General features: G+C 62.1%; 52 protein-coding genes (2 of these 52 running past the window's edge). 14 read left to right on the forward strand and 38 right to left on the reverse strand.

Going from position 1 to position 56,901, the window contains the following annotated elements; all coding sequences use genetic code 11:
- Nucleotides 1–143, reverse strand: the 5' end (the start) of a protein-coding gene (gene typA / locus JQ553_RS18970) for a translational GTPase TypA (RefSeq protein WP_212501536.1). It extends 1,684 nt beyond the left edge of the window; only the first 143 of its 1,827 coding nucleotides appear in the window; it begins with the start codon at nt 141–143; its stop codon lies off the left edge, out of view.
- Between the two features lie 276 nt (nt 144–419).
- Nucleotides 420–1,184, reverse strand: a complete 765-nt coding sequence (locus JQ553_RS18975) for a Crp/Fnr family transcriptional regulator (protein ID WP_212501537.1) — start codon at nt 1,182–1,184, stop codon at nt 420–422.
- Between the two features lie 203 nt (nt 1,185–1,387).
- Here JQ553_RS18975 and JQ553_RS18980 point away from each other — a divergent pair, with 203 nt between their 5' ends.
- Nucleotides 1,388–1,765, forward strand: a complete 378-nt coding sequence (locus JQ553_RS18980) for a response regulator (protein ID WP_212501538.1) — start codon at nt 1,388–1,390, stop codon at nt 1,763–1,765.
- Nucleotides 1,766–1,880: 115 nt separating this feature from the next.
- Here JQ553_RS18980 and JQ553_RS18985 read toward each other — a convergent pair whose 3' ends face one another.
- Both JQ553_RS18985 and JQ553_RS18990 read right to left on the reverse strand, forming a co-directional pair.
- Nucleotides 1,881–3,440, reverse strand: a complete 1,560-nt coding sequence (locus JQ553_RS18985) for an alkaline phosphatase (RefSeq protein WP_212501539.1) — start codon at nt 3,438–3,440, stop codon at nt 1,881–1,883.
- A 176-nt stretch (nt 3,441–3,616) separates the two neighbouring features.
- A complete protein-coding gene (locus tag JQ553_RS18990) occupies nt 3,617–5,032 on the reverse strand; it encodes a TAXI family TRAP transporter solute-binding subunit (RefSeq protein ID WP_212501540.1) in 1,416 nt (471 codons plus the stop codon).
- 224 nt (nt 5,033–5,256) lie between these two features.
- Between JQ553_RS18990 and JQ553_RS18995 the strand changes: the two genes are divergently transcribed.
- Together JQ553_RS18995 and JQ553_RS19000 are read left to right on the forward strand one after the other, a co-directional pair.
- Nucleotides 5,257–5,562, forward strand: a complete 306-nt coding sequence (locus JQ553_RS18995; protein ID WP_212501541.1) for a 4a-hydroxytetrahydrobiopterin dehydratase — start codon at nt 5,257–5,259, stop codon at nt 5,560–5,562.
- 85 nt (nt 5,563–5,647) lie between these two features.
- The gene (locus JQ553_RS19000; protein WP_212501542.1) at nt 5,648–6,025 is read left to right on the forward strand and encodes a YkvA family protein; all 378 of its coding nucleotides are present in this window, start codon (nt 5,648–5,650) and stop codon (nt 6,023–6,025) included.
- A gap of 265 nt (nt 6,026–6,290) precedes the next feature.
- Here JQ553_RS19000 and JQ553_RS19005 read toward each other — a convergent pair whose 3' ends face one another.
- From JQ553_RS19005 to JQ553_RS19015, 3 genes are all read right to left on the reverse strand, one after another.
- Nucleotides 6,291–7,463, reverse strand: coding sequence for a TAXI family TRAP transporter solute-binding subunit (locus JQ553_RS19005; protein ID WP_212501543.1), 1,173 nt, complete (start codon nt 7,461–7,463; stop codon nt 6,291–6,293).
- Nucleotides 7,464–7,481: 18 nt separating this feature from the next.
- Nucleotides 7,482–8,324 (reverse strand): SEL1-like repeat protein, encoded by an 843-nt coding sequence (locus tag JQ553_RS19010; protein WP_212501544.1) that lies wholly within the window; start codon nt 8,322–8,324, stop codon nt 7,482–7,484.
- A 302-nt stretch (nt 8,325–8,626) separates the two neighbouring features.
- Complete coding sequence (locus JQ553_RS19015) at nt 8,627–9,601, reverse strand: NADPH:quinone oxidoreductase family protein (protein WP_212501545.1); 975 nt, start codon at nt 9,599–9,601, stop codon at nt 8,627–8,629.
- Nucleotides 9,602–9,690: 89 nt separating this feature from the next.
- Between JQ553_RS19015 and JQ553_RS19020 the strand changes: the two genes are divergently transcribed.
- The 7 genes from JQ553_RS19020 (at nt 9,691) to JQ553_RS19050 (ending at nt 16,901) form a co-directional block, all read left to right on the forward strand.
- Complete coding sequence (locus JQ553_RS19020; protein ID WP_212501546.1) at nt 9,691–10,530, forward strand: SDR family oxidoreductase; 840 nt, start codon at nt 9,691–9,693, stop codon at nt 10,528–10,530.
- A 128-nt stretch (nt 10,531–10,658) separates the two neighbouring features.
- Complete coding sequence (locus JQ553_RS19025) at nt 10,659–11,282, forward strand: invasion associated locus B family protein (protein WP_312015168.1); 624 nt, start codon at nt 10,659–10,661, stop codon at nt 11,280–11,282.
- 182 nt (nt 11,283–11,464) lie between these two features.
- On the forward strand, nt 11,465–12,676 hold the full coding sequence (rlmN, locus tag JQ553_RS19030; protein ID WP_212501547.1) for a 23S rRNA (adenine(2503)-C(2))-methyltransferase RlmN: 1,212 nt from the start codon (nt 11,465–11,467) through the stop codon (nt 12,674–12,676).
- Between the two features lie 142 nt (nt 12,677–12,818).
- Nucleotides 12,819–13,307, forward strand: a complete 489-nt coding sequence (locus tag JQ553_RS19035) for a hypothetical protein (protein WP_212501548.1) — start codon at nt 12,819–12,821, stop codon at nt 13,305–13,307.
- A gap of 172 nt (nt 13,308–13,479) precedes the next feature.
- Complete coding sequence (locus JQ553_RS19040; RefSeq protein WP_212501549.1) at nt 13,480–14,250, forward strand: phosphatase PAP2 family protein; 771 nt, start codon at nt 13,480–13,482, stop codon at nt 14,248–14,250.
- Nucleotides 14,251–14,353: 103 nt separating this feature from the next.
- Nucleotides 14,354–15,691 carry an argininosuccinate synthase gene (gene argG, locus JQ553_RS19045; protein ID WP_212501550.1) on the forward strand — a complete coding sequence of 446 codons (1,338 nt, stop codon included), beginning with the start codon at nt 14,354–14,356 and terminating at the stop codon, nt 15,689–15,691.
- A 253-nt stretch (nt 15,692–15,944) separates the two neighbouring features.
- On the forward strand, nt 15,945–16,901 hold the full coding sequence (locus tag JQ553_RS19050) for a homocysteine S-methyltransferase family protein (protein WP_212501551.1): 957 nt from the start codon (nt 15,945–15,947) through the stop codon (nt 16,899–16,901).
- A 213-nt stretch (nt 16,902–17,114) separates the two neighbouring features.
- Here JQ553_RS19050 and JQ553_RS19055 read toward each other — a convergent pair whose 3' ends face one another.
- Complete coding sequence (locus JQ553_RS19055) at nt 17,115–18,521, reverse strand: PLP-dependent aminotransferase family protein (protein ID WP_212501552.1); 1,407 nt, start codon at nt 18,519–18,521, stop codon at nt 17,115–17,117.
- A gap of 106 nt (nt 18,522–18,627) precedes the next feature.
- On the opposite strand from JQ553_RS19055, the gene JQ553_RS19060 reads away from it, so the two are divergent.
- Nucleotides 18,628–19,044, forward strand: a complete 417-nt coding sequence (locus tag JQ553_RS19060) for a cupin domain-containing protein (RefSeq protein WP_212501959.1) — start codon at nt 18,628–18,630, stop codon at nt 19,042–19,044.
- 23 nt (nt 19,045–19,067) lie between these two features.
- Nucleotides 19,068–19,523, forward strand: coding sequence for a carboxymuconolactone decarboxylase family protein (locus tag JQ553_RS19065; protein ID WP_212501553.1), 456 nt, complete (start codon nt 19,068–19,070; stop codon nt 19,521–19,523).
- A 167-nt stretch (nt 19,524–19,690) separates the two neighbouring features.
- Here JQ553_RS19065 and JQ553_RS19070 read toward each other — a convergent pair whose 3' ends face one another.
- From JQ553_RS19070 to JQ553_RS19090, 6 genes are all read right to left on the reverse strand, one after another.
- Nucleotides 19,691–21,724, reverse strand: a complete 2,034-nt coding sequence (locus JQ553_RS19070; RefSeq protein WP_212501554.1) for an OmpA family protein — start codon at nt 21,722–21,724, stop codon at nt 19,691–19,693.
- Nucleotides 21,725–21,921: 197 nt separating this feature from the next.
- A complete protein-coding gene (locus JQ553_RS34515; protein WP_249144421.1) occupies nt 21,922–22,200 on the reverse strand; it encodes a hypothetical protein in 279 nt (92 codons plus the stop codon).
- Complete coding sequence (locus JQ553_RS19075; protein ID WP_212501555.1) at nt 22,201–22,686, reverse strand: pyridoxamine 5'-phosphate oxidase family protein; 486 nt, start codon at nt 22,684–22,686, stop codon at nt 22,201–22,203.
- A 130-nt stretch (nt 22,687–22,816) separates the two neighbouring features.
- Nucleotides 22,817–23,644 (reverse strand): FkbM family methyltransferase, encoded by an 828-nt coding sequence (locus JQ553_RS19080; protein WP_212501556.1) that lies wholly within the window; start codon nt 23,642–23,644, stop codon nt 22,817–22,819.
- Between the two features lie 60 nt (nt 23,645–23,704).
- Nucleotides 23,705–25,744, reverse strand: coding sequence for an ABC transporter ATP-binding protein/permease (locus JQ553_RS19085; protein WP_212501557.1), 2,040 nt, complete (start codon nt 25,742–25,744; stop codon nt 23,705–23,707).
- A 156-nt stretch (nt 25,745–25,900) separates the two neighbouring features.
- Nucleotides 25,901–28,048: a hybrid sensor histidine kinase/response regulator gene (locus JQ553_RS19090; protein WP_212501558.1), complete on the reverse strand. Its 2,148-nt coding sequence runs from the start codon at nt 28,046–28,048 to the stop codon at nt 25,901–25,903.
- Between the two features lie 202 nt (nt 28,049–28,250).
- Here JQ553_RS19090 and JQ553_RS19095 point away from each other — a divergent pair, with 202 nt between their 5' ends.
- Entirely contained in the window at nt 28,251–28,532 is a 282-nt protein-coding gene (locus tag JQ553_RS19095; RefSeq protein ID WP_212501559.1) for a FeoA family protein, read from the forward strand.
- Nucleotides 28,529–30,400, forward strand: coding sequence for a ferrous iron transporter B (locus tag JQ553_RS19100; protein ID WP_212501560.1), 1,872 nt, complete (start codon nt 28,529–28,531; stop codon nt 30,398–30,400). The genes JQ553_RS19095 and JQ553_RS19100 overlap by 4 nt, the downstream gene beginning before the upstream one ends.
- A 158-nt stretch (nt 30,401–30,558) precedes the next feature.
- Here JQ553_RS19100 and JQ553_RS19105 read toward each other — a convergent pair whose 3' ends face one another.
- From JQ553_RS19105 to rpoH, 24 genes are all read right to left on the reverse strand, one after another.
- On the reverse strand, nt 30,559–32,208 hold the full coding sequence (locus tag JQ553_RS19105; RefSeq protein WP_212501561.1) for a TnsD family Tn7-like transposition protein: 1,650 nt from the start codon (nt 32,206–32,208) through the stop codon (nt 30,559–30,561).
- 9 nt (nt 32,209–32,217) lie between these two features.
- Nucleotides 32,218–33,777 carry an ATP-binding protein gene (locus tag JQ553_RS19110; protein ID WP_212501562.1) on the reverse strand — a complete coding sequence of 520 codons (1,560 nt, stop codon included), beginning with the start codon at nt 33,775–33,777 and terminating at the stop codon, nt 32,218–32,220.
- Nucleotides 33,761–35,938 carry a DDE-type integrase/transposase/recombinase gene (locus JQ553_RS19115; RefSeq protein WP_212501563.1) on the reverse strand — a complete coding sequence of 726 codons (2,178 nt, stop codon included), beginning with the start codon at nt 35,936–35,938 and terminating at the stop codon, nt 33,761–33,763. The genes JQ553_RS19110 and JQ553_RS19115 overlap by 17 nt, the downstream gene beginning before the upstream one ends.
- Entirely contained in the window at nt 35,935–36,741 is an 807-nt protein-coding gene (locus tag JQ553_RS19120; RefSeq protein ID WP_212501564.1) for a TnsA endonuclease N-terminal domain-containing protein, read from the reverse strand. The genes JQ553_RS19115 and JQ553_RS19120 overlap by 4 nt, the downstream gene beginning before the upstream one ends.
- Before the next feature lie 174 nt (nt 36,742–36,915).
- Entirely contained in the window at nt 36,916–37,470 is a 555-nt protein-coding gene (locus tag JQ553_RS19125; RefSeq protein ID WP_212501565.1) for a hypothetical protein, read from the reverse strand.
- Between the two features lie 72 nt (nt 37,471–37,542).
- On the reverse strand, nt 37,543–37,809 hold the full coding sequence (locus JQ553_RS19130; protein WP_212501566.1) for a hypothetical protein: 267 nt from the start codon (nt 37,807–37,809) through the stop codon (nt 37,543–37,545).
- 388 nt (nt 37,810–38,197) lie between these two features.
- Nucleotides 38,198–39,022 carry a metallophosphoesterase gene (locus JQ553_RS19135; RefSeq protein ID WP_212501567.1) on the reverse strand — a complete coding sequence of 275 codons (825 nt, stop codon included), beginning with the start codon at nt 39,020–39,022 and terminating at the stop codon, nt 38,198–38,200.
- 1,121 nt (nt 39,023–40,143) lie between these two features.
- Nucleotides 40,144–40,389 carry a helix-turn-helix domain-containing protein gene (locus tag JQ553_RS19140; protein WP_212501568.1) on the reverse strand — a complete coding sequence of 82 codons (246 nt, stop codon included), beginning with the start codon at nt 40,387–40,389 and terminating at the stop codon, nt 40,144–40,146.
- A 157-nt stretch (nt 40,390–40,546) separates the two neighbouring features.
- On the reverse strand, nt 40,547–41,827 hold the full coding sequence (locus JQ553_RS19145; protein ID WP_249144422.1) for a DUF2130 domain-containing protein: 1,281 nt from the start codon (nt 41,825–41,827) through the stop codon (nt 40,547–40,549).
- 92 nt (nt 41,828–41,919) lie between these two features.
- Entirely contained in the window at nt 41,920–42,363 is a 444-nt protein-coding gene (locus tag JQ553_RS19150; protein ID WP_212501569.1) for a DUF6527 family protein, read from the reverse strand.
- The gene (locus tag JQ553_RS19155; protein WP_212501570.1) at nt 42,360–43,535 is read right to left on the reverse strand and encodes a ThiF family adenylyltransferase; all 1,176 of its coding nucleotides are present in this window, start codon (nt 43,533–43,535) and stop codon (nt 42,360–42,362) included. Before JQ553_RS19155 ends, JQ553_RS19150 begins: the two co-directional genes overlap by 4 nt.
- A complete protein-coding gene (locus tag JQ553_RS19160; RefSeq protein ID WP_212501571.1) occupies nt 43,510–43,917 on the reverse strand; it encodes a multiubiquitin domain-containing protein in 408 nt (135 codons plus the stop codon). Before JQ553_RS19160 ends, JQ553_RS19155 begins: the two co-directional genes overlap by 26 nt.
- Before the next feature lie 75 nt (nt 43,918–43,992).
- Nucleotides 43,993–47,388, reverse strand: a complete 3,396-nt coding sequence (locus JQ553_RS19165) for a UvrD-helicase domain-containing protein (RefSeq protein ID WP_212501572.1) — start codon at nt 47,386–47,388, stop codon at nt 43,993–43,995.
- Between the two features lie 4 nt (nt 47,389–47,392).
- Nucleotides 47,393–47,950 (reverse strand): hypothetical protein, encoded by a 558-nt coding sequence (locus JQ553_RS19170; protein ID WP_212501573.1) that lies wholly within the window; start codon nt 47,948–47,950, stop codon nt 47,393–47,395.
- Nucleotides 47,950–48,321, reverse strand: a complete 372-nt coding sequence (locus JQ553_RS19175; protein WP_212501574.1) for a hypothetical protein — start codon at nt 48,319–48,321, stop codon at nt 47,950–47,952. The genes JQ553_RS19170 and JQ553_RS19175 overlap by 1 nt, the downstream gene beginning before the upstream one ends.
- A gap of 549 nt (nt 48,322–48,870) precedes the next feature.
- Nucleotides 48,871–49,671, reverse strand: coding sequence for an ABC transporter permease (locus JQ553_RS19180; protein ID WP_212501575.1), 801 nt, complete (start codon nt 49,669–49,671; stop codon nt 48,871–48,873).
- A complete protein-coding gene (locus JQ553_RS19185) occupies nt 49,668–50,264 on the reverse strand; it encodes an ATP-binding cassette domain-containing protein (RefSeq protein WP_212501576.1) in 597 nt (198 codons plus the stop codon). Before JQ553_RS19185 ends, JQ553_RS19180 begins: the two co-directional genes overlap by 4 nt.
- A 3-nt stretch (nt 50,265–50,267) precedes the next feature.
- A complete protein-coding gene (locus tag JQ553_RS19190) occupies nt 50,268–51,302 on the reverse strand; it encodes a Cj0069 family protein (RefSeq protein WP_212501577.1) in 1,035 nt (344 codons plus the stop codon).
- Nucleotides 51,303–51,383: 81 nt separating this feature from the next.
- The gene (locus JQ553_RS19195) at nt 51,384–51,758 is read right to left on the reverse strand and encodes a hypothetical protein (protein WP_212501578.1); all 375 of its coding nucleotides are present in this window, start codon (nt 51,756–51,758) and stop codon (nt 51,384–51,386) included.
- Nucleotides 51,759–52,175: 417 nt separating this feature from the next.
- On the reverse strand, nt 52,176–52,421 hold the full coding sequence (locus JQ553_RS19200; protein ID WP_212501579.1) for a hypothetical protein: 246 nt from the start codon (nt 52,419–52,421) through the stop codon (nt 52,176–52,178).
- A 279-nt stretch (nt 52,422–52,700) separates the two neighbouring features.
- Entirely contained in the window at nt 52,701–54,320 is a 1,620-nt protein-coding gene (groL, locus tag JQ553_RS19205) for a chaperonin GroEL (protein ID WP_039146901.1), read from the reverse strand.
- 58 nt (nt 54,321–54,378) lie between these two features.
- Nucleotides 54,379–54,693 carry a co-chaperone GroES gene (groES, locus tag JQ553_RS19210; RefSeq protein WP_039146904.1) on the reverse strand — a complete coding sequence of 105 codons (315 nt, stop codon included), beginning with the start codon at nt 54,691–54,693 and terminating at the stop codon, nt 54,379–54,381.
- 245 nt (nt 54,694–54,938) lie between these two features.
- Nucleotides 54,939–56,057 (reverse strand): glycosyltransferase family 4 protein, encoded by a 1,119-nt coding sequence (locus JQ553_RS19215; protein ID WP_212501580.1) that lies wholly within the window; start codon nt 56,055–56,057, stop codon nt 54,939–54,941.
- A gap of 13 nt (nt 56,058–56,070) precedes the next feature.
- Nucleotides 56,071–56,901 carry the 3' portion of an RNA polymerase sigma factor RpoH gene (gene rpoH / locus JQ553_RS19220; RefSeq protein WP_212501581.1) on the reverse strand. The gene runs 102 nt beyond the window's last position, so 831 of the gene's 933 nt are visible here — the last part of the coding sequence; its start codon lies beyond the right edge, outside the window; it ends in the stop codon at nt 56,071–56,073.

The raw sequence follows: 56,901 nt of genomic DNA on the forward strand, positions 1-56,901 counted from the left end.
CGCTCAAGGTCGTTGGAGTCCATGGCGCGCTCGGTCACCTTCTGGTTCTCGCGGAAGGTGCCGGATTGCTGCAGCAGGCGGTCGACAAGGGTGGTCTTGCCGTGGTCGACGTGGGCGATGATGGCGACGTTACGAAGGTTCATGGCTCTTCTTCTGGTCGTGCAAGGTCCTGAGCGCGATCTCGCCGGACATCCGGGACCGGCCGTTCGCTCATGCGGCCCCTTCGGGGCTCGAATCACGCTCATACCTAAGAAATTTGACGGGGACGCATCGCCCCAAAAAGGAAGCCCGGTCAGCGGACCGGGCACCTCGCGCGCTGCGCCGCAATATAGTCAGAAAACGCCAAAAAACAATGGTTTATTGGCGGTGGGCCGATGGATTTTCAGAGCGGAAAACGGAGTTATGCGGAAGAGGTGGGACTAACACGCCTCAGATGCCTCGCTCGGGTAGACCCCTCGCAACACCTCCTCGAAATGATTCCTCACCGCCTCGTTGCACAGGCAGGCGCGCCGTCGCAAAGCCTCCACGTCGCGCACCACGATCGAGCCGCGACGCGTTTCCAGCACGCCCTCTGCCTTGAAGTTCTGGATCACCCGGCTGGTATAGCTGCGGCCGACGCCGAGCAGTGTCGAGAGCTGCTCATGGGTCAGCGGGACCACCCCATCGCCATTGGTGCGCTCCATCGCCGAGATGATCCACTTTGCGGCGCGCTGTTCGATCGAGTGGATCGCGTTGCAGGCGGTCGACTGGAAAATCTGTGCCAGCATGCAGTCGGCATAACGTGCGAAGATGTTGCGCACCGACTGCGACTTGATTTTCGTGGCGTCCAGTTTGCTGACGGGAAGCCGGGCGAACGGCCCGCCGAACTTGACGGTGATGCGGGTATAGGCCGGCAGGAAGCCCTGGCTCACGATGCCGCCGACCGCGCCCTCGCGGCCGACCAGGATCGTCTCCACGTCGCGCCCGTCCTCGTTGGGGACCATGTAGGAGACGAGACTCGGCCCACATGGAAAATGCACGGTCTCGACATCGTCACCGGGGTTGTAGAGCAGATCATTGGCCTGCGCGTTCACCAGCGAGAGGTATGGCGCAATCAGGCTGTAGTCTGCGGCGTTCAGCCGGCGCAGTAGGTTGTTGAAGGGCCGGTCATTCGCCCCGGCCAAATCGGTCCGTTTCGTGCTCATTGGAAATTCCCATCTCCCAACTCCGACAATAATCAAAATGTTCCGAATTTTATGTGCACTAGTGAACAGACGGCGCCGGTCGCGATGTGGTGGTTTCGCGCTGGGAACAACCGGCGCGCTCGTCTGAGGTGCCGGTCGCGGGCCACCTGACCGGATCGGATCCGGACTGTCATCCATCCCTAGAGAACGGACTCTGGCGAGCCATGGAACCCGCCTTCTGTGACGGCGTGCCCGGCGATGTTCTGATCGTCGAGGACGACCCGATCATCGCACTCGATTTCGAAGACACGATCCTCGGCTTTGGCGTGAAGACGGTGCGGACTGCCGCCAGCGTGGCGCGTGCGCTCGAGATGATTGCCGAACGCGTGCCGGATTTCGCGCTGCTCGACGTCGGCCTCATTCGCGGAGAGAAGACGTTTGCGATCGCCGAGCGGCTCGATGTGCTGAACGTGGCCTACATATTCGTCACCGGTTACGGCGCGGATGTACTGCTGCCAACGGCGCTCGCCTGTAAGCCTCGGCTGACAAAACCCTGCTCGAGCGAAGCGCTCGAAGCTGCGTTGAAGCGCCGGACGACCTGAGCCTCACCTCCACACGGGCGCGAGACGAGCCTCGCGCGGGGGCGCTTTTGTCAGATACTATTCACCGGCCGGCCTTCCCCCCTCGCGGCTGAGGGGAGAAGTCGCCTGCGTCCACTCACACCGGTTTCGGATCGAGCGTGGTCGACCACAGCGCGACATCGGCGCGGTCGCGCAGCGTCACGGTCATCTGGCCGCTGGCGCCGTCGATCTTGACGTGGCCGAAGAACTGCATTCCGGCCGACGGCGGCAGGTTCTGGTTCTCAAGGCCGGGCGCCTTGATGAACTTCACCTCGGGCCCGAAAGTGTTGTCGAGCTCGTTCGGACCGAAGGTGCCGGCATGAAGAGGACCGGAGACGAATTCCCAGAACGGATCGAACTCCTGGAATTGTGCCTTGTTCGGATTGTAATAATGCGCGGCGGCGTAGTGCACGTCGGCGGTCAGCCACACCGTGTTGACGACTCCTGATGTCTTGATGAAGCGCAGAATGTCGGCGATCTCGAGCTCGCGGCCGCGCGGCGGTCCGTCGCCCTGTGCAAACGCTTCGGAGCCCTTCTTGTTGGGGGCATCGTCATAGACGATGATCGAGAGCGGCATGTCGGAGGCGATCACCTTCCAGGTTGCACGCGAGTTGAGCAGAGCGCGCTTCAGCCAGGCGAGCTGGTCCGGCCCGATGAAGTGGGCATCAGGGCCGTAGGTCGTCTGCAGGTTCGGACCATTTGGTCCGCGGTAGCTGCGCTCGTCGAGCATGAACACGTCGAGGTGCGGACCGTAGCTCAGCGTGCGATAGACCCGGCCGGGCTCGACGATGCTCTCGCGCATCGGATACATCTCGTGGAAGGCGCGGGCAGCGCGCGCCGCGAGCAGCGTGATGTCGCGCTCCTTGTAGGACGCGGGCAATTGCTTCGACAGCGACCAGTTGTTGGTCACCTCGTGGTCGTCCCATTGCACGAAGATCGGCACCTCGGCGTTGAATGCGCGCAGATTCTCGTCGAGCATGTTGTATTTGTGCGCGGCGCGAAACTCGTCGAGCGTCTCGGCGACCTTCGCCTTCTCCGGGATCGTGAGGTTCTTCCAGATCTTGCCGTCCGGCTGCTTCTGCTCCGCGGTGATGACGCCGTCGGCATAGATCGTATCGCCGGAATGCAGGAAGAAATCCGGCTTGTGCTTCTTCATGGCGGAGAAGGTGAACATGCCGCCGTCATCGGGATTGATACCCCAACCCTGGCCGGCGACGTCGCCGCCCCAGACGAAGCTGACATCGCGACGGTCGCTCGGCGCGGTGCGGAAGCGGCCGACCACGGGCTCGCCGACAACGTCGATATGGGAGAGGTCGCGGAATCGGACCCGATAAAAGATGTCCTGGCCGGAGGGCAGGTTCTCCAGCAGCATTTTGGCGGTGAAGTCGCTTTCCGGGAGCGCCGCGATCGGCGGCAGGGTGCGGGCGTCCTTGAAGGATTCCGTGGTCGCGACCTCGACCATCATCTGCGACGGCCGATCGGCGCGGGCCCAGACCACGCCGCCATCGACGCCGACGTCGCCGGACTGCACGCCGTGGGTGATCACCGGCCGGTCGGCGGCGCGAGACAGATAGGGCATTGCGAGCACGCCGGCCCCGGTCGCGGCCGCGGTGGACAGGAAGCGTCGTCGAGTGAATTTGCGCGAAAACCGGGTCATTGGAGCCTCCTGCAACCCCGCAGCGCGACAATGCACCGCGATCGCGCCAAGACCTAGAAAAATTCCATGACGGGCGGATTACAGCGGACCGGTAGCATTGGCCTCATGGGTGAGAGCGAAGGTGCATCCGCGAAGGAGCCGCGCTCCCGCCGTGAGTGATCGGAAAACCAGGGACGCTACGCTGTCCCGGCCGCCCTGAATTGGGCACTTGCCCGCTGCAGGTTCTGCGGCATGCTCATCAACAGCGCCTTGCGGTCGGCGACCGCGTTGTGGAATTGCTCGAGCGCAATGTTGAATGCGGTCAGCGTGCCCTGCTCGATCGCGCCATGTTCGAAGCACACCAGCGTGTCGCGCAGGATGTCGTCGGCTTCCGCCTGCATCTGGTCGAGCTCGTCGGTCGAATCGCTGTGCCGCGCGGTCTTCAGCATTTCAAGCAGCCGCTCGCGCTGCGAGCTGTTGGTGTTCCGCTCGTCCTGCTTGAGGTAACCGGCGAACCAGGCGCCCGCGGAGCCCATCGCGGAGAGCGCCATCAGGCTCCACCAGATGTAATCGCTGTAGCGGTCGAGGAAGGTCTTTTCCTCGCCATCGACAAAGGCCGCCGCGCCCGGATGGACCGGGATGGTGGCATCCTTGTCGGTGTCGGGCGTTTCGATCTTGGCCGCCAGCGGGAAGTCGTTCTTGAGCGACTGCCGGATCGAGAACAATTGTCGCGTGAACGCCGCCACCGTCGATTCGGACAAGCCCCTTCGGGCGACGATGTGATGGGCGAAGCTGATGGTCTTGACCTCGTCCTCGGGCCGGTCAGCGGCGCCGAGTGAGCCGGCGGGGATTTCGGTGGCCTCGTAGGCCGGATGGTTTTGCGCGATCGCCTCCGCCGCGTCGATGGAAAGGAAGGTGGGCACGCCGCCTTCGCGGGTCGATGCCGCGATCGCGTCGATCGTAATCTTGCTGTTGGCGGGCCCTGCCGCCAGATAGGCGTCGGCCTTCTGGTTGCGGATCGCGTCCCCCGCTTCATTGGCCGGGAACTGAATGACCTCGACCTTCGCCGGGTCGACGCCATATTGCACCAGGATTGTCTTCAGCAGATTGACGTTTGCCGCGGTGCGGCCGACGACACCAACCTTGTGGCCGGCGAGCTGCGCGATCTTGGTGATCTTTGCGGCCTTCCTGCCCCTGCCCTTCGCGGCGGGCGGAACCCACAGCACAACGACATTCTTGCGCAATGTCGCGACCGCTTGGGCGTTTTTCGGCACTTCGAGATCGCCGCGAATGATGGCGAGGTCGGCCTTCCCGTCAGCGAGGGTCTGCGCGCTCGCGGTGGCGCCATCGGTCTGCACCGGGCGGAGCCGGACCTGGCTATTCTGCTGATTGTTGAAGGCCTGCGCCAGCGTCTGCACCACCCTCAGGTCGTCGCTGTTGGGAGGCCCGACCGCGATCCGCAGGGTCACCGGGCGCACCGCGAAATAATAGCCCGCGACCAGTGCGCCGATAATGGCCAGCGCGCCCGCAATCAGCACGAATGTCAGCCGCCGCCTGGCCGAACGGGGTGGTGGCTTGGGCGATGTGGCGGCAGGGCCGGGGCCGTCGGTCATCGATCTCGCAAACTATCGTTTGAGCTCAATTTCAAACTACCAACGCGGTTTGGTCGTCCAATTGTAGCAAATTCCCTGCGGCGGCGCTGTTACATCTGCGTCATGGTTACCAGCGGCCATAGGACGCGATGCCAGCCTTCGATTCCGGCACGGATCCCATTCCCGGGAGTGCTGTTAAGCTGGAGCGTGGTACGTCCAGGGTCGGCTCAAACGGGAGGTTGGCAATGATCGAACGGCTGTCAGCGGAAGCGAGAAAGGCGGCGCTTTGGGAACTTTCCGGCTGGTCCGAGACGCCCGGCCGCGAGGCGATCGCAAGGACGTTTGTGTTCAAGGATTTCAACGAGGCCTTCGGCTTCATGTGTCGCGCCGCGCTGGTCGCGGAGAAAAACGACCATCACCCCGAATGGAAGAACGTCTACAAGACGGTCGAGGTCGTGCTGGCGACGCACGATGTCGGCGGAGTCACCAAGCGGGATATCGATCTTGCCAAGGCCATGAACGCGATCGCAAGGCAACTCGGGATCGGATAACTAACTGCCTTGCAGCGGCAATTTGACATCCCAGATTCAAGACAAGCCGCCGGAGTTCCGCCGTGCGGCGCCGGGGAACCGTCCGATGGGATCAAGCGAACATGGCGTGGGTTTTGAGCCCGCCGACCGGCTGGCGCAGGACCGCGAAAGCGTGCGCCGCCGTTTCCGGAGCAAGTTCAAGAAGGTGGTGGCGCAACTGCCCTTCGCCGAAGATCTGCTCGCCGCGTATTATTGTGCCTTCGACCGGGAGACGCCGCGGCACGTCCAGGCGGGGCTGCTCGGCGCCGTGGCCTATTTCGTCCTGCCGTTCGACTTTGTGCCGGACATGCTCCCGATCCTCGGCTTCACCGACGATGCCGCGGTTCTTGCAACCGCGATCCGCATGGTGGCAAGCCACATCAGGCCGGAGCATCGTGACGCCGCGCGTGCCGCGCTGAAGCGCGGGACGGTCGCGGAGGAATGAGCCGCCGACGTGTCGACAGCGGAGATGCCCGCAACGCGATCGCGCTTGCACGCGAAGTGGATGCCGGTTCGCGTGAAGAAAACGCGTCAAAACAAGAATCTAGAGCTTTGGTTCCGATTCGATCAGAACCGATGAGGCTCTAAAGCGCGATGAGATCAGGATGAATCATCATCGCGCTTTAGCTTGTTGTTTGCGCACGATCTCCGCGCAAACGCTACGCGTTTGTCGCGAGGGAAAACCGCTACACACTTTTCCGGATCATGCTCTAGCGCCGTTCGTTCGGGCGCGCCTGGGCACGGGCGTTGTTTTCCGTTTCCCACGCCCGGAACTGCTTGAACAGAGCTTCCTTTTCGGAGTCGGTCTGCGCGCGTGACGCGGTTGGATTCTGCTTTAGGAATTCATCGAAGCGGCTGCGCGTGGCGGCTTCGACGCCGTGGTGGTCCAGCCACTGCTGGGCCGCTGGGAAGCGTTGCCAGCCTGGCAGCTGCGCCGACAGCGAGACTTCCCGCCACTTCGGGTGGAACGGCGCATTCTGGAACGTCGGAAACTTCGTGAAGAACGCGTCCACAAATGTGGTGAGCTTGCGGTACCTCTCGGTGTTGGATCCCCAATTGTACGCCGCAAGCACGGCGGGAACGGCGATCGTGTCGACGCGCTCCTCCCCCGAAATCAGGTTGGGGTAGTCCTTTGCCGACAGGCTCGCAGGCAGATAGTCGTCCTGCAATGCCTTGTCGTAGTCGACCGTCACGAGGTGGAACCGATCGTCCTTGAAGCCGCTCACGGACTTGTAGGGCTTGCCGCCGCACACGATCACGGCGTCGATTTCGCCGGCCTTCAATTTCTCCAGTGCGATGCGCTGCTCAATATAGACGACCTTCGGCTTCATCCCGAGCCGCTCGAACACCGTCAGCGCCGTGACGAAGGTGCCGCCATTGGGAAGGTCGACGCTGATCGTCTTGCCATCAAGCTCCTTGAGGTTCTGGACCGACTTCGACGCGACCACATGCATCTCTTCGTTATAGAGCTTGGTCACGTAGGTGAACTGCTTCTTGATGCCTTTAGCGAAACCCTTCCGCTCGAGATAGTCGAGCGTGTCGGATCGCACGATGCCAAGATCGACGCCTTGCAGGAACAGGATGTCGGCGACGCTCTGTACCGAGCCGCGTCCGACGATCGGCAGGACCCGCAGCTTGTTGCCGTCGTCGAGAACGGAGGCGAGGTCCGCGCCGAACTGAACATAGGTGCCGCCGATCGTGCCCGATATCAGCGTGACCGTATTGGCGTTCAGGCTCTGCTTGGTGCTTGTGGAACCGAACTGAAAGATCGCCTTCAGGCTGTCGCTGACCTTGGCCGGGTCGAATTCAGTCTGTTCGGCGCGCGCCGCGAAGCTACAAGCCGCCACCGTTATGAACATTACCAATCCAAACAAGCGTCGCATCTGTCCCTCTGGGTAAGCTTAATTCTGCAATTGCGAGAGGCGTTGCTGCGCCTGCTGTGAGCCGAGTTCGGCGGCCTTGCGATACCAGAAACGCGCCATCTCCGGATCGGGCGTGATGCTGCGTTTGTCCACGGCCGCCAGCACGTCCGGATCGTAAGTGCGCGCCAGCAACAGCGCCGCATCCGCGTCCTGTCCGTCCGCCGCCCGCTCAAGCAGCAGTCGCGCCGGTGCGACGTCGCCGATCGCTAGCAGGCTGTTGGCCCGCTTTAGAAGTGCAGCGACGGCATCCGGATCGAGGCGCCTTGGCGGCGGCGCTGCTGCGGCCGCCGGCGGTGGCGGCTCGGCCGGCGGCGCAGCCGCGGGCGCGTCGCGCGCCACGACCTGGCCTTTGATCGCTTCCTGGTAAGCGGCCGCGATGTCGGCGCGGGTTGGCGGGCCTGCAGCAGCAGGCGGGGGCGATGGCTCCTTCGCGCCGGAGCCGCGAAGCGCAGCTGCTACTTCTGCGCGCGTCTGGGTCGGCGAAACGCCGATCAGCGCTGTCCTGGCGCTCTGGATTGCGTCGCGCAGGCTGCCGACGAACAACGGCGTGATGACCGCCGCCGCGACAAGCGCAATGGCCGACGCTGCGAGCAGACCTATGCGCAGGCGCGGACGCGGTATCGCCGGGGGCGCGTCCCAATCCGCGTCGTGCTCGTCGGTTTGGCTTGAAAGAAACAGCGGAGCCGGTTCGTCCGCGCCGGTCTCGATGTCTGTCTGGCGCTGTCGGCGGTAGCGAAAATGGGCAAATTCGGGGTCGTTGATGTCTGTGACTGCGCGGCGCGGCGGATCGCTGCCGTGAACGTGTGTTTGATTTCCCACCATGACGATGCTTCCCCGATACTATGACTCAACCAATCGGGCATCTCTGGCGCGGGTTGTTATAGTTGTTGGGGTCCCTGAGTGCCCGTTGCGGGCGCTAAATCGCACGGCGAATCGGCCCAAAAAACGGCGGCCACCGGCGCGAATTGGGATTTATTTTGGTTCAATTGCGGCAAAGACGTCCAATTCAGCCAATTTAATATGCAAGCAGGGAGTGAATTGTTCCATATCTGAAACCAAAGCGCAACTCACGGAAGAGTGAGGCCGAGCCTTTGGTTCGGCATGCAACGCACGTGCAGGTTGCATCATGGATGCAGGATCACTTTGCCCATGGCTTTGCGGCCGGCGAGCACTTTCAGGGCCTCGGCGGTCTGCGATAGCGGGAAGGTGCGGTCGACGTGCGACGAGATCTTTCCCTCCGCGGTCCACTGCACGAGCTTTTCGAGGTTCTTGCGGTTCTTCTCCGGATTGAGCCGCGCCCAAGCACCCCAGAAAACGCCGCGGATATCGCAACCCTTCAGCAGCGCGAGATTGAGCGGCATTTTCGGGATGTCGCCGGCGGCAAAGCCGATCACCAGGAAGCGGCCTTCCCACGCAGTCGAGCGCAGCGCAGCCTCGGCGTAGCTGCCTCCGACCGGATCGAAGATGATGTCGGCGCCCTTGCCGTTGGTAAGCTTGCGCAGACCCTCCTTCAAATCTTCCTTGGCGTAGTTCAGCGTCATTTCGGCGCCGTGCTGCTGGGCGAATGCGAGCTTCTCGTCCGATGATGCGCAGGCGATCACCTTCAGGCCCATCAGCCTGCCGAGTTCGCAGGCGGCAAGCCCGGTGCCGCCGGCAGCGCCCAGCACCGCGAGCGTCTCGCCCGGCTTCGGGCTCGCGCGATCTTCAAGCGCATGCAGCGCGGTGCCGTAAATGATGATAATTCCGGCGGCGCGGTCGTAGTCGAGATTGTCGGGAATCTTCACGATCGCATTCGCGGCGAGCGCGATCTTCTCGCGCGCGCCGTTATGGCCGCAGGAGGCAACGACGCGATCGCCCACCCTGAGATCCGTGACGCCTTCGCCGACGCTTTCGATCACGCCCGCCACTTCGGCTGCCGGCGAGAACGGGAACGGTGGTTTGATCTGGTATTTGCCCTGGATCATCAGGATGTCGAAGAAATTCAGCGCTGCGGCCTTGATCGCGATGACGGCTTCGCCGGGACCGGCCACGGGATCGGGCACGTCGGCCAGCACGAGATCGTCGGGTTGGCAGTATTGCGAGCAGAGGATGGCTTTCATGGACACACCTGATGTTCGGACGCACAAGGGCTTCCCGCTTCATGCCGGATTTGGGGCAAAGCGACAATACAATGCGGAGGGATCAAACTATGTTTGAAAAGAGTCTGCTGGCGAACAAGCGCATCCTGATTACCGGCGGCGGCTCCGGCCTTGGCGCGGCCATGGGCCGCCGCTTTGCAGAGCTTGGCGCCGAGCTCATTCTCTGCGGCCGCCGGCTGGAATTGCTGGAGGAAACCGCCGCCGAATTCCGCCGCGAGTTCGGCAGCCAAGCTTCCGCCAAGCGCTGCGACATCCGCGACGGTGCGGCCGTCGAGGCCATGATGGATGCGATCTGGCAGGACGCGCCGCTCGACATTCTCGTCAACAATGCCGCGGCGACCTTCATCGCGCAGAGCGAGCATCTGTCGTTCCGCGCGGCGGACGCGATTCTGGCGCCGACGCTGCACGGCACGATGTATTGTACCCTCGCTGCCGGACGGCGGTGGATCGAGGGCGGGCGCAAGGGCGTGGTGCTCTCGATCCTCTCGACCTCGACCATTACCGGCCGCGCCTTCACCGTACCGTCGTCGATGGCCAAGACCGCGGTGTTGGCGATGACCAAGAGCCTCGCGGTCGAATGGGGACCAAAGGGGATCCGCACGGTCGCGATCGCGCCAGGCGCATTCCCGACTGCCGGTGCGACCGGGCAGCTCCGCCCCGAAGGCCGCGGCGAGAGCTGGGGGAATCGCAACCCGCTCGGCCGGGCCGGCGAGCATTTGGAGCTCGCCAATCTCGCGAGCTTCCTGATTTCCGACCAGGCCGGTTACGTCAATGGCGAGATGGTGGTGCTGGACGGCGGCGCGCATTTGCGCGGTTCCGGCGCCGAGGACCTCCTGCAATGGACCGATGCGCAGTGGGAGAAGCACCGCGCGATGCGGACAAAGTCGTAAAGGCAGAGGCCACTTCGCGCTGGGCCTAAGTGCCTTCCCAAAAAGGCTGTTTCCGGTTATGCATCCCGCCGGTGGACGGGGACCGCCGAGCCATCTTCCAGTCACAATGTTGGGGGAACCAGTCGGCCGTGCGGCAAACACTGACATCGCTGGTTGCTTCTGCGCTGCTGTGCGGGGGCGCGTCCCTTGCGCAGGCGCAAGGAACGCCCAAGCAACCGTCCAAGGACGTGGCGAAGCCCGCCGCCCCTGCTGCCAAGCCCACGGCTTCGCCAGCGGCAGCTGCTGCTGCTGCGGCCGGCGGCGCGGAGCCGACGCTGATCGGTCAGTTCGGCACCTGGGGCGCCTATATGGCCACGCCAAACGGCAAGAAGGTCTGTTTTGCCTTGGCAAAGCCGTCGTCGTCGAAGACCAACCCGCCGAATCGCCCGCGCGACCCGGCCTATGCCTTCGTCTCGACCCGGCCAGGGGAAAAGGTCGTCAACGAAGTCTCGGTCATGATCGGCTATACGCTGAAGCCGGGCTCCGAATCGACGCTCGAAGTCGGCGGTGGGTCCTATGCAATGTATACCCAGGGCGACGGCCTCTGGATCAAGAACGCGGCTGAGGAGGAGCGAATGGTGGATGCCATGCGCAAGTCGGCCGAGGTGACCGTGAAGGGCGTCTCGGCGAAGGGCACCGAGACGACGGATACGTTCTCGCTGAAGGGCCTGTCGCAGGCACTTGACCGGGTCGCGCAGGACTGCCGCCGCTAACGCGGACCAGTGGATCAGCGTTGTTTGTGAGCCCCGAAAAGCCTATCTGAGGGCTGACGGCGACGAGGCGCATCATGCGCCGTTTCGAGCCATGAGACCCGGCAGGTGGCCCATTCTTCGAGACGCGGAGGAGGCGCCGCTCCTCAGATTGAGGATCAACATCCCGCAAAGCCAGACGTGTGATGACCGCAGAATCGATCGTTCATAACTACACGGCCAACGCGCCGCTCGAAAAGGTTCCGCTCGAAACCTACGTGCCGCCGGCCAGGCCGTCGCTGATTGGGCTGTCGCGCGGCGAGATCGCCGAGCGCCTCGCCGAGATCGGCGTTCAGCCGTCGCAGCGGAAGATGCGTACCCAGCAGCTCTGGCACTGGATGTATTTCCGCGGCGCCAGGAGCTTCGACGAGATGTCCAACGTCTCGAAGGAGATGCGCGCCGAACTGGAAAAGCATTTCACCGTCGATCGTCCCGAGGTGGTCGCCGAGCAGATATCCAACGACGGCACCCGCAAATGGTTGTTGCGGCTGCCGAGCGGCGACAAGCTCGAGAAGCCGCACGAGGTCGAGTGCGTTTACATTCCCGAGACCGACCGCGGCACGCTGTGTGTCTCCTCGCAGGTCGGCTGCACGCTGAACTGCGCATTCTGCCACACGGGCACGCAGCGGCTGGTGCGCAACCTCACCGCCGGCGAGATCGTCGGCCAGGTGATGGTGGCGCGCGACCGCCTCAACGACTGGGCCGACCGCGAGGACGGCAGCCGCCGCGTCACCAACGTCGTGATGATGGGTATGGGCGAGCCGCTCTACAATTTCGACGCGGTACGCGATGCGCTCCTGATCGTCGCCGACAATGAGGGCATCGGCATCTCCCGCCGTCGCATCACGCTGTCGACCTCGGGTGTGGTGCCGAATATCAAGCGCACCGGGGAGGAGATCGGCGTGATGCTCGCGATCTCGCTGCATGCGGTGCGCGACGAGTTGCGCGACGAACTCGTGCCGCTGAACCGCAAATATCCGATCGCCGAGCTTTTGCAGGCCTGCCGCGACTATCCCGGCGCGTCGAACGCCCGGCGCATCACCTTCGAATATGTGATGCTCAAAGGCGTCAACGATTCGCTGGATGACGCCAAGCTGCTGGTGAAGCTGCTCAAGGGTATTCCGGCGAAGATCAACCTGATCCCGTTCAATCCGTGGCCGGGCACGCGTTACGAATGCTCGGACTGGGAGCAGATCGAGAAGTTCTCCGAATACATCTTCAATGCCGGCTATTCCTCGCCGGTGCGCACCCCGCGCGGCCGCGACATCCTCGCCGCCTGCGGGCAGTTGAAGTCGGAGACCGAAAAGCTCTCCGTGCGGGAGCGCCAGGCGCTGCGCGCGATGGCGATGACGGACTGAGCGTTGTGAGGGACAACACGGTTCGCGTCCTTATTGCGGGCGAAGCGAAGCAATCCATTTGCCGGGCATGCTTCGTCGCTTCAGCGCAAAATTGCTTTGCAATTTTGTCGCGAGCCACTCGCAATGACGGAGAATTCCCAGCATGGCGCTGATCGGCCGCCTGTTCGTCGTGTTCTTCGCCTTTCTCGCCGCCTGCTTCGTGGCCGGAATCATCGTGGTCGGCGCCGTGCTCTATCCGGAGATCAACGATCTCGGCGCGGAGATCGACCAGGGCGCGATCAACATCGTGCTCGGCTTTGGCTTCATCTTCATTTCCGGCTTTGCGCTGCTTCCGGCGCTGGTCGTCGTGCTGATCACCGAGGCCTTCCATATCAGGAGCGTGCTCGCCTATGCCGTCGGCGGCGCGGTGGTCGGCGCGGCTTGCTATCTCGGTCTGGTCCCGTTCGATCCGGATACGCTGCAATTTAACGGCATCGTGCACCGGCACCTGGAGATCATGACCGGCGCCGGCATCGTCGCAGGCCTGGTCTATTGGCTGATCGCGGGCCGCACCGCCGGCACCTGGCGAGAGCCGCCGCGCCCGTTGCGGCCGCCTCCGCCGTTGCCGTCGCAGTCGCGGCCACAACAGTGATGTCTCTCGTCAATCCGAGGAGCGAAGCAACGAAGCGATCCATTCTTGCGCTTCGTGGAGGGATCGATTGCTTCCGCCTTCGCCAAGGCTACGGCGGGCGCGTCGCTTCGCTTGCAATGACGGGGTGGAGCGGGGGTTTCCACGCCGCGCCGCCTCGGCTAAACCGCGCGCCATGAACCGGACCGGACTTGTCATCGCGCTCGGCCTCGCGCTCGTCATCGGGCTGTTGTTCGGGGTCTATCCCGAGCTCGATCTTAAATTGGCGGCGCTGTTCTATGATGCCGCGCACAAGGTGTTCCCGTTGAAGCTCAACGCAGTCGCGGCGGTTGCGCGCGATGCGGCGATGTGGATCGCATGGGGTTTCGCGCTGCCGGCGATTGCGGCCGTTGTGGTGAAGCTCATCCGGCCGGACCGGCCGATGCTGATCTCGGGCCGCGCGGCGATCTTCCTGGTGGCGACGATGATCCTCTCCGCCGGTGTCCTCACCAACCTCACCTTCAAGACCTATTGGGGCCGGCCGCGGCCGGTCGTGGTGATCGAGTTCAGCGGTGACCAGCAGTTCGTGCCGTGGTGGGATCCGCGCGGCACCTGCGCGCGCAACTGCTCGTTCTTCTCCGGCGAGGGCGCGACCGCGTTCTGGACCTATGCGCCGGCAGCGCTGGCGCCGCCGGTCTGGCGGCCACTGGCCTACACCGCGGCGACCGTGTTCGGCGTTGCCACCAGTGCCCTGCGGATGGCCTTTGGCGGGCATTTCTTCACCGACGTCGCCATTGCCGGCCTGGTGACGTTCTTCGTGATCTGGCTCGCCTACGCCCTGATCTACCGTTGGGCTGCGACCCGCCTCACCGACGAGCAGGTGGATGCGGCGCTGACGCGGCTGGCCTGGCCCAGCTACCGGCTGATTCAGCGCTGGCGGGGCCGCAAGGCAGACTCCGCGGCGTGAGCGAGGTCATCACGCGAGTCGCCATTAAACGCGTGCCCATCGCAGCGAAATTTGTTATTCGGCCAGCCAAACCGCAGCACGAATTCGACCGATTGGACGCTTCATGAGCACGATCCTGAAAAGCCTGCCCAAGGGGGAAAAAGTCGGCATCGCCTTCTCAGGCGGGCTCGACACCAGCGCGGCGCTGTTGTGGATGAAGCAAAAGGGCGCGCGTGTCTTCGCCTATACCGCGAACCTCGGCCAGCCCGACGAGGCTGATTACGACGAGATTCCGCGCAAGGCGCTGGACTTCGGCGCCGAGAAAGCTCGGCTCGTCGACTGCCGTACGCAGTTGGTCCATGAAGGCATCGCCGCCATCCAATCGGGCGCCTTCCATGTCTCGACTGGCGGCATCAGCTATTTCAATACCACACCGCTCGGCCGCGCCGTCACCGGCACGATGCTGGTCGCGGCCATGCAGGAGGACGGCGTCAACATCTGGGGCGACGGCTCGACCTTCAAGGGCAACGACATCGAGCGTTTCTACCGCTACGGCCTGCTGACCAACCCGAATTTGAGGATCTACAAGCCTTGGCTCGACCAGCAGTTCATCGATGAGCTGGGCGGCCGCGCGGAAATGTCGGCGTTCATGACCGCCAGCGGATTCGCCTACAAGATGAGCGCCGAAAAAGCCTATTCGACTGACAGCAATCTGCTCGGCGCAACCCACGAGGCCAAGGATCTCGAGCGTCTGGACAGCGGCATCAAGATCGTCAATCCGATCATGGGCGTGGCGTTCTGGCGCGAGGACTGCGCCGTCAAGGCTGAAAAGGTCGTCGTGCGGTTTGAGGAGGGCCAGCCCGTCTCGCTAAACGGTCAGAGCTTTGCCGATCCGGTCGCACTGTTCCTCGAGGCAAACGTCATCGGTGGCCGGCACGGTCTTGGCATGAGCGACCAGATCGAGAACCGGATCATCGAGGCCAAGAGCCGCGGCATCTACGAAGCCCCCGGCATGGCACTCCTGCACATCGCCTATGAGCGGCTGGTCACCGGCATCCACAACGAGGACACGATAGAGCAGTATCGCATCAGCGGCCTGCGTCTCGGCCGGCTGCTCTACCAGGGGCGGTGGTTCGATTCGCAAGCCCTCATGCTGCGCGAAACCGCTCAGCGCTGGGTGGCGCGCGCCGTCACCGGCGAGGTGACGCTCGAACTTCGCCGTGGCAATGATTACTCGATCCTCAACACCGAGAGCCCCAATCTGACCTATGCGCCGGAGCGGCTCAGCATGGAGAAGGTGGAGGACGCGGTATTCACGCCGGCGGATCGTATCGGGCAGCTGACCATGCGCAACCTCGACATCGCCGACACCCGCGCCAAGCTCAATCTCTACGGCAAGACCGGCTTGCTCTCGAGCGGCGAAGGTTCCCAGATCTTCAGGCTCGAGAGCGACAAGGGCTGAAGCGCGCGCTGGCCGCGGGCCGCGCCGGGGCAGTAACGTGCGCAGGCCTCAAGGTTGCCGTGCCACCGCGGGCGGCGCGGCCGAGGTGCGACGTGCTGGCGCACGTGTCTGATGTCCGGGGCTTCATGGAGCGAAAACTAGCCGCAGCGCGCGCCGTCCAGGACGCCGCGACATTATGCGTCACCAACTCCGTCAGACCCGGGCCGGCCTCGTCAGACGTACAGGTGACGTGTTTGACCGACGGAGTCGTGAGATGACGAAATACCGATACGATCTGCCGCAACGGCGCGGCGGGATTTTTCTCACCGATGGCGGGCTGGAGACGACCCTGATCTTCCATCGTGGGATCGAGTTGCCGCACTTCGCGGCATTCGTCCTGCTCGACAGTGACGAAGGCCGGCAACAGCTGAAACGGTATTACGAATCCTATCTCGCGATCGCCCGCGACCATAGCGCCGGCTTCGTGCTCGACAGCCCGACTTGGCGCGCCAACCCTGATTGGGGCGCCAAGCTCGATTACGACGCGGCGGCGCTCAGATCGATCAATATGCGTTCGATCGAGTTCCTGGATGAATTGCGGGCCAATTGGGAAAGCCCGAAGATGACTTGCGTCATCAGCGGCGCGATCGGCCCGCGCGGTGACGGCTACAAGGCCGGCAACATGGACGCGTCGGAAGCCGAGGCGTATCACGCGGCGCAGGTCAGCGCCTTTGCGGAGGCCGGCGCCGATTTGGTGACGGCCTACACCCTGAACGGCATCGACGAGGCGATCGGCATCGCACGCGCGGCCCAGGCGCTAGCCATTCCGGTCGTGATATCGTTTACAGTCGAGACGAACGGGCGGCTCGTGAGGGGCGAGACCCTGCGCGAGGCGATCGAGGCCGTCGATCGCGAAACGAAAAATGCCCCGGAATTTTTCCTGATCAATTGCGCCCATCCGACCCATTTCGAGAGCGCGCTGGCCGCCGGCGAAGCATGGGTCAACCGCATTCATGGCGTCAGGGCCAACGCCTCGACCAAGAGCCACCAGGAACTCGACGAGTCCGAAGTGCTGGATTGTGGCGATCCGTCCGATCTCGGCCGCCGCTATGCGGATCTGCGGCGCTCATTCCCGCGCATGCGCATCCTCGGCGGCTGCTGCGGCACGGATCATCGTCACGTCGCGGCTATCTGCGAAGCCTGTGTCGTTCCGCGCCCGCGGAGCGGCTGATGAAAGCAAGCAGCACTTAATAGCAGCGCCATCCGCAAGCCATCAGAGCACGATGAGATGAGGACGAATCATCATCGTGCTCCGGCTCTTTGTTTGAGCATGATCTCTTCGGAAAACCGCTACGCACTTTTCCGGATCGTGCTTTGGCCTGGCCGGCGCATCAGCTTCTGCTTCTCTTAATCCGATTCGGCTCTTCCTGAAACTCGGGCCGCTTCACGTAAGACGATCGATGATTTCAAAGAGTCGGTCGCAGGATGCCTCGATTCGCTTCAGTGGAGATGTCGCGATGCCTAGCAACAGACCGGATCTCGCCGGAGCCGTCGACGCGTGCCACAGCGAAAGCGGAGCGGGCGCCAATCCGAACGACAGCGTTTCCCTGGCGATGGTGAGATCCGGTGCACCGTCCGGCATTCGCATCAGCACGGCCAATCCGGCGATCGCAACATCCTTTGCGCGCGGCCGAAGGTACTTGAGCAACGCGTCGCCCTGCGCTGCATAGCTGCGCTTTGTGCGTCGCAGATGCCGCATATAGTGGCCGTCACGCATGAACTCCGCGGTCGCAAGCTGCACCGCCGGTCCCGGCGCCGGCGACAGACATGCCGCGACCTCGGCAAACCGCGACACCAGCGGCAAGGGAGCAACGAGAAAGCCCAGACGCAGAGCGGGGGTCAAGGTCTTGCTGAACGAGCCGATGTGAATGACGCGCCCGGCGCGATCGAGCGAGGCAAGCGCTGGCGTGGCCCGGCCTTTCAGTTGAAGCTCGCTCAGATAATCATCCTCGATAATCCACGCCCCTTTCTGCGCGGCCCAGTCGAGAAGACGCAGGCGCCGTGCCAGTGATATCGTAGATCCGAGCGGCGCCTGCTGCCCGGGAGTCACGACGACCAGCGCTGCATCTGGAGCGTGGTTCAGGCCATAATCGACATCGATTCCATCGGCATCCACCGGGATCGGCGAAAGCGACAATCGTGCGAGCTCAAGGCCCCGTCGGGTGAACGGGAAACCAGGATTTTCGATCCAGACCTTGCGCCCCTCAAGGCCGAGCACACGGAGCGTCAATCCAAGGCCGCTGCTGAAGCCGCCCGTGACGATGATCTGGGAAGGCACACACTCGATACCGCGCGCGACGGCTAGATAGCCGGCGATGTCCCGCCGCAATTCCAATTCGCCGCGAGGGTCCGGATAGACGGCAGGCGCGCTCGATTCCGCGCGAACGGCGTGTGAGCGAATCCTGGCCAAAAGCGTGGCGGGAAAGGTCTCCCGCGCGGGCACGCCCATCTGGAAAATCGCCGGCCCGGCGGTGAGCTCGCCATACATCTCCATGAAGGAGCCGGGGTCGGGCGCTTGGTCTTGTCGAACGGTGATGGAAGGCCGATCCGCGACATGGGTGCCGGTCGCGCGCGACGCGACGATGAGTTGAGCGGCGGACAGTTTTTCATACGCCGAGCGCACGGTGCCTCGGGCGACGCCAAGCTGGGCCGCCAGGTCCTGCCAGGATGGCAGACGCGCGCCGGGAGCGAGCACGCCGTTCTCGATGGCGGCCCCGATGCCTTTGCGGATCTGCTCGGCCAGCGGCGTCTTCGCAGATCGATCAAGCTCCAGCCGCAGTGGCTTGGTCATGCTCTCGTGGTACACGATTTTTGTACATTCTTGGTGCTTTTTCCCGGACCAGGGCAGCAGCATCTATCCGGGTATCGGAGAGCCACTGAGCAAAGGGAACACCACCATGAACATGCGATCCATCATCGGTGCAGCTTGCGCCGCCATTGCCATCGCCACAGCAACGCCCGCCGTGGCCCATGGCGTCGGCGAAAAGGTCACGCCGCACTTCCAGCAGGTGATCCCCAACATTCCCGGCAAGTCGCTGGTCTCGCTCATTGTCGAATATGCGCCGGGCGGCGCGTCGCAGCCACACGTTCACGCGAAGTCGGCATTCATCTTCGGTTATGTCCTGTCGGGAGAAATTGAGTCACAGGTGAACGACGGACCCAAGCGGGTCTACCGCACGGGCGAGAGTTTCTACGAGCCGCCGGGCTCCCGCCATTCCGTTAGCCGCAACGCGAGCAAGACGAGGCCAGCAAAGCTGCTTGCGGTGTTCGTCGTCGACACGGACGACAAGGACCTGACCACCACCGTCAAGTAACTTCGCCAACAAAGAGCAAGAAAATGAGTAAGCGTCTCGACTACAACCAGATCGCACCGGCAGGCATCAAGGCCCTGGGTGGCGTCTATGGCTATGTGATGCAGAGCGGCCTTCCCCCGACGCTGGTCGACCTGGTTTATTTGCGAATTTCCCAGATCAACAACTGTGCCTACTGCCTCGAGATGCACACGCGTGACCTGCTCAAGAAGGGACAGAAAATCGAAAAGCTGGCGCTGGTGCAGGCGTGGGCTGAAGCCGGCAATCTCTTCGACGAGCACGAGCGCGCTGCGCTGGCATGGGCCGAAACGGTGACGTGCGTTGCTGAAACCGGTGTGCCCGATCAAGCGTATCAGGCCGCACGCGCCGTGTTTGAGGAGCGGGAACTCGTGGATCTCACGATCGCGGTCGGTCTGATGAACGCCTACAACCGCATGGCTATCAGCTTCCGCAATACGCCGCAGGCTGCGCTCGGGAAGTAAAGCGGTCCATGACTCCATGGACAACACGAAGGTTTTTTCGGTGATGCTTGATGCGCTGGCATTGGGCGAGGGCGATAGTTTGCTTCGCGGCCGTCTGGAACGTGCAGGAGGCTTTGCAGCATTCAAAAATGGCCGGGATTGCTCCCGGCCATTTCGCGTCGTGCCGCTCAGCGCGGTGGCTCGGTGCCGGGCGGGGGCGGCGGCAGCGAGGCCGTTTCGCCATTGAGCAGCGGAGTGATGCGGCGGACGGTGACGCGCCGGTTGATGCGGCTTGGTCCGTCCGTCTGCTCCTTGGGATACTGCTCGCCGTAGCCCTGCGACGTCAGGTTCTCCGCCGGTACTCCGAACTGCTGGGTCAGCAATTCCGCTGCGGCCTGCGCACGGCGGTCCGACAATGACAGGTTGTCGATGTCGTTGCCGACCGCGTCGGTGTGGCCCTCGATCAGGAACACCTCGCGCGGGTTGCGCTGGATCGCCCGGTTGAGGCCGTCGGCGATCACCTGCAGCTTTTCAGCCTGGTCCGGTGGGATCGTCCACGACCCGGTGTCGAAGGTGATGGTGTCGATATCGACGCTCGGCATCCGCATGCGAACATTGGGGCTGTAGCGGATCTCGTCGAGCGAGTAGCGCCGGTCGATCCGTTCCACCGGCGGCGCCTCCATGGTCTCATAGATCACGTCAGGCGAGGCATCCTCCGCGCTGACGATGTAGCGATCATAGGGAATGCGGACCACCGGCGGCGGCAGGTCGACATAGTAGCCGCCGACCGCGCGCGGATCGCGATAACTGTTGTCGATGATGACGAGTTCGCGCCCGCGGGGATCCCTGCGGATTCGCCGCAGCAACTGGCCGTCTCGACCGACCACGGTGATCACCTCGCTGCCGTCGGGACGAATCACGACAGTACGGGTTTCGCCGCCGATCGTCTCGGTGCGGATGTCGCGGGCCCCATAGCGGAAGCGATAAAGATCGTCGCCACGCACATATTGCTGCCCGCTCGGGTCGCGGATGATGATCCGGTCCGGCTCGGTGTAGATGGTGCGGCCGTCTTCGACGACCTCCCGTCGCTGATTGTGGAGGTCGGCGATGGTCGCGCCGAGCACGGCGCCAGCGACCACGCCCGCGCCGATCGCAAGTGGCGTCAGATTGTCATGCCGCGGCGGAGGCGGCAGCGGTGCTGCGACCGCAGGTGCGGTCCGGAAGGCCGGTGCAACCGTCGGCGGAGCGTATTGCGCTCTGCCGGGCGGTGGGGCTGCGGCCGCCGTGCCAGGGACGACAGTCGGCGCCGCAGGCCCGGCCGGCCGCGCGGCCGGGGTCGGCCCCCCCGCCTGCGGTGCCGGCGGGGCGCCAGCGGCCGGAGGCATTGGCGATGGACCGGGTCGCGCCGGCGACGTGGGGCCCCCAGCGGCCGGAGGAGGCGTGGCGGGCGTGGGGCTCGCGGCGCCGGCAGGCGGCGGTGCACTGGGTCGCGCCTGCGGCGGCGCGCCACCCGCGGCAGGTGAGGTCGTCCCCGGAGGCGTAGTCGCCGAGGGTGCGGGCTGACCCTGTGGCCCGGGCCGAGCTGCGCCGGGCGGGGTTCCCTGAGGCTGCTTCGCGCCGGGCGGAATTGCCCCTCTCTTCTGCAAATCGGGCGCTGGCGCAGCTGGCGTGGCAGGTGCTGCAGGTGTCGGCGCCGGCGTCGTTGCGGCAGGCGGTGTGCGGGCCGACGGCGGCGCTGCAGGCGGAGGCGGCGTCGTGGCCGGGCGCGCGGGCGCGGCCACCGGTGGAGGCGGTGCCGGATGCGCCGGAGCGGCTGCGGGCGGGGGCGGGGCCGGCCGCGCGGGTGCAGCCGCTGGGGGCGTCGGGGGCGGAGCCGGATGGGCTGGCGCCGCGGCCGGCGGCGGCGTGGGACGTGTCGGAGCTGCGGCGGGCGGCGTCGGATGTGCTGGGGCCGGGGGCGGAGGAACTACCGGACGCGCGGCGGGCGGTGCAGCCGGCGGCGGTGTCGGCGGATGAGGCGCGGCGGCCGGTGGCGCCGGGTGTGCAGGCGGTTGCTTCGCTGCGGGTGGTGGGGTCTTCGGCCGTCCTTGGGGACCGCCCTGCTCTTCCTTTTGCGCTTGAGCGACGACGAACGGCGAAGTTTGCGCGTGCGATGCCGATGCGGTGAACTGCGTCACCGTCAGTGCAGTCGTGGCGAGCAGCACGAGACGAAGCTTGGTCATGTATTAAGAATCCCCGGCGGAAAGTCTGGGCAGGAAGGAAACGCTTGAGCCGAACAATTCGGCAGCACGATGAACAGCCAGCCATTAGGCCGGAATGTGGCGGGGCCGCCATCCACGGGCGCTATTTATTTCGGCGCCACAATGAGTTGCGCACCCCTTATTCATGGCGCATTCAGGAGCAACGTTCAGGCAAGCATTCAACGTTCCGAAAAAATCCAACGATGCATGCGCCCGCGCCCGCCTGCCTGAGCGCACGCATCATCTGTGGCAGGCGGCGGACCCGTAGGAGCCGGGGGTCCACGCACCGGCAATTCATCCGGCGTCTTGCCAGGCAACTCATCAGGCCGCGGCGGCTCGCCGGGTTCGCGCACCGGCGCTGGAACCTCGGGGCGAGGGTTGCCCGGAGGTATTCCCGGCGGCGGTTCGCTTGGCGTGCCCGGTGTCGCCGGCGGAATCTCGGGAGGTTCGACCGGCATCTACATCGATACCTTGTGGTTCTCGCCGATGTCGGGACGCGTACCGGTCATCGCCGCGGCCGCCATCTTCACATAGCTGATGACTGAGCCCGGCGAATCCCAGAACTCGGCATCATCCGGCGTGATCTTCAGCACGCGGATGTTTGGATCATCGGCACTCTTCCACCATGCCTTGGCAGGCGTGGAGAACAATTGCTTGATCTTCGCGCGATCGTTGGAGACGACGGCGGTGCCGGTTACCGAAACGTATTTCTGGTCGCTGGCATTCGCGAACGAGAGGTTGACGTTCGCGTCGCGCGCAATCTCCTCGTCCTTGTGCCGCCGCGCGTCGGTGAGCATGTAGATCGTGTTCTCGTCGCGCTGCGGAAAGGCGCTCATCGGCCGCGCGCGAATCTTGTCGCCATCATGGGTGACGAGCATTGCAAAGCCGATCTTCTTCATCAGTTCCCAGACGCGGTCGACATTCGCTGCATGATCATTGGTCATGAATCGCTCCTGCACATCATCGAGCGATAACCGGTCGTATGCGACGATGTTCCTGTCGCGCCTGCGCGGAACTCATCCCGGCGTGTGACAGCAGGTGGGATAGGGAGCCAAGCTCGGATGCTGCTGAACCTCAGCTTCGCGCGAGCAGCGTATTGCTCCGCGTGCGGCCCTGTTCCACGTAACCACGCGCGCGCATGTCCGCAATGCAGTCTTCGGTCCATTCGTCCTGGGACAAATGCTCGATCACCACCGCGCGCGGCCATAGCGTCCGCGGCGATTCCTTGAAGAAGCCCGTCAGCACGCGATCCTCGAAGCCCTCGACGTCGATCTTAAGTGCATCGACATGCGCCGCGCCGGCCTCCTCGAGAATCCTCTGCAGGCGCAGCGAAGGCACCTTGATCGCCCGGCCGGCGGGAGCGCCTGTCACGATGTGGCTGGCGCCGAGATTCTCGCCGTCGGTCTCGATCATCAACTCGTCATCGGACGGGCCGGCGGCCGCGGCGACGAGCCGTACCTGGGCGTAGCCGGAGGCCGAGGTGTTGAACTTGAGCCGCGCATGCGTCACCGGATGCGGCTCGATCGCGATCACCTGGCCGTCAGGCCCGACATCACGCGCCAGAGCCAGCGCATAGGTGCCGACATTCGCACCGATGTCGACGAAGATGCCGCCAGCGGAGACGTGGCGGCGCAGGAAGCCAAGTTCCTCGAGATTGTAGTCGGGATTGAACAGCGCGCCGCGCTCGGTCGCGCTGGCCTGGTGATAGAAGCGGAACGCGGCGCCTTGATAGGTCACATCGAGCGGCCCGGCGCCGAACAGATTGACGATCCGCGACAGCCAGGGGCGGAACGCCCCGCGCTTCAGTCCCGTGCCATGCGCAAGGCGGATGATGGTGGCCTGCGCCGCATTGGGCGCGAACGCGCCGAACGGCGGCGGCGAAGGATCGTTGCTGGGGATCAAATCTCGTCCTCGTCACAAGCGGCGCTTGCATAGCCGGTTTTGCCGGGGACTCCAACGGCCTCAGGCAGCCTTGTTTGCTGCCCGGCGTTGGCGCAGGAAGCGGCCGAGCAGCCGCCTCTTGCCCTTGCGCGGGATCAGGTCGATGTCACTGACGAGCTTGGCGCCGCCCTTTCTCCGCTCGAGCACGATCTTGCGGCTGTGGAAGGCTTCCAGCTCGGCGCGATGGGCGACGCTGACGATGGTCGCTTTCGGCAATTCCTTCGTCACGATGTCCATCATCTTGTCCTGGCTCTTCTCATCGAGCGCCGAGGTCGCTTCGTCAAGCACGACGATATCGGGGTTGTGCAGCAGCAGCCGCGCGAAGGCGAGCCGCTGCTTCTCACCTCCGGACAGCGTCTGGTCCCATGGCGCTTCCTCCTCGATCTTCTCCTTCAGATGGTCGAGGCCGACCTTGTGCAGGACATCGCCGATCTGTTCAACGGTCCAGTCTTCGGCCGCACCGGGATAGGCGACGGCGCGCCGCAGCGTGCCCGACGGCACGTAGGGCTTTTGCGGCAGCATGAACAGACGACGATCGGCATGCAGACCGACGCTGCCGCCGCCCCACGGCCACAGACCGGCGATCGCACGCACCAGCGTGCTCTTGCCGGTGCCGGATTCGCCGGCGACGAGGAGCCGCTCGCCTGGTTCGACCATGACCTCGGTCTCGCCGACCACCGCGGTGCCGTCGTCGAGGGTGACGGAGAGATCGTTGAGGCAGAGCATGGCGTCGCCCTCGGTCTCGCCGCGCTGGATGCGGCCGAAGCCGTCGCCGGCTTCGGCGCGTTCGAGGCCGTCGAGCGACATCATCAGCGAGGCGATGCGGCGCGCGCAGGCATTCCAGTCGGCGAGTCTTGGGTAATTGTCGACCAGCCAGCCGAACGCCGTCTGCACGATGGTGAAGGCGGATGCGGCCTGCATCACCTGTCCGAGCGACATGCTGCCGTCGAGGAATTTCGGCGCGCACAACAAGAGCGGCACGACCGGCGCGATCAGGTTCGATCCCTGCGACACCAGCGTGGTGCGCATGTGCTGGCCGGCGAGCCGCGCCCATTGCCGCAGCACTTTCGAGAACGTCTTGTCGATTCCGTCCCGCTCTTCCTGCTCGCCCCCGAGCAGCGCGATGCTCTCCCCATTCTCGCGCACGCGGGTCAGCACATAGCGATATTCCGCTTCGGCCTGGTTCTTGTCTTCCGAGATATGCACGAAGCGGCGGCCGATTGCCATGATCGAGCCCGAGGCGATCGCAGCATAGACAATTGCCGCAATGACAAGGAACCCGGGAATGGTGACGGACGATCCGCCCAACGTCACCGTCAGCGCGCCGCCGATGGTCCAGAGCACGACGATGAAGGTGGCCGCAGACAACAGCGCCGAGGTAACGCCGGCGATGAAGTCGACCGGCGAGTCGGTCGCAATCCGCAGGTCTTCGGCGATCCGATATTCCGGATTCTGGTGATCGCCGCCGACGAGATTGAGCTGGTAGTAGCGGCCATTGCTCAGCCAGCGCGATATCACCGCGTTGGTCAGCCAGGCGCGCCAGCGGCGCTGGATGCCCATACGGGCGAACACCTGGGCCACACCCAGCAGCACGCTGCCGATGGCCAAGGGAGGGAAGATCGCGGTGAGATAATACACGGTCGCAGCATCGCGCTTTTCGATCGCATCGAAGATCGCGCGATTCCACACATTGATGCCGTATTGGACGGCGACATGGGCCACGATCAGTGCCAGCAGGCCGATGGTGAACAGCCACGCCAGGCGGTCGCCGTTCCTGCCCCAATAGCCGCGCGCGCTGATCCAGAACCGCGTCAGCAGATAGTCCCTGCGCGCCCGCTCGGCCTCTTCTGTTGATAGTTCGGGGTCCGGTTCGAGGATATCAGGAGGCGGCGGTTCGACATGATCGCCATCCTCGGCGATCACGTCGACGAACTCCGAAGTGTCCTCGGCCGCTGCCCTTGCGGCGGAATCCCTGGTTTCGGAATCGGGCTTCTTCGCCGCCGATTTCGCGGCGGGCGGCTTCGTTAGCGACGATCTGGATTTGACGCCTGCCTTGCCCATGCAGCGCCAACGCAAGGCAAATCAATCGGTTCCATCCGGGCTTCGGTCTCACGGGACCGATCTGCCCGATGGCGCTTGGAGCATGATCCGGACAGTGTGTAGCGGTTTCCCTCGCGACAAACGCGCAGGGTTTGCACGGAGATCGTGGCAACGATCTCACGACGAGGCCCTTGCCTGACCGCGGTTGACCCCCCGCAGCCGCGTGACCTTCCGCAGCATGCGCGAAAGCTGATCGGCCGAATAGGGCTTTTGCAGCAGCTCGAAGCCATGGCTGCCCTGCTGCGACAATATCTGGCTGTAGCCGGTGGCCAGCACGATCGGCAGATCAAGTCCCTGCCGGCGGATTTCACCGGCGAGCTCGATGCCGCTCATGCCCGGCATCACGACGTCGGTGAACACCACGTCGAAGCGGCTCGGGTCGGCGGCGAGCTCTTGCAGCGCGTCGGCGGCGTTGTCGACCAGCACAGCGATGTAGCCGAGCTGGGCCAACGTGTCGGCGGCGAATTGTCCAACCTCAGAATTGTCCTCGACCACCAGCACCGACGCGCCGCGTCCATCCGCCGGCGGGGCGTCCTCGGAGAGCGGCGAATGCGCTCCGTGCTCGCCGATCACGCGCGGCAGATAGAGCGTGAATGTGCTGCCCCTGCCGACCGCGCTCGTGACGGCCACTTCGCCGCCTGATTGCTTGGCGAAGCCGAATACCTGTGAGAGGCCGAGGCCGGTCCCGTGACCGACTTCCTTGGTGGTGAAGAACGGCTCGAAGATCCGGCCGAGCCGCTCCTGGGGAATTCCGATGCCGGTGTCGGTGACCGACACGGCGACATATCCGTGCGGACTCGGCGAACTGGCGCTCGCGGCCGGCAGGGCGTTCTCACGACGCACTGCGATTGTCAGTCGACCGGCGCCATCCATGGCGTCGCGCGCATTCACCGCCATGTTGATGATTGCCGTCTCGAACTGGCCGGCATCGGCATTGATCAGGCAGGACTCGTCCGGCATTTGCGTGACGATCTCGATGCGCTGGCCGATCAAGGCCGCGATCATCTCGCCAAGCATCTGCACGTTCTCGCCGACATCGAAGATTTCGGGTGTGAGGGTCTGTCGGCGCGCGAAGGCGAGCAACTGACCAGTCAGCCTGGCGGCACGGCTCACCGTGTCGGAGATAGCGTCGATATAGCGCTGCCGCCGCGGCTCCGGCAGGTCCGGCCGTCGCAGCATGTCTACGGACGCGCGGATCACGGTCAGGAGATTGTTGAAGTCGTGTGCGACGCCGCCGGTGAGTTGCCCGAGTGCCTCGAGCCGCTGGCCGTGTCGCAGCGCCTCCTCGGCTTCCATGCGCCGCTCTGCTTCTGCGTGCAGACGCTGCGTCCGCCGGAACGCCAGCGCGAGCAGGCAGAACAACAGCGCAGTGGCAGGCGCGCCAAAGATCAGGTGCTGGGCCATCGTCTCGATCCAGCGCGCCCGGATCGTCGAAGTCTCCAGCCCTGCGCTGACATAGATCGGGTATTCGGCAAGCCGCTGATAGCCGAGCCGGCGTTCGACGCCGTCGCCCGGCAAGGTGACCGTAATCAGGCCGCCGGCCGGGTTGCCGGACATTTTCTGCCAGGCGGGTCCGTTGCGTTCGAGCGCCGGTTCGTTCTGGACAGTCGGAAAGCGCGCCAGCACCACGCCATCGATGCGTCCCAGCGCAAAGAAACTGCCGGGCTCACGGCCGATCCGCGCATAGAAATTCTCGAAATAGGTTGGAAGCACGGAGGCCTGGATCACGCCGCCAAAGCTGCCGTCCGCGTTGTTGCGCCGCCGGCTGACGCCAAAGAAGGGCGAGCCCTGGTAGGGGGGTCGCGGCTTCAGCGTCTCGCCGATCTGGGTGCCGACGTCGCGAGCGACATGTGCCTTGAAGTAGTCGCGGTCGGAGAAATCGATGTCGGGGGTAGGTATCACCAGGCTGTTGACCAGGGCATGGCCTCTGGAGTCGAAAACCCAGGCTGATTTCACCTGCGGCAGCGCATCGACGAGTTCCTTCAGGCGCTGATGCAGGTTTTCCTCGCGCGAGAGGATGCCGGCGTCGGGAATGCCGCGGATGATTTCCGCGATCTCCGAGAGGCTGCGGTCGATGGTCTCGAAAACCTTCAGTGCGTGCTCATGCGCGACGTCGAGCGTGCGCTCGACCTCCCGGTCGGCGGTCTCGTGGATCGAAATCCAGGACATCACGGAGGCAAAGGCGAACAGCGCCAGTGGGAGGGCCAGCGATGCGGCCATCATCCATTGCAGCAGTCTTAGCGAGTTGCGTTGTGCGGGTTGCACGGGCGCTCCGGCTCCGCGGGCAAGCTTAACGCAAACCGCCGCGGAGGAGGAAGCAAATCCCCGCCCGCGGCAGAGCTTGAACGGCAGGGCCGTCGCGCCCTCGGGGTGCGCCTGGAACGCTGACGTCGCTGTTTTTAAGGGTTCTAAAACCCATCGCAGGCAAGCGCTTGACCCTGCCACGACCTACTGAAAAACAGGCTCCATGACAGGCGATCCAACAAGCCCCCAGGACATCCGGCTCGGCGATGCGGCTCGCGGCTTTGTCGGAAAAATACGCAGGCTCGATGCGCTTCAGACCGGCTCGGGCTCGTCGCTCTCAGCCCAGGAACTGGAGCAACGGCTGGTGGAAATGGGCTTTGTCGAGGGCGCGCGCGTGGAAATCCTCCATGAGGGCGCGATCCGGCGTGATCCTATCGCGGTGCGCGTCGACAGCGCCACCATCGCCCTGCGCCGGAGCGAAGCCATGGCCGTTATCGTCGAATGACAACCGCACCCCTGCGCCTTGCGCTGGTCGGCGCACCCAATACCGGCAAGACCACGCTGTTCAACAGCCTGACCGGCAGCCGCCAGAAGGTCGCGAACTATCCCGGCGTCACCGTCGAGCGAAAATCCGGCAGCTTCGTCACGCCGGACGGCCACAGCGTGACCGTGCTCGACCTGCCCGGTACCTATTCGCTGCGCGGCCGCAGTCCGGACGAGGAGATCACCCGTGACATCGTGCTCGGGCGTTTCCCTGGCGAGGCGGTACCCGATCTCGTGCTCTGCGTCGCGGACGCGACCAATCTGCGGCTGACGCTGCGCCTCGTGCTCGAGCTCAAGCGCGTCGGCCGGCCGATGATGCTCGTGCTCAACATGATCGATATCGCAAAGCGCCGCGGCGTGACGATCGATCTCGACCGCCTGTCGCAGGAGCTTGGCCTGCCGATCGTGACCTCGGTCGCCGTCCGCAAGGGTGGCATCGACGAATTGCTGCGGCGAACCGACGAATTTTTGAGCCGCGCGGATGAGACGGCAACGGGCAATCAGTGGACCGCGCCGACAATCGGCGACCTCAAGGCTGCGCAGCGCGAGGCGGACCGCATCATCGCCGCGAGCGTGACGCTACCGGCCAAGCCCGACACGCTGACCGCCCGGATCGATGCCGTCGTGCTGCACCCGATCGGCGGCCTCGCGATCCTGGCGCTGATCCTGTTCGTGATGTTTCAGGCGGTGTTCAGCTGGGCGCAGCCGGCGATGGAATTTCTGTCGGACAGCTTTTCCGTGCTCGGGCAACTGATCCGTGACGTGCTGCCCGAAGGCCTCCTGCAGAGTTTTCTGCAGAACGGCGTGATCTCCGGCGTCGGCAGCGTGATCGTGTTCCTGCCGCAGATCATCATCATCTTCCTGTTCATCCTGCTCCTGGAAGATTTCGGCTACATGGCGCGCGCGGCGTTCCTGATGGACCGCATCATGGGGGGCGCCGGCCTGCACGGCCGAGCCTTCATTCCGCTGCTGTCGAGCTTTGCCTGCGCGATCCCCGGCATCATGGCGACGCGCGTGATCGACAACCGCCGCGACCGCCTGACCACGATCCTGATCGCGCCGCTGATGACCTGCTCGGCGCGGATTCCCGTCTACACCCTGATCATTTCAGCCTTCGTCCCGGCGAAGACGCTGTGGGGCTGGGTCAATTTGCAGGGGCTCGTGATGTTCGGCCTCTACGCCGCGGGCATCACCAGCGCGCTGACGGTTTCGGCGATCGCCAAATTCTTCCTGTGGCGCGACCACGCGCCGGCGCCGTTCATGCTGGAGTTGCCCGACTACAAGCTGCCGCGGCTGCGCAGCATCGCGATCGGTGTCTTCACCCGCGCCAGGATGTTCCTGTACCGCGCGGGTACCACGATCCTGTCGATGATGGTGCTGATCTGGTTCCTGGCGTCGTTCCCCACTGCGCCCGCGGGTGCCGAGGGGCCGGCGATCAACTACAGCTTCGCGGCGATGATCGGCCACGCGCTCGAGCCGCTGCTCGCGCCGATCGGCTTCAACTGGCAGATCGCAGTGGCGCTGATTCCGGGCATGGCGGCGCGCGAGGTCGCGGTGGCCGCGCTCGGCACCGTCTATTCGATCGAGGGCGGCAAGGAGGCGGCCGACCAGATCGGCCAGGTGCTGGCGCAGAAATGGGGCCTTGCGACCGCGCTGTCACTGCTCGTCTGGTACATCTTTGCTCCGCAATGCGCCTCGACGCTCGCAGTGATCCGCCGCGAGACCGGCAGCGCGAAGTGGATGGTCTTTACCTTCGTTTACATGCTCGCGCTGGCCTATGTCGCGAGCCTGCTGACCTTCAATCTGGCGCGGGCGCTGGGCATCTCCTGATGTCTGGCGACAATTAAGTCTTGGCGGATCGGGCGAAAAAAGCCTGCGTTTGCAGGGACCCGGATTTCTGGGAAGAACTAAAGTCTTGGCAATTTTCTCGGTTGCACTCGCTTCGGGCGCCAAAAAGTTTTGGCAGTTTGCCTGCGGGCCGGTAACCGTCAGATGTTGTTGAGTATTTTTACTTTGACCGAAGTCGATCCAGGGTTTTGACGTTTCTTCGTCCAACCCCTTCGTCTCCGCGCGGATACCCACGCTGGAGTAGGAATAACAGCCGACACCTCGGCTTTGGACAACGGGTAATCATCCAGGTGAGAGCGAATGAGCCTAAAGCCTAATTCCTCGGATAGTCTTGTTAACGTGGGATTGTCACCCCGATTTCGAATTTTGACGAATGCCACACGGATGCTCGACGCTAGGTCGCTGTCGGAATGAGCGGGCACCGGCAAACGGCCAACGACTCTCTGATGGCCTTTTTGTTCGAGGAGCCATGCCCTATCATGCTTGAGCAGGGCTTGGTACGTAGAACGAGACCTATCTCGTCCCCACTCCTTTCGCAATTTCGCGATATCGTCTACCGACTTCTCGAGTTTCGACTTCTCACAGGAAATCAGTTTCGATGCAGTCCGATGAGATACCTTCATTGCCGAGGCAACGGCGCGAACATTAAGATGCTTCGCGAACAGATCTTGAGCTCTCTTCTGCTGAAAACTGCTCCAGCGTGAAACTACTATCCTGTCAGGCATCAGCGGGTCATCGTCTTTCGCCTTGTGGAAAGCAAAGTTGAGACCGCATCTACATCTTGCATGAAAATAGTCATAGCCCAGTCGAGACACGCGTCTGACAACGTTTGTTAGCCGAAAACCATCGGGATGCTTCGCGTATTTGTTCGGGCACTTCCAACCATACAACGACTTTTCGGGGAGAAGCCCTGAGAAGCCTCGAACCTCGAGATAATTCTCAACGAACGTTTGGACCAGCACATTCGACAAAGGATCCCTGGGGCTGTCGCTGCGAAATAAAGAGCGACCTGTCCGAAACCCAATCTTTCGCAAAAAGTCGCGGCCAAAAAATTCGACAAAGCAACTGATCAACAGATCGGTGTCAGTTTTCTCGCTTCCAAAGTTGAACCCGTATTGTCTCGCAATCTGAGCGTAGGTTACCCCGACCTCGAGCCGTGTCCATTTGCTACACGTGCCGTCTAAGACAGCCCCGCATCGGGCAGCGATCTCCCTGGCCAGTTGGCGTTCACCTCTCGCTAGTGAAGCGCATTCAACTCCGCCCTTAGAAAACAATATAGTCGCATCATAATAATGTCCTCCCGCGGCTTGTGCTGGAAGACTCCGCAGAAGAATTTGATCGTGAATCGTGCAAACGACCACTCCAGGCAATTGATGATGCCGACGCCAATAGGTTTCGCCGAGATTGGCGACGTCCTCGGAAGCGCAGCGCGGGCAGTACCGTAGCTCAACCGAATGGCGGAGGTTCCCGCGTCCGGTGGCCAGCACGTTTTCACCGGCTGCACACATTCTCCGCACGCTCTCCAAGTAAACGCTTGGCTCAAAAAATGCGCCGTAGAATGGCAGAAGCGAATGCCGTTCCACGATTTCGTGCGATTTCATTCCCCATGAATTACTGGTCTGGCTCGCTATCAGATCTAACTCGCTCCCGAACCCGACTGAACACCATCTTTTTCCAATGATCGCTCGGATCGCGTCTGACGTGCTCTTCGGCGAAAAGTACGCCAAGTATCGAGCTACAACTGAATATAGCAGTTCATCTGGGTACGGAGACGGCAATTGCGCTGCCATGCGAGTTCCCTACTCGTGTATAAGTAGACCAGCCTTTTTCAACTCCGAGACCATGTCAGAGCCGTCCGCCTTTGCTCTTTCGAGCATTGCGATTAGGCCCGCGTCTTTGCCATCTTTTCTGAGAGCGGCCGATATCTCGTTGACTAAAGTGTCATCAATGCCGTCATTACATCTGTTGCGCGAAAGAACCTCACGGACGATTGCCGCCGCCTCGTTTGGCGGAACGCCCACCTCTTCCAGATTCTTCTTCAGCTTGATAGCCGACCACGATCTGCCTGATGTATCGGGCTCGGGTACGATCGACGGCTTTTGGAGAGAAGCGCTCTGAAGACTACCGTCAACGGCATCTATGCAGCCATTGAAGAAGTCTTCAAAAAGAGCCAGGTCGCTCGCTTTGCCTGAACGCAGCGCTCCAAGCGCTGGTTGCAGCAGAGCAAAGCTTTCCGAGGCCACCTCAGATATTAGCCTCTTTGTAATGAGTTCCTTTTCGCTGCGAATAGCTTCGAGTTGAACCAATTGATAGAGGCGCACTGCTAGAGCCGTTATGCCCTGCGTCTCAAAAAACATCGCATCCGACAATTCATCTGTCAGAGGCGTCGGTTTGGCTGTCCACTGGAATGGCCACATCCTGTCGATGAAATATCTCCATTCTGTGCCTGGCTTCATGCGGTCCCAGTAGATCGTGCCCGCGTCGCTGACACGCCGCGCCTCACGGAACATCACCGAAAGCAGCTTCTCGGCCCTCGGCGTTCCGACAAGGACAAAAGGTACCTTCACATCGTTTGCAAACGTCACGAAAAAGTTGAGCATTTTGGCCAGCCCCACTCCGGGCGCGTCCAGCAGATGCTGAATTTCATCGATAACAAGTACGCCGACGTTATGCTGGGCAGCGATCTTCGCGACATCCAAGACCAACTTGTCAATTTCAGTCCTGTTTCCTACGACGCGGTAGTGTTTGGTACCTAGCTTCTTGTCAATTTGGGCGATGATGGAGAGCAACAACTGTTTCAGGCTGCCATCTAGGGGGCAATCTACCTTAAGCCAGACTAGCTGCATAAACCGATATTGCGGATGGATCAGCGCCTGCGGATAGTAAGAAAGGATACGCTCGACGATCGAGCTCTTGCCCATACCGGAGACACCGAAGATGGAGAAGCTCGGCGCCGTTGATGGCTTTGGCAGCGTGATGGGGACGATAGCGCCCTTCATGCTTTGACGATAGAATTCAACCTGTGCCTTCTTGAAGTCGGGCCCCGCCGGATTTCGGTATTCGTAACCGCCGCGGATAACCAGCCCCATTTGCTCGACCACCGCAAAATGCTTTTGCAGCGGGACGAAGAAGTTTCTGAGGCCTAGGACCAAGAGCATGCGGACGTAAGCATCCTGAAGCCGGTCTTCTTCAGCGTGCTCAGGACTTGTTCCAATAGCGCCAAGGAGTTCTCTAGCAGTTTTGAACCTCGGTAATGCGTCGATCAGTGGATTTCCGGCCTGGTGTAGGGCTGACTCCGCATAGATTGCCGGAATCAATTCATTGTCCTGCTCTCCGGATAAATCAGGTGCCACGATCATTGTCCTTCCGCACGGGGCTTAAGTGGGAGAGAAATTTCATCGCATAATCTTCGGTGTCTTCATCGACAGTATCTTGGTCTGGATCGGGAACAATGGCTGGTGACGTCAGTGTTGGAGAGAGGTCAAATACCTCTGAGCGGCGCTGAAGTGCCTTCTCTGCCTTCTTGTTCTCGCTGATTTCGGCAACCCTTTTAGAAGCGGATACATCCGGGTCCCGGACCGCGAGTGTCTCCCTTGCTGCCGTCGACGCAATCTCCTGCATTTGTTCATCGATACGAATTCGCCGTGCCTGACGCTTCTCTTCGCCCTTTGCCTTCACGACCTTTGCCTCATGCGATACCTCTTGATACTCGGCGAGTGACGTTTCGATGAGCTCTTCGGATACCTTCATCAGCTCACAAGTCTCGAAGCCGCCCGGGAGAGTCCGGTTCAGCAGATACATTTTGTCCAGCGAGCGTGGATCAAAGCAGATTATCTCCGACCAGGTTCCCTTAATCCTCGCGCGGGAGAACCATTCTTCTCGCCGCGCCGTTGCACACGTGTAGAATCCGCCCCGGAAGCGAATGCCTTTTTCTGTCACCCGGGCGCGATCACGGGGCATCACGTTTAGTGCGACGTGATCCACTTCGAGTCGCCGGAGTTTCCCGCTCCGATTTTCTATGCCCCACTTCCAGCGCTCAAGAGGGACTGGTCCCATGCCTGCAGTAGTCATCGGTGCTGGCGTCTTGATCTCGGTCACCGCCTCCCCATTGTGCTCTAGGACGGCGCGAATCATAAATTTAGTGAATTCTCGAAGCGTCAACTTGGCGTCCAAGCGGTAGTCGCGCACGCCTCGCTGCCCGAAGTCTTTCTCCACATACCCTGGAATGAAGGGTGAGAAGATTGTCGGAACGATACCAAATCGGCGTTCGACTATAGCTTTCAAATCGGCTCGGCCAGATGCCGCGTTTCCTATCTGAATGTTCAGAGTGTCTACTATGCGTTGGCCGAGATCGCAGCTCGCCAATTCGCCTTTGTCCGCCAAAATGGTCCTTGGAGCATGATGCGAAGGCCACTCATCCTCGTCGATTTCAATCTCATATTGAGCGCAAAATTCAACCTTCGGCGTAACCATATTAACGAGAGCCATCATTGCCCCAATCCACGATGGCCCTTCGAAGCCGACATACAGGCCCGTAATCAACCGGCTCCATACGTCGATCACGAAATAGACTGTCGGGCGGCCAACGATCCGATTGCGATCCAACTTAGAGACCAGATACACGTCCGCAACAGTCGCATCGACCTGAAACATATCGCCTGGGCCGTGGGTATTCTGTTCGCCACTGCCGCCGAGCCCACGTGCGGTCAGTTCGAATTTTTTCTGTCCATTGCGTGCGCGAAATCGGTGACTATGCGAATAGTTAGTTTGAAGAAAATAACGAAGTTGACGCTCTGTAGGACGATCGTCCCTAAGTGGGTGGTCATCGCCCCCGCGAGCTTCGGGATTTTTGTAGAAAAGTCTAACGATGTGGTCGAGGGCCCCTTTTTGGCTGATCTTCTTGGAAGTTAGATAATAGTCTGCCGCGATCGTCAGATGGGCCCGCTTCTCTTCGTCGACAGATGCTCCAGTACCATCAGAGATAGAACGTGGCCTGCCGATTTTGGCAGCTCCTTTGCTGTTTCTAAGCTTCCCTCGTCCGCCGCATCTCGCGAAGTCCGGCCTCAGGGCGTCCTCTTTCATGCCGCGCTGCCAGTAGCGCATTATGAGGTTCTCAAGCGTTGATCTTGGAACATTCTCGGCCTTCATGACCGAGTCAAACCTTGCCTTCCGCAGCTTTTTGAACAGCAGATCGTGGCCGTCATCGTTTCCTATAAGCAGATTTACGAGCTTCCATCGCTTAGCCTGCGCGTCATCGGTGGCTGTGGTGTCACCGAAGTTATAGATTGACGGCGGCCAAGGGTCTTCGTGTTCGAGACGGTATTTCGGCTCCAATTCATTTGGTCCAGTGATGATCGTCGCATGCTCAACGGGGAAGGGCCAGTGCTTCTTAAAGACGTCAAAGAGCCACACGTAGCCGAACAAGCCGTCGTTGCGCACGACGCGGAGCAGCCGCTCCCCGTCGGACAACTCCCTTATCAGGACTCGCTCCACAAGATGGGCGTTCAGGATGGCGCTCATGATGATGCTAGATTGATGCTGAAGTACCTGCACGGCTGTTCTGACAGAACTGGCTTCGCCAGGTCGACGAGAAGATGCTTTTTACAGAGCAGGCGACGCACGATCTGCAAGCTGTTGCCTATCTCTAAGCCGAGCGACCTGTCGAGCCAGACACACATTTCGCCAAGGAGGTGATCTTGATGAAGCGCCAGGGCGCCGGCCAGATTTGTGGACACTGCCGTTTCGACTGCGGGATCTATATCTCCCGGTCCGGTCGTATCGAACATCCATTCGAGGTTAAAACTTTTGGTCGTCCGGAGCGAGGATTCGGAGCGGATAAACCACGGTATACCTCGGCGACTCCAATACACGCGTTCGATCTCCAGTTTCTCAATTATTCGGGTCTTGTCGAGTTCGTCGTCAGGCTTGATCGCAATCGCCCGCTCGAACTGAAATCCGGCACCGGCTCGCGTTTCAACTAGATCCGTCGTCATTACGATCGGCACCCCCTTGTATCCAGGATGTTTGACGCCTAGCGCGGCAGCGATTGCGAGTGTTTCTGGTCGATCGAGCGGGAATTGCTCGCGGATGTCGATCACGGTGTCATCGAATGTGCTATGGAGAAATGCGTAGTACTCGATGTCGGATAGGAAATGGTGTTGGCGACCGGTTCTCGCGAAGAATACTCGATGCGTGCGTCCATGCGATGGAACGTCAGATACGATTAACCATGGCTTGTAGCTCGCGCCGTGCCCCTTACCACGCCCTTCCTTCAAGAAGCGCTTGATGCGCTTTTCGGTCCAATCGTATCTCGAGCGAGCCATTCCAACTCCGGCCATCGAAGATCGCCACCTGTCTGGTGACACTCAGTTCTTTCGACGGTTTTCGGCCACGATATCGGAGGCCAAATCGTAAAATTGAGTTCACGTTAAGCTAAGTTGCCCGAGGTGCCGTAGAAGATGGTTGTCAAATGACGAACTAATGGATTGGCAAGCGCTTTATGTTTTTGAGGCCGATACTAAAGTAGAGGGGCCAATGCGTTGGCCGTTTGCGGCAAGCCGCAGCGCCCCAATCCAGGCTAGATGGAAAATCGTCCGATACGCATCGGGGAATGAGGCCAGTCTCTCTGTGAGAAACCCCAGCTCGACCGGGCCGGATCTAACGGTTTCCAGTGCTAACATCCGCAGATGGACCGAGATGCGGACATCACGGCACATGTAAATGGTTCGAGCATTCTCAAGTCTCGGGAATGCCAGGATGTCGACTTCCTCAAGCGTCCACACGCGCAGTTTAGAGTTACAGCACAGGGGCGCGCGCATCGGGATCGCTTCGCCGGCGTGCTTAATTCGAAGTTCGAACAAACCTTCGAGCCGGCGGACGAGTATCAAGTTCTGCATGCGAGTTTCACCAGGCCTTTCGAACTCCGAGACGAATTTCATGGCCTGGACGTTCGGTTCGAGGGTGGCTTGTATCAAGGCATCCGCGAAGAGTTCTTCGGTGTACGAAATGAAGCCGTGAACCTTCGGCGAAGAGAAGTGCTTTGCAAGGGTCATGGCGTCTGGTCTGACTCTACATGTGGATTCGCCAGCGTCTTCGCGCGATCACGGCAATCGTAGTCAGAGCCGCTAGAGCTCCACCCAATCCGCCTCGATTATCTCCGCACACGCGCGCTCCAGGAGTTTCCAGACGCTTTGGCGCCGTTCGTGCGCAAGCACGATGCAATCGCCGTTCCGAGAGGAAGTGCCGGTTAATGGGTTCGCCGCTTCGAGCGCATCGACGCGGTAATCGGAGAGGTCCGCTAGATAGCTAATATTGGCGATCCGCATTGACGCGATGGTGAGGCGCCGATCCGTATCTCCGCCGGGCAACAATTCGATCGTCACGTTCAACATTTGCGATCCATTCAAGCTAGATGCCGCTGGAGCCGTCCATGACTTCGCAGAGTGCGACCAACTGTGTCGCATGCGAGATCTTTAGCGGCGCCACGAGCTCGGACGAGTCGAACAAGGCCGCGCAACTAGCGGGCACCGTGGCCAGCGAGGTGAAATGTCGCTCGCGAGCCGTTCTTCGTTGGGGGCGGCTCTATGCACCCTGGCTTCGGCGGCCACAACCAGGTTGGTCGCGACGGGCTTGCCTGGAGGGCTCCGCGGGGGCGGGGCCCCTTTCGCTGGAAAGAAGAGGCGCAGTCGTCCCTTCTGATCCTGCAATTGCGCGCGCGGTGCTCGAAGCCCATTGAGCGGCGAGGGCGACTCTGGCGTTGGTCATGACCTGCCTCCTAGTTCAGATTTCGACTACAAAATGTGGATTGAAATTTGGGTTGTCCCAGGTTTGCTGGCGGCTGGGCAGCCACGGCCCGTAGCCTTTCGAGTTGGACACAACGCGCGTGGCACCGATCAAGGCGTCGAAGGATTCGTGGGTGTGACCATAAACCCACAGATCAGCCGGCCGGAGCGCGCCGCGCCCGTCGTCCCTCGCTGGAGACATCAACGCCGTCAGGTCGGAGCGATAAGCTGCGGTCAGGATCTCATCCTCGGTCGGCGTGTTTGACAACAGTGCGCCACTGAAGAAGGGCGCGTGGTGAGTGACAATCACTAACTTTCCAGATCGAGCCTTGCGCATCTCGCGCTCCAGAAACGCACGGGAAGCCAGGTGCCGATGGAGTGCATACTTTGGCCGGAAGCGATCTAGATAGGCGTTCATCCGAATCTTCTTGAAGTCGTTCATCCGGTCTGCAGCAACGCCGAAGGCGCGGCGCTGATCACCAAATAGGTTGAAGTCGGTCCATAGGGTCGCTCCGGCGAAGACCACGTTGCCGAGCTGAACAGTCTCGTTCTGTACAACGCTGATATGGCTGCCCATGGCAGCCTCCTTCGCTTTCTCGATCGTTTTGTCGAGATCGGTCCCGTAAAATTCATGATTCCCGGCGACGTAAATGCATGGCTTTTCCGGGACACGTTCGATCAACCACTTCACGCCGCGCTCCATGCGCGGAATTAGGTCGCCTGCGATGATCATGACGTCGTAATCTGGACGCTCGACGGGGCCCGGGAGATCCCAACCGCGCGTGAGCTCAGCGTGCAAATCGGAAAGAATCCAGAGCCGCATCGCCTACTCATCAATAGCGAAGGAGCCAGTGTCGACGTCAGGAGGAGCGTGTACTTCGACCGAACCGGCGGGCGTCAACCGTCGGAAGCCGCCGTCCAAGCCTTTGCACCAAGAAGTCGGCTCGGACGAGCTCCGGGACGCCGTGAGACTGGACCGCGCAGAGCATCGCCAGGCGATCCCGACCGCGGACGATTTGACTGCTCTAGGGTCCAAGCACGAGCGTTTGGGGCCCAAGAGGTGCATCTCGGATATCCAATCGCAAAAGGTCTGCGCAGGCGAGAGAGCAAACCGCCGCGAGAACGTCGCAGGCGGGCCGGGAGCGATCCGCAAGCTCGGTGATGGTCTGTGGCCCTTGTTCGAGTGCTACCGCGAGCCTTAACCGGTCAAGTAATGAGACCTGGTAGCCGGCATGTGACCAAACTATGCGCGAATTCGAAAACAGCGGCTCGCGTTGGATATCTTTCGCATCCCGCTCGAGCAAACGCAGGCCGTGTTGCTCCATGACAAAGATGAGGCGGGCTTCCTCTTCATCACGGCGCTCGGGGCGTGTTTGATAAACCCTAAGAAGAAATGTACCGTCTTCCCTTCGAAGCACAGCGCCGGCCAACGATATGGGCGGACACTCTATCTGGGGCCCCGTACGATAGCGGATCTCGCGGACAGAAGGGTCCAAAGAAGCCTGTTCTAGAGCATAGCGGAGTAGCGAGTCATACACCGGTATCGCAGCGCGGCATTTGCAACTAGTAAAAAGGAGCTGTCGCGCGACAGGATGGCGGACTTTTCGAAATCGGGCATTGCTCATCGCGATCATTTGCGTCCCTTTCTCTGTTCTGAATAGAAAACCACACAAGGCGCGGTTCGCTGCCAGGATCGGGCATCGTCGACAGTCGTCTGCTAAGCCAGATTGGCTTCAAACGTCCGCTTGGGAGCATCGCTCTAGTTGCTTGATATGAAATCGGCCCTGAACGGCCGATCGGCCAGTTCGGCTCGCACGTTCAGTTGATGTACTATATAGCGTACAAAAAGATTACGTCGAAGCTATGGCCCATCTCTTTCACTTCGGATTTATCGAAAGTTTGCTATTACGAGCTCGGCTCACCATCTTCTGACTGCTTCGGTTCTCACCGGTCTGAATTGAGTAGCTCAGCCGCTTCCACACCCAAAGCTGCTGCTAGGCGCACAAGAGAGTCCAGCGTCGGGTTCGCCGCTCCTCGCTCTATCTGGCTAATTAGCGCGCGCCGAACTTCGGCTTCGTCCGCTAGATCGGCTTGGGTCATTCTTTGGGCGCGCCTAAAGTCCTTCACCTTCCGGCCGAGAGTAGCCCTCGCACGCTTTTGAATTGCCGCAAAGGACTCAAATTCTCTCACGGCTACCCCGCAAATCCTCTACTCCGAGGCAAAGGCTTGCAAACAACCTGCCACGGTTCGGTCGCAACTACCACTGCGATCATACGGTGCAAGGATTCGCGTCGGGAATTCCCGCTAAGGATTTGGGAGGTCTCTCCCACAGTGGCCGCACTTCCCACTACGAGCTCTGCGGCTCCAGGAGAGGAGTGTCCAAGCTCTCGATTTCGGGTAATGCCGTGCCGGCGATGCCTTGCAAATCGCCGTACATACTAGCCGTCGCATCTATGACACCATGAATTTGGCTTTCGCGCTTAGCCCAGATGCGGTTCATGAATTTGCGTTCCTTTTCAAGGTCGCCTTTGAGCTCTTCGAATTTCTCGATGATTCCTTCCACGCGCTGGCGGAAGCGCGGCCCAATTAGATACTGATAAATCTGCTCCATTTTCGTTTGCTGTCCTGCCTGAGACTTTCGCAAGGAGGCCAGCTCGGCAAGCGAATGGCGCAATGCTACTGCGACCGGGATCGCGCACCGCGGATGGGTCACCCACACTCCATCGATGAGGCCAAAGGTCTCCACTTCCTTCGGTAGAGCCTGCGAGACGATCAAAGCGAGGTCGGCCCGGGCACTTCTCTGATCCTCGCGCAATTTGGCGAGCCAACCGTCGTTCCATTTTTTCGTCGACTTGAATTCCCAAAGGATCGTTCCAACCGGTACGCCGACTAGACCGTTCACAGAGTGAACGACATCGCCGCCCAGCTCGCCGATTCTGACCGGCTCAATGCGGTCGTTCGGAAAGTTAGCTCTCAAAAGAGCCTCGAGTTGAAGCTCCAAGCCCTCTCCCTGCGTCTGCTGCGACCCCTGCGACGCCTTCCTCTTCAGATCTTCGATTGTCCTGCCCATCGATTCGATCTGAGCATCTTTTTGCGATACCTGTGCCTTGAGCTCGTCTTCCGCGTGTTGACGGGCTTTCCTGTGAATTTCCGCCTGTGTCGCCTGCACTCGCTTCTCGATAAGAAGGTCGAGTTCACGCTTCTGCTCGTCGAGATCGCGCTGCTGGCGCAGCACTTCGGCCTGCACTTTTTGAGCCTCGGCGAGTTTGACGTTGTACTGCGCAAGAGTCTGCCGCATCTCGCCGAGCTGAGACTTCGTCTCGTTAAGTTCGGCGGAGGCCGCGTCCCGGGCTTTCCTCTGCTCGTCGGCTCTGATCTGGTCGCTCGTCTCCCGTACTCTCTGCGCAACTTGGTGATCCATGGCGCCGCGCGCGCGATCAAGCTCTTCGTCCTTGCGCCGAAGCTCTTCCGCTTTTTCCCGGTATTCGGCCTCCTTGGAGTCCAACTGCCTTTGGAGCGCTTTTCGTTCCGCTTCCAGCAGCGGCGCTGCCAAGGACTCCGTCAGCTGAATCTGATGTTTGCACTTCGGACAGGTGATGTTGGGTTCGGTGGTGTGCATTTCGGACATTTGGTCTCCGGTATCGCAATTGTCAGTGCGTTGCCGACCAGGACTTGCGTGCCGTGGGCGTGAGAAGTGGCCGGCACGATGCGCTTTGCGCCTCAGACAAACATCGACTTGAACCATCCGATCAGACGACTTGATCGGTCGTGTTCCACTGGCCGCGAATGGAGCTGCGGAGCAGCTACCACTGCCGATTTGTCGGCCAGATACTGCGTGCGCGCGTCCTTGTCCCGCTTTTGGCCGGCCTCGATCTGCTTCTTCGTCCAGGACGGCGCCTCGATCACTCGTCCTTCCCTAACGAAGTAGTGCGAGCGGCACCGCAGATTCCAGTTGCCGACCGAGGGATGCAGCGAGACCGCATCCCCGTTGAATGACATTTGCCATTGCGCTGGATTGAAGGGCGTGATGACCTCCTCGCCGCAGCCGCAGCAACACCGGTGCGCGGCTGTCGCGTACTCCATCGAGACATACAGGACGCCGGTTTCGATGTTGTCTGGCATCGTCTCGACGAAGCGGTGCCTAAGCTGCTTGGTCCTGATCATTCCTGGTCCTCGTTCAGCAACATGTTGCCGTCAGTCGTGTAGGTGGAGTGATGCTCCCGCTCCAAATCGCGGTAGAAACCGCGGATCTTCTTCCATTTCACGACCGCCATCGCCGCGTTGAGCGCGTTCAGGTCCGCCACCTGGATGTTAGTGGCGTAGAGGTCGTTCTCGTCGCCGGCGCTGCCGAGCGAGATGCGGCCGCCGTGCACATGCGTTCTCATTTCGGGCGTACTTGCGGTCACCCGCAGGATGCCGCCCAGCGATCCGTCGACAAACTCAAGGCCCATGCCGACGTCGACGAAGGGAATGCCCATCTCCTCGCATTTCTGCACGGCAAGCTTCTTTGGCTCCCCCGCATCCATACAGATGAAGGCGAACGTCGCGCCGTCGAGGAGGTGAAGATTGCTCTGGTCTAGCGCGACCGCATGCGGAACGATGTTCCGGTGCATCTTGGAATATATGCCGGCGAGGTAGTGGACCTTCTTCTGCACCTGCCGCAGTTCGTCCAGCGATGCCGCACCAGGGGTTCGGAACGCGTTGTGCGTCAGGAAATCGTCGCCGTCGATGGCCCGGATCTCGGCGACCGGCGTCTTCGCGACCAGGTCAAAGGCGTAGGCGCCGGTCCCGCCGAGGCCGATGAACGCCACCCGTTCGTTCTTGAGCAGCGCCGTCAAGGCGCCGATGCCGGCGCGATCGGACGCCGTCTCGGTGTAGTTGAAGACGGTGTCCTCCTCCGGCTCAGGCGCCGCATAGGAGCGAAGCTTGATATCCGGTCTGACGACGGCGGCCGGGCCGGCGATGACGCCGGCGTAGGTCGTCATCTTGGCGTGGTAGTCGGCGTAGCCTTCGGGCGGCTTGCAGGAGAAGGCATACTTGGCGGTGACACCGTTGCCGAGATCGACGGCGCCATTGCCGTGTCGCAACGCCTCGATCTCCCTGCCGTCCTTGCTGCAGGGATAGTCGCCGTCCCAGTGGACCACGTGCGTATCGGGGCGCTGCGTGACGTCGCCTGCCAAGGTGAGGGACGAGATCAGGCGCCCTAGCCTGACCTCGCCTTTTGCATTGACGTACGGCACTTCCATGACGAGGAAGCCGCCGCGGATCCGCACCGCATAGCCTTCCTCGCGCAGCTTGCGGAGGTCCGGGTTACGATCGAATGGTTTTTGTGACATTGAAGATCGTCCCCTCTTTTTTGACCTTGACGTGACCGCCAGGGCCGAGTTCGCCGGCGTGCGGTTCCGATGCGGCGTGGCGATACGTCATCGAGAACGCCACGTTGGGATCGTGGGACCCCGGAAACGCGAGCTGCACGATCTGTTCGAAGCTGACGATGTCGCCCTTTACCGTGCGCTTGCGCGCGTTGACGATGATCTCGGACTCGCGCGGATGGAGCGCTTGTTCGAGCTCATGTTCCGCGTCGGCCAGCTCATGCTGGGCGCGCTGTTCTTGCTGGTGGGCCTTTTCGAGGTCCTGCTCGGCGTGGTGGATATGTTCCAGAGCACGTTCCACCGGATCGCCGTGCTCCGGCGGGGAAGAGGGGTCGTCGATCTTCATGTTTGCACCTATCGGTTGGGTGAGCCTTGCGGCCCTCACCCCACTAATCGGTGCGGCAAACCTCGACCGGTAATCTCAGGCGAACTTTTTTTGGAAGGAGCCGGCCGGCACTGGCCCGCAAACGAAGAAGGCCGGGCAGTTCGGGCAGGTGAACAAGGAGACGTTAGGGGCGAACTCGCCGGCGCGGATGCCGGAAAGGGCCTCTTCGAGATGCTTCCTCTTTGTTTTCAACGATTTGTCCGTAAACGAGATGTCGGACGTTTCGCGGTCGGACAAGTGCTGCACCTGGACTTGGGCGCCGGGCGCGTTCCGCTGCACGGCGATGGCGAACGCCCCGGCTTCGATCTCCTTGACGTCGTCTTCCCGGTAGTGGCCGGTCTGGATTCTCCGGAGCAACCGCCTGCCACCCTTCAAGACGAGCATGTCGTCCGGCATGACGACGATTTCGCCGGTGTCGATAGAAAATCGCAGCGGCATCGGCGCCGTCGCGGCGAGACCGGCGCGTTCGGCCAGGAAGTAGCCGATCATGTCCGACGCCATCGCGCGGAATTCCTGGGCGTAACCGTGCTCGGTCAGCTTTCGATCCGCGAAGGCCTGGTCGACCAAGCCCGCGACCTGGCGTGTGTCGGGAGCTGTAGCTCCCCACGAAACGATCTCCTTGATCACGGCGCGGACCGCGTCGTGCAGCTGCAGGAATGGCGTCAGTGTTCGGCGGCCACCTACGTTCAGGACATGCGTATAGAAGAAGCGGCGCTGGCAAGACTTGTAGAGACCGATCTGGAATCCGCTCACGCTTATTGCGCCGTCGATCTCGATTGGAATCGGTTCGTTCTCCGGCGGCACGGGACAGTCCGCCAGGCCGCCCAGATGCCGCGCGGCGAGCCTGATGCGCTTCACAAATTCTGAAGGTTCGCGTCGGTATCCCCTCACATCCTGCGTCGCGGCGTAGATGAAGAGACGGTCTTCCGCCCGCGACAGGGCCACGTAGAAGAGACACTCCTGCTCCTCGACCTGTCCCGCCCGGAAGACATCGAGCGCGGCGCCAGTCGCCCCCTCGATCATCCCGTCGGGCGGCAGACAGGGCGGAGCTGGTACTGTTCGCGGTAGCACGTTCACGTTCATGCCCGGCAGGTGGATTACGTGAAACTCCAAGCCTTTTGATCCGTGGATCGTCATGAGGCGCACCGCGTCGATACCTTGCGCAGCGGCGGGTAGCTGGCGCAGATCCCGGTCGTCTCCCAGCCGGAGGAGTCTTCTGACGCGATCCAAGAGCCGCCGGACCGGCAGGCCCTGCGCCGCGGGCTGAACCCGCACGAAATTCATGAATTGCCAGATCGCGATCGCTGCCGATCGGTCGGCGACCGCGGCGGAGGAGGCCAGACGCGCGGCGATACGCGTCCGGTCCAGGAGCAGTCGGGCCAGAACGTCCCATGGACCGGATTTGCTTTCGAAACCGCCGAGCGCCGTCGTAAGTCTCGCGACCGCGTCACGGCCCTGCGTCGACGCGCCGCTCAAGGTGGCGGGATCCCGGAGCCCCGCCAGCGGCTCCCACTTGTCCTCTCCCAGCGCGGCGAGCATAGCCGTGACGTCGGCCATGGACATCTCGAACTCGGGCCAGCACGCGACGCGTAGCAGGCCCATCGCCCGGCGATCGGTCAGGAGAGACAGAAAGGCCAGCAGATCCTTCACTTCCGGACGCTCGAAGAGGCTTCCAAGGAACAACACCGGGATGCCGAGCCGCTCAAGCTCCCGACCGGTCTCGGACAATTTCTCGTTGCCCGTGCACAGGACGGCCTGATCTCTGAAGGCGTGGCCGAGGGCCGCCATGTCGCGGATGGCGCTCGCCAAGGCCGTCGGCTGCTGGTCCGCGGTGGTCACGGTGAGGAACTCGGGTGCGGCGCCGATCGACTTGCGGGTCGCGTCGAGGGCACTGTCGTTGCCGCCGGCGATCATCTGCCTCGCGAAAACCGAACAGGCATCGACGATCTCCGACGTCGATCGGTAATTCTTCTTCAGCCGACCTCTTTTGCCGCCTGGAAAATCCTCGCGGCCGAAGCGCCGCATATTGAAGGAAGACGCGCCGCGGAAGCGGTAGATCGATTGCTTGGCGTCGCCGACGACCCAAAGGTTGCGGCCGTCGCCGCAAAGAGCCTTCAGGAGCAGGACGCTGCTTCGGTTCACGTCCTGATATTCGTCCACGAGCACGTGGTCGTACGCCCGTTGCAAGTGCTCATGGACGGCGGCGTTCTGTTGCAGAAGGCGGACTGGCAAGGAAACGAGGTCGCCAAAGTCCACGCATTGCGCGTCCCGCTTCAGCGTTTCGTAGCAGCGATAGACCTTCGCGACCTCCAGCGCCTTGTCGGCTTCCTCGGTCCGCGCCGGGGCAACGCAGTCCCGCATCTTTTGCGCCAGGCGGGCGTACTCTTCAGCATCGACCACCTCGTCCTTGGCCCGCGAGATCGCCGCGAGAAGATCGGCGATCTTCTGCGTCGGATCGTACAGATTGCGATAGTGGAGCAGCCCCAGCTTTGGAAACTCGCGCTCGATCAGCTCCACTGCCTCGGTCTTGTCCATGAGCCGAGGGTTGGGCGGCAGCCCGAGCTCCACGTGAAAGCGGCGGATGATATCCAGGCCGAACGCGTGGAACGTGCCGATCCACATCGCCGAGGCCTCCCCCGGACGCTTGCGCGCCAGGCGGCCGGCCATCTCGCCCGCGGCCTTGTTCGAGAACGTCAGGACGAGGATGCGGCGCGGGTCGACCCCCTCGTCCAGCAGCGACTCGATCCTGGCGGTCAGTGTCTGTGTTTTGCCGGTGCCCGGACCGGCCTCAAGCATATAGGCCTCGCCTCGATGCGCGGCGGCATCCGCCTGCTCATTGTTGAGAGGTCTGTCGGCGTCGCTCTTTTCCACCGGAGGCGCGATCGCCGGCAGAAGTACCGCGTCGAAGATCTGCTGTGCCACCACGTCGAACGGCGCGCCGAGACGTGCCGCGATATCCGAAGCCGCCATGCCATCGTCGACGTGTAGCTTTTTCGCGACCGGGCGGGGAAGGAGGAATTCCCGCGCGAACAGGTCCATCTGGACCTCGCGCCGCTGTCGACGCCCGTAATCGACGACGCGATCGACGCCGGTCGGCGACGGCTCCGCCGGCCGCGCCGGATCGATTTCGGCCGCAGTCTCGTCGTCGGGCGCGTCGCCAAGTTCCGCATGCGCGATTTCGTGCAGCACCAGGAAGGCCTGATCGAACGGGCTTCCGGAGTCTTCATGAACGATCAGGCGATTTGCGGCGATGAGCGTCGCCCGGCTTCCTTCGAGAACGGCCGCTCCCGGAGACGTCGGTTCAACATCGAAGCCTCGCCGGTTGGCCTCAGCCACCGCGAAGTCGTAGGGGCGCCAAGGGTTGCTGCCGAGCTCCACGGCCTTCCGGTGAAGGTCGGCCGCCCTCTGTCTTCCGAGTTCGACCGCATCCACGTTTTTAGTCTCCCTCTGACACGAGATCGGAGATGACATCCTCCGAAACCTTGGCCTCGCGCAGAGCTTGCTCGAGACTGATCTTCCCTCCGGTCGAAGGGCGGGTATCCGCCTTGTAGCTCCGCGACGCGGACATCTGCGGTCCCGAAAGCGCCTGAACGAGGCCGTCGAGGGTCGCGTCGAATAGAACAGCCAATCGCCGACGGGTGCGCGACGAGGCCGTCTCGATCGCGACCTTGCGCTCGAGAATCGCCGTGATGATCTGGCGCGGCACGCGCAGCTCCTCCGCGGCCGCGCGCTGTCTCTCAACCGCCGGCGCCGCGAAAGGGGCGGGCGTAGGATCTCCGGAATATCTGCGCACGGATTCGTCGATCCAAGCCGTGTCTCGCTTGGAGAAAGGCTCCTCCTGCACGAGTTCACGGGACAGCTCGCGCGAAAGGTCGACGAGGGCGTCCGCGAATTGCGGGTAATCCTTCAGATACTTTTGGAACGTCGCGGCGTCGTGGCTCGGCTCGGCGGCGAAAGCGTCGAGCACGTCTTCTTCGAGCGGAATGGATTTCATCACTGATCTCCTTCCAGGATACGTCTCAGAACGGCGTAGGCCTTGTCCCGATTGCTTCTGATCGTCTTTTCGACCTTGCCCAGCGTCTTCGAGATCGTCACGGCGTAGGGGTCGCTGGTCGAATCGATGGGGACTTCCTTTCGGAGCATTTGGACGATCCTCTGCTGTAGGGGTGGCAGAGTGTCAATCGCGCTGTCCAGACGTAACCGGTAATCTCGATCCTCAATTTTTTGGCTTTCGAAGGGATTATAGTTTCCGACCGCCTTCTCGACGAGGGACGACATCTCGCCCGTCTCGTCATCCTCGATAGAGGTATTACGGTTTTGCCGACGCCAAACCTTTCGCTGTGCATCGATGCGGAGCTTGGCCATGGCTCCTTCGAACCGAATCTCGAAATAATCCAGCTTTTCCGAATAGGTCTCCCGATCGGTAGAGAGCAGGACGTTGAGGGAATCTAGGACCAGATCGTTGATCTCGGCTTGGCCTGAGGAAATGAAAGCGGTATTCCGAGACCGCGGCAAGCAACGCAAGGCGCGTTCTAGAAGGATCCTATACAAGCTCGCAAACCGGGCTTCGCTGTTGTCTCGGTGGCAAGCCCTGACGAAGTGCAACACGCACTCGGTACGCACATATTCCGGATGTGCCGGGTCCCGGACTTGACACCTCGTTAGAAGGTCATCTCGGGACAACCGTTCCAGCGCCCCTAATTGCGCCTCGACCTCCGTCGGGCGGGAGTATGGCGATCCGTCGAGTTTTTGCTTTCGAAGTCGGGGCGGCAAGCGATTCTCTAAAGGTTGAGAGAGGTCGGCGATCACAACTTAAGGGAACGACGAGATTTTCAAAAGCCTTTTTCACTTGGCGGCGGTTTCCATAGATCTCCCTCCATCTGCCACTTCGTTCGAGAGGTGGGGGCAGCACTGCTACTCCTCGGTCAAAATTCGGTCGAGACGTAGCCGATGTCGATGATCGGTTAGCAGGTGCGCGCCACCCAAGACAGCGGCCAGCGTTCCGAGGCCGGTGCCGCCAGCAATCAGGAACATAATCAGCAATTGGTATTTTACCGCATCGACCGGTTCGACGCCGGCAAGAATCTGTCCAGTCATCATGCCCGGCAGGGAAACAAGGCCGATCGCCGCCATGCTGTTCAGGATCGGCATGAAGCCGCTTCTCAGCGCGTCCCGTATGATTGGCAGCAGGGCTTGGTATCGGGTGCCGCCGAGTGCGAGGCAAGCTTCTACGGCGGCGCGTTCGCGCACCAGGCTATTTGTCAGCACGTCCAAGCCGAGGCTTATCCCGGTCATGGTGTTTCCCAGGATCATGCCCAGCAAAGGCAGCGAGTAGCGCGGGTGGTACCACGGATCGGGGCGTATCTCCGTCAGGAGTGCGAAAATCGTGACCGTACCGGCGGCGAGTAGTGTGCATCCCGCGCCCAGGCCGTAGCTCCAAACACCCGGTAGGCGCCGCTTCTGCCGCGCGACGATCTCCCGCGAGGCGAAGAGAACCATGATGGAGGCGGCGAGGGCGGTCCAGAGCGGCGACACCGCGGCAAACAGAAACGTCAGCACGTATCCGACGAGGACGAGCTGTACCACCATCCGCACGGTAGCGACGGCGAGTTGTTTTTCTAGCTTGAGGCGGAGAACAAGCGAGAGGACGCCGTCCATGACGACAAGGAGAGCGGGGAGGGCCAGATCACCGTACGAAAGCTGGATGTAGGTCACGGCCGGCTTTCCTGGATGCCACCGTCTGGGCCCATCGCGAATATCCTTGATCCGACGCGGCGGGCTTGAGCGTCGTCGTGGGTACTCCAGACGACGCTCGTTCCATTCGCAATGCGTTCGGCGATCAAGGATTCCACGGCCGCAGCGGATGCCGAGTCGAGTGCCGAGGTCGGTTCGTCCAACAGAAGCACCCGCGATCGCAGCATGAGCACCCGCACTAGCCCCAATCGCTGCTTCTCGCCGGTCGAAAGTCTTTGGATTGGCCAGTGTCCGCAGTCGTCCGGCAGCCCCAAGCGCGTGACCAGGGGAAGAGCATCAATCCAGACCGTGAAGTGTTCCTGCACGGTGTCGGACCACCAGCCGGGCTCGGCGGCGAGGTAGGTCACTCGTTGTCGCCAGGCAGGAGCGGGCATCGCCTCCCTCAGCATTCCGTCAAGCTTGACCGTTCCTTCGTTGGGATCTAGGTCCGCGATGGAGCGCAGCAGCAAGGTCTTCCCGACCCCGGAAGGCCCTTGCAGGGCGATGCATTCGCCGTCCTGCAAGTCGAATGACACGGAGATGTGCAGGCGTTTGAGCCCGCTGACCGTCAGCATGCGTCAGAGCTTAAGCTGCAGCCGATCGGCAACCCGCCGAGCGATCTCCGCCGGCGCCTCGTTCGGGTAGGGATGCACCGAGCTGACATTGATCTCGCCGAGCACGTAGCTGTCGCTCCCGTCGGCCTTGACGGGGCCGAGCATGAAGTCGGCGTCCCAGATCGCGGGCAGGTCACCTCGCGCGATGTCCAGCAGCGAGGTTAGCTGGGGCGTCCACTCGTCCTCCATCAACCGACGCAGCCGCTGGAAGCGGGGGTCCGCGTTTGACGTGTAGAGCCGCGGCCCGGCCTCGGAACGCGCAGCCGGCGAGTCGACCAGGGCTTTGACTTTGTGATAGCCGAAGCCGGCGCAGCGATCGCCTGCCATGTAGCAACGCACCACGCCCTCGCTCAGGCGAGACTGGAACGCTTGATCGATCACGCTGCCGTTCTCGAAATACTCCGCGCAGCGACGGAGAAAATCATCCAGCGTCACCTCCTCGGGCGCGTCCTTAGTCGCATCCAGCACTTTAATCATGGAAGAGGTCGGCAGCTTCTCGACCTTCCAGACGCCTTGGCCGCCGTTGCCCCGGGCGCGTTTGATCACGCGCGGACCGGCGGCGAGCCGGGTCGGCAGCTCGGCGCGCATCGCCTCGGCGGTTCGATACAGCGCCGTGTCCGATCCCCAGCCCATCGAGCGGGTGCGATAGAGCACCTCCTTGGTGCCCATCTTGAGGATGACCTCGGGATGGGCGCTCACCCACACGCCCTGCGCGGCGACGTCGCGCAGCAGGGCGTCAAGACCGGCGCGGTTTCGGCCGTCTTGAATCGGGTTGACCCAGACGAGCACGCCGTCCACCGCGAGTAGTTGTTCGCGGGCGGCGTCGGCGAAGCTTTCGTCGTAGATCGCAAGGCGCCCATCGACGCCGACGGCGGCGAGCGCTTCGAAAACGTCGACAAAGCGGCCGTTTTTCGGGGTCGCATCTCGACGCGCGGCGGCATCTCCTCGCGAGAGGATGGCGACAGTACGTCGGGGAGAGGGTTGTCTTTCGGTATCCATGCGCAAGCTCCACGTGTTAGGTGCTGCGCAGAACTTGGACCGAAGTCTCGCCGGGAGTCTGCTTGATCCCGCATGGGTAGTCTACGTGAGGTCGCTGCACTTCATCAAGTGGCCATTCTCATCCGGAGGCAAAGTCAGATCCAGCGCCGGGATCGACTTCGTTCCGGATGTGATCGTCGGGTGCGGTGGTAATGCCTTCGCCTTGCATGCGGCTGCGGCGCGAACGGCCGCTACCGCCATCCAGTCCCGCAGTAGGCCTCTGTCCTCTTTCGAAAAGGAAGCGCGACGCTGGAGATCCTCCAGCGTCTCGCCAGGATGGCATCGCTCGAAATCCTCGCGGATCAGCGACTCGAGGTAAGTCGGATCGAGCTCGCTTATTAAATCGAGTTGCTGGCGCGAATTGGTCCTCATGGTTGCCATGGGCGGGCCCCATCGCGGATGCAGCACAAACGGCAAGAGCGATCGTTGGTTCGCGAACAGATCCGCCGGGCTGAAATGCCGCTATAGAAATCTGACCTTCTTCATCAACACCGCGCACGAGCCCCACGGAAGTCCCGATGTTCCTGCAGGGCTCAGCATCAACTTCCCGACGCTTGGCACGGGACTTCCATCTTTTCACGCGGTCAACCGCCTTATTGACCTGATCTAGCAGCCGCTCAATCTCCTCCCGCTCTCCCGGCTTACGATCCAGACGCTCGAATAGTTGCTGATCTGCATAGCGTGCAAACGACCCTCCACGTTGGGTGAGATCGCCCACCGGCCAGGGCCGCCTCATCCGCATCGAAATGCCCCGGGGGCGGAGCCCTGTCGCCATCGAGCTTGCGCCACGCTGCGAGAATTTCGGCGAGCCGTTGGCCCTCGCGGTGATCGGAGTCAAGAGCCGACCGACGGTAGCACGCGTGGTGCCGGCGCGAGCCAGTATGACGGCTTCTGCGGCATCAGCGTATCGACCTTCGGCGCGCTGAGGCCGGCGTTCCATTTCATCCATGGCATCGAGTCGAGATGGGGAATCGGCGGAAGGGCGATCTTCTTTTCGAAGGCGTCGGCCGAAACAGGTTTGCCCGGCACACGATCCATTCCCCAAGCTGCCAGCGACGGCAGCAGAAGTATCGCAGCCATGGACGGCGTGAGTATCCGTCGGAGCAGGCGTTGCGCGGGGACCCGCCGGGATTTCTCCGCCCGAGCGGAGATAATGGTGTGATCGGCGATCATCTCATCCTCCTATCGTTCGAAAAAGACTGATCCAGGCGATCGTGGCGCAGCTCATCGTGAACATCAGCCGGTGCACGACCGCCGCTCCATTTCTACGCAGCCTTCGCTGATTCCTGCTCATCTGAAACCTCCCAACAGTCGATGTGTCCTTTCCTGGGTTCGAGGCGTGGGTCCCGTTGCGCCAAACTAAAAGTCCATGGGTGGCGCGGCCGGGGCTTCCGACTTCTTAGCTTTCTCGGCGACGAGCGCTTCGGTAGTGATCAGGAGGGCGGCGATAGACGCGGCATCCTGCAAGGCCGTGCGAACGACCTTGGCCGGGTCGATCACGCCGGCCCGCACCAGATCCTGGTACTCGCCGGTCGCGGCGTTGAAGCCCCAATTGTAGTCGCGCTTCTCGATCAGCTTGCCGACCACCAGCGAGCCGTCTTCGCCGGCATTCTCGACGATCTGGCGGGCCGGCATCTGAATCGCGCGCCGTACGATGTCGACGCCGGCTTTTTGGTCGGCGTTGGCGGTCTCGACGCGTTCAAGCGCCTTAAGCGCGCGCAAAAGTGCCACCCCGCCGCCCGGTAGGATGCCTTCTTCCACCGCTGCGCGGGTCGCATGCATCGCGTCGTCGACGCGATCCTTGCGCTCCTTGACCTCGACTTCGGTGGCGCCGCCAACCCGAATCACGGCCACGCCGCCGGCGAGTTTGGCAAGCCGCTCCTGCAGCTTCTCGCGATCGTAATCCGAGGTGGTCTCCTCGATCTGCAGCTTGATCTGCGCGACGCGCGCCTCGATGCCTTTCTTGGCGCCGGCGCCATTGACGATGGTCGTATTCTCCTTGTCGATCACCACCTTCTTGGCCCGGCCGAGCATGTTGAGCGTGACGTTCTCGAGCTTGATGCCGAGATCTTCGGCGATCATCGTTCCGCCGGTGAGGATCGCGATGTCCTCCAGCATCGCCTTGCGGCGATCGCCGAAGCCCGGAGCCTTGACGGCTGCGATCTTCAGGCCGCCACGCAGCTTGTTGACGACCAGCGTCGCCAAAGCCTCGCCTTCGATGTCCTCGGCGATGATCAGCAGCGGCTTGGCCGACTGCACCACCGACTCGAGCAGCGGAAGCATCGATTGCAGCCCGGACAGCTTCTTCTCATGGATCAGGATGTAAGGGTCTTCGAGCTCGGCCCGCATCTTCTCAGTATTGGTGACGAAATAGGGCGAGATATAGCCGCGGTCGAACTGCATGCCCTCGACCACCTCCAATTCGGTGTTGAGGCTCTTTGCCTCCTCGACGGTGATGACGCCCTCATTGCCGACCTTCTGCATGGCTTCGGCGAGGAATCGGCCGATCTCGGTGTCGCCGTTCGCAGAAATCGTGGCGACCTGGGCGATCTCGTCGTTCGCGGTGATCTTCTTGGCGTGCGATCTGAGGTCGTCGACGATCGCCTCGACTGCGAGGTCGATGCCGCGCTTGAGGTCCATCGGGTTCATGCCCGCCGCAACCGATTTCGCGCCTTCCTTGACGATCGCTTGCGCCAGCACGGTCGCGGTCGTCGTGCCGTCGCCGGCGATGTCGCTGGTCTTGGACGCGACCTCGCGGACCATCTGAGCGCCCATGTTCTCGAATTTGTCCTCGAGTTCGATTTCCTTGGCGACCGTGACACCGTCCTTGGTGATGCGCGGCGCGCCGAACGATTTATCCAGTACCACGTTGCGGCCTTTCGGTCCGAGCGTCACCTTGACGGCGTTTGCCAGCGTATCGACGCCGCGCAGCATGCGGTCGCGGGCTTCCGTCGAGAATTTTACGTCCTTGGCGGCCATGACGTTGTCTCCTTTCCCCTTTCAATGACTGTCAGCCCTTTCAATGACTGTCAGCGCTTCAAGCGGCCTTCTTCGCCGCAGATGTGTTCTCGACGACGCCCAGCAGGTCGCTCTCCTTCATGATGAGAAGTTCTTTGCCGTCGATCTTGACCTCGGTGCCGGACCATTTGCCGAACAGCACCCGGTCGCCAGGCTTTACGTCGAGCGGCACCAGCTGGCCCTGTTGGTTACGGCCACCCGGCCCGGCGGCGATCACTTCGCCCTCCTGCGGCTTTTCCTTTGCCGTGTCCGGAATGATGATGCCGCCGGCGGTCTTCTCCTCGGCGTCGATGCGTCGCACCAGCACGCGGTCGTGCAATGGACGAAAATGCATGCACATCCTCCCTGCAATTCAGCGATGTCGTAGGACCGGGGCCGTAACCGGCCCCCGGCAAAATCGACCTAGGCGCAGCGAAAATGCGGTCAAGAGGGGCTAACGAAAAATTTTCGCAGCCGCCGGCAGAAGCTCTGCGCCCCCTGGTTTACGGCTCCCCGGCGGGAGGCGCGGCGCCCATGCCGGCCTCGCAAGCACAAATTGCTTTCCGCGCGGATTGCCAGCGAAGCGGCCCAGTCTTTCAATCAGGCGGCCGTGGGTGTTGCTTCCGGAGCCCTGTCCATGGACGGCGGCCGAACGCGCGGCGGGTGCCGATAGCCGGAGTCCGGCGTGGGAAGCCGGCGAAGCATCCTCTGGTAGATCCGCCCATACTCCGCTGCCATGCGGGCGGAGCAGAAACGTTCTTCGAACCGGGAGCGGACGGCCTTGCGGTCGAGCTTCAGCAATCCGGGAAGAGCCCGCACCGCCTCATCGACGTCGGATACGATGCGTCCGGTCAGTCCGTCCTCGACGATTTCCGGGACCGAGCCGCAGCCGAAGGCAAGCACCGGCGTGCCGCAGGCCATGGCTTCGATCATGACCAGGCCGAAGGGCTCCGGCCAGTCGATCGGGAAGACCAGCGCTGCGGCCTGGCCGAGAAACTCGCTCTTGGCATTCTCGTTGATCTCGCCGATGAACTCAATTTCCGGCCCGTTCAGCATCGGGGCGATGACGTCACGAAAATAGGCGTGATCCGCCTTGTCGACCTTCGCCGCGATCTTGAGCGGAAGGCCGGCCGCCCGCGCGATCGCGATGGCTCGGTCGGGACGTTTCTCCGGCGAGATGCGCCCGAGAAACGCAAGATAGCTGCCTTGCGGATTGAAGCTCGGGGCGTGCAGGTCGAGCGGAAGGCCATGGTGGACCGTCGCCACGAAGTTCGCGCCTGGAAGCGGCGACCGTTGCGCGTTCGAAATCGAAACCAGGGGCATGTCCGAAAACCGCCGGTAGAACAGCATATGATCCGGAAGATCCTGCCTGCCGTGGAGCGTAGTTAGCGTCCGCCTGCGCTCGGATCGGAACAGCGGAAAGTGCAGATAGTCGGTGTGGAAATGCAGGATGTCGAACTCGTCGGCGCGCTCGCGCACCTCGTCGAGCGTGATCATCTGGTGCGGAATCGCATCGCGCACATCAGGATCGAGCCGCAAGGCGCGAGCCGTGCAGGGCACCAGTTCGGCGGAGGTGATGGAGTCCCCGCTCGCGAACAGCGTCACCTGGTGCCCCTGTCGCACCAGCTCCTCGGTCAGCCAGGAAACGACCCGCTCCGTTCCTCCATAGAGCCGGGGCGGAACGCTCTCGAATAGCGGAGCAATCTGCGCAATCCTCATGTCTGTCGCTCCGCTACAGCCTGTTCGCTGGGCTGGAGCCTCCATTGGCCGCCGTCGGAAGGCGCGCAGATCCATCCAAGCGAGCGCCCAGCGCGCTCCTGATCTTTTGCAGGGCGCGAACTTCGATCTGGCGGACCCGCTCGCGCGACACGCCGAAGGTGGCACCAAGCTCCTCCAAGGTCTTCGGCGGTTCGGCCAGGAATCGCGCTCCGACGATATGGCGCTCGCGGTGGCTAAGGAGAGCGAGCGCGTCATTCAGCGCGCTGCCTAGCCGGTGGCGATCCTCCAATTCAGCCAGCCGTGTTTCCGGGTCGGGCGCCGGATCGACCAGCCAGTCTTGTACTTCCTCCGAACCTTCCTCCCGAGTCATGGTCAGGTTGAGGGAAGTGTCACCCCGGATTCTCCCGTTCATCTCGACGACTTCGCGGGGGGCCACCTTCAGTTCGTCGGCGATGTATTTGGCCTGCTCCGGCGAAAGGTCGAAATCCTCGCCTGCAGAAATCCGGCTCTTGAGTTTCCGAAGGTTGAAGAACAGCTTCTTCTGGGCGGCCGTGGTGCCTATCTTCACCAGGGACCACGACCTCAGAATGTACTCATGGACCGTCGCCTTGATCCACCACATCGCATAGGTCGCGAGCCGAACGCCTTTTTCCGGTTTGAACCGCTTCACCGCCTGCATCAGGCCGACGTTGGCTTCCGAAATCAGGTCGGCGACGGGAAGGCCATAGCCGCGGTACCGCAGCGCCAGCTTCGCAGCCAGCCGGAGGTGACTTGTGACCAGGCGATAGGCCGCGTCGCGATCCCCGTGTTCGTGCCAGCGCCGCGCGTACATGGCCTCGTCGGC

The organism is Bradyrhizobium lablabi, from assembly GCF_018131005.1.
In the GTDB taxonomy this organism is placed as follows: Bacteria; Pseudomonadota; Alphaproteobacteria; order Rhizobiales; family Xanthobacteraceae; genus Bradyrhizobium; species Bradyrhizobium lablabi_D.

What these genes read in the sequence shown, in the direction of transcription:
- JQ553_RS18985 (WP_212501539.1), bottom strand. Translation starts at nt 3,440, where the DNA reads ATGACCCGGTTTTCGCGCAAATTCACTCGACGACGCTTCCTGTCCACC.
- JQ553_RS19035 (WP_212501548.1), top strand. Translation starts at nt 12,819, where the DNA reads ATGGCGCTGATCGGCCGCCTGTTCGTCGTGTTCTTCGCCTTTCTCGCC.
- JQ553_RS19105 (WP_212501561.1), bottom strand. Translation starts at nt 32,208, where the DNA reads ATGGCAGCGCAATTGCCGTCTCCGTACCCAGATGAACTGCTATATTCA.
- JQ553_RS19135 (WP_212501567.1), bottom strand. Translation starts at nt 39,022, where the DNA reads ATGCGGCTCTGGATTCTTTCCGATTTGCACGCTGAGCTCACGCGCGGT.
- JQ553_RS19020 (WP_212501546.1), top strand. Translation starts at nt 9,691, where the DNA reads ATGTTTGAAAAGAGTCTGCTGGCGAACAAGCGCATCCTGATTACCGGC.
- JQ553_RS19010 (WP_212501544.1), bottom strand. Translation starts at nt 8,324, where the DNA reads ATGGTGGGAAATCAAACACACGTTCACGGCAGCGATCCGCCGCGCCGC.
- JQ553_RS19110 (WP_212501562.1), bottom strand. Translation starts at nt 33,777, where the DNA reads ATGATCGTGGCACCTGATTTATCCGGAGAGCAGGACAATGAATTGATT.
- JQ553_RS19005 (WP_212501543.1), bottom strand. Translation starts at nt 7,463, where the DNA reads ATGCGACGCTTGTTTGGATTGGTAATGTTCATAACGGTGGCGGCTTGT.
- JQ553_RS19120 (WP_212501564.1), bottom strand. Translation starts at nt 36,741, where the DNA reads ATGGCTCGCTCGAGATACGATTGGACCGAAAAGCGCATCAAGCGCTTC.
- JQ553_RS19200 (WP_212501579.1), bottom strand. Translation starts at nt 52,421, where the DNA reads ATGGCTGCGATACTTCTGCTGCCGTCGCTGGCAGCTTGGGGAATGGAT.
- JQ553_RS18975 (WP_212501537.1), bottom strand. Translation starts at nt 1,184, where the DNA reads ATGAGCACGAAACGGACCGATTTGGCCGGGGCGAATGACCGGCCCTTC.
- JQ553_RS18980 (WP_212501538.1), top strand. Translation starts at nt 1,388, where the DNA reads ATGGAACCCGCCTTCTGTGACGGCGTGCCCGGCGATGTTCTGATCGTC.
- JQ553_RS19130 (WP_212501566.1), bottom strand. Translation starts at nt 37,809, where the DNA reads ATGTTGAACGTGACGATCGAATTGTTGCCCGGCGGAGATACGGATCGG.
- JQ553_RS19150 (WP_212501569.1), bottom strand. Translation starts at nt 42,363, where the DNA reads ATGATCAGGACCAAGCAGCTTAGGCACCGCTTCGTCGAGACGATGCCA.
- JQ553_RS19185 (WP_212501576.1), bottom strand. Translation starts at nt 50,264, where the DNA reads ATGCTGACGGTCAGCGGGCTCAAACGCCTGCACATCTCCGTGTCATTC.
- JQ553_RS19095 (WP_212501559.1), top strand. Translation starts at nt 28,251, where the DNA reads ATGACAGGCGATCCAACAAGCCCCCAGGACATCCGGCTCGGCGATGCG.
- JQ553_RS18990 (WP_212501540.1), bottom strand. Translation starts at nt 5,032, where the DNA reads ATGACCGACGGCCCCGGCCCTGCCGCCACATCGCCCAAGCCACCACCC.
- JQ553_RS19125 (WP_212501565.1), bottom strand. Translation starts at nt 37,470, where the DNA reads ATGACCCTTGCAAAGCACTTCTCTTCGCCGAAGGTTCACGGCTTCATT.
- JQ553_RS19155 (WP_212501570.1), bottom strand. Translation starts at nt 43,535, where the DNA reads ATGTCACAAAAACCATTCGATCGTAACCCGGACCTCCGCAAGCTGCGC.
- JQ553_RS19215 (WP_212501580.1), bottom strand. Translation starts at nt 56,057, where the DNA reads ATGAGGATTGCGCAGATTGCTCCGCTATTCGAGAGCGTTCCGCCCCGG.
- JQ553_RS19160 (WP_212501571.1), bottom strand. Translation starts at nt 43,917, where the DNA reads ATGAAGATCGACGACCCCTCTTCCCCGCCGGAGCACGGCGATCCGGTG.
- groL (WP_039146901.1), bottom strand. Translation starts at nt 54,320, where the DNA reads ATGGCCGCCAAGGACGTAAAATTCTCGACGGAAGCCCGCGACCGCATG.
- JQ553_RS19015 (WP_212501545.1), bottom strand. Translation starts at nt 9,601, where the DNA reads ATGAAAGCCATCCTCTGCTCGCAATACTGCCAACCCGACGATCTCGTG.
- JQ553_RS19190 (WP_212501577.1), bottom strand. Translation starts at nt 51,302, where the DNA reads ATGGATACCGAAAGACAACCCTCTCCCCGACGTACTGTCGCCATCCTC.
- JQ553_RS19070 (WP_212501554.1), bottom strand. Translation starts at nt 21,724, where the DNA reads ATGACCAAGCTTCGTCTCGTGCTGCTCGCCACGACTGCACTGACGGTG.
- JQ553_RS19145 (WP_249144422.1), bottom strand. Translation starts at nt 41,827, where the DNA reads ATGTCCGAAATGCACACCACCGAACCCAACATCACCTGTCCGAAGTGC.
- groES (WP_039146904.1), bottom strand. Translation starts at nt 54,693, where the DNA reads ATGCATTTTCGTCCATTGCACGACCGCGTGCTGGTGCGACGCATCGAC.
- JQ553_RS19050 (WP_212501551.1), top strand. Translation starts at nt 15,945, where the DNA reads ATGACGAAATACCGATACGATCTGCCGCAACGGCGCGGCGGGATTTTT.
- JQ553_RS18995 (WP_212501541.1), top strand. Translation starts at nt 5,257, where the DNA reads ATGATCGAACGGCTGTCAGCGGAAGCGAGAAAGGCGGCGCTTTGGGAA.
- JQ553_RS19040 (WP_212501549.1), top strand. Translation starts at nt 13,480, where the DNA reads ATGAACCGGACCGGACTTGTCATCGCGCTCGGCCTCGCGCTCGTCATC.
- JQ553_RS19060 (WP_212501959.1), top strand. Translation starts at nt 18,628, where the DNA reads ATGAACATGCGATCCATCATCGGTGCAGCTTGCGCCGCCATTGCCATC.
- JQ553_RS19000 (WP_212501542.1), top strand. Translation starts at nt 5,648, where the DNA reads ATGGGATCAAGCGAACATGGCGTGGGTTTTGAGCCCGCCGACCGGCTG.
- JQ553_RS19170 (WP_212501573.1), bottom strand. Translation starts at nt 47,950, where the DNA reads ATGAAATCCATTCCGCTCGAAGAAGACGTGCTCGACGCTTTCGCCGCC.
- JQ553_RS19085 (WP_212501557.1), bottom strand. Translation starts at nt 25,744, where the DNA reads ATGGGCAAGGCAGGCGTCAAATCCAGATCGTCGCTAACGAAGCCGCCC.
- JQ553_RS19055 (WP_212501552.1), bottom strand. Translation starts at nt 18,521, where the DNA reads ATGACCAAGCCACTGCGGCTGGAGCTTGATCGATCTGCGAAGACGCCG.
- JQ553_RS34515 (WP_249144421.1), bottom strand. Translation starts at nt 22,200, where the DNA reads ATGCCGGTCGAACCTCCCGAGATTCCGCCGGCGACACCGGGCACGCCA.
- JQ553_RS19115 (WP_212501563.1), bottom strand. Translation starts at nt 35,938, where the DNA reads ATGAGCGCCATCCTGAACGCCCATCTTGTGGAGCGAGTCCTGATAAGG.
- JQ553_RS19065 (WP_212501553.1), top strand. Translation starts at nt 19,068, where the DNA reads ATGAGTAAGCGTCTCGACTACAACCAGATCGCACCGGCAGGCATCAAG.
- JQ553_RS19175 (WP_212501574.1), bottom strand. Translation starts at nt 48,321, where the DNA reads ATGGCCAAGCTCCGCATCGATGCACAGCGAAAGGTTTGGCGTCGGCAA.
- JQ553_RS19100 (WP_212501560.1), top strand. Translation starts at nt 28,529, where the DNA reads ATGACAACCGCACCCCTGCGCCTTGCGCTGGTCGGCGCACCCAATACC.
- JQ553_RS19075 (WP_212501555.1), bottom strand. Translation starts at nt 22,686, where the DNA reads ATGACCAATGATCATGCAGCGAATGTCGACCGCGTCTGGGAACTGATG.
- argG (WP_212501550.1), top strand. Translation starts at nt 14,354, where the DNA reads ATGAGCACGATCCTGAAAAGCCTGCCCAAGGGGGAAAAAGTCGGCATC.
- rlmN (WP_212501547.1), top strand. Translation starts at nt 11,465, where the DNA reads ATGACCGCAGAATCGATCGTTCATAACTACACGGCCAACGCGCCGCTC.